This is a genomic window from Streptomyces sp. NPDC049879 (genome assembly GCF_044461265.1).
Classification (GTDB): Bacteria; Actinomycetota; Actinomycetes; order Streptomycetales; family Streptomycetaceae; genus Streptomyces.
This window is the reverse complement of record NZ_JBITKT010000005.1, coordinates 414,647-470,211: the sequence shown is the minus strand read 5'-3', so window position 1 is coordinate 470,211 and position 55,565 is coordinate 414,647. Positions and strand designations below refer to the sequence as shown.

The 55,565-nt window shown below is 72.7% G+C and carries 55 protein-coding genes, 1 tRNA gene and 2 CRISPR repeat arrays; of the genes, 42 read left to right on the top strand and 14 right to left on the bottom strand.

Features of this window, described 5'->3' with window-relative positions; genetic code table 11:
• Positions 1–12: 12 nt before the first annotated feature.
• Positions 13–816, top strand: coding sequence for an alpha/beta fold hydrolase (locus ACIBPC_RS20260; protein ID WP_398846429.1), 804 nt, complete (start codon positions 13–15; stop codon positions 814–816).
• Positions 817–822: 6 nt separating this feature from the next.
• Here ACIBPC_RS20260 and ACIBPC_RS20255 read toward each other — a convergent pair whose 3' ends face one another.
• Positions 823–1,176 carry a MerR family transcriptional regulator gene (locus ACIBPC_RS20255; RefSeq protein WP_362965574.1) on the bottom strand — a complete coding sequence of 118 codons (354 nt, stop codon included), beginning with the start codon at positions 1,174–1,176 and terminating at the stop codon, positions 823–825.
• A 63-nt stretch (positions 1,177–1,239) separates the two neighbouring features.
• Here ACIBPC_RS20255 and ACIBPC_RS20250 point away from each other — a divergent pair, with 63 nt between their 5' ends.
• The 9 genes from ACIBPC_RS20250 (at position 1,240) to rocD (ending at position 9,511) form a co-directional block, all read left to right on the top strand.
• Positions 1,240–1,575 carry a putative quinol monooxygenase gene (locus tag ACIBPC_RS20250; RefSeq protein ID WP_398846427.1) on the top strand — a complete coding sequence of 112 codons (336 nt, stop codon included), beginning with the start codon at positions 1,240–1,242 and terminating at the stop codon, positions 1,573–1,575.
• Positions 1,576–1,622: 47 nt separating this feature from the next.
• Complete coding sequence (locus ACIBPC_RS20245) at positions 1,623–2,108, top strand: MarR family winged helix-turn-helix transcriptional regulator (RefSeq protein ID WP_398846425.1); 486 nt, start codon at positions 1,623–1,625, stop codon at positions 2,106–2,108.
• Between the two features lie 56 nt (positions 2,109–2,164).
• Positions 2,165–3,670 carry an MFS transporter gene (locus tag ACIBPC_RS20240; protein WP_398846423.1) on the top strand — a complete coding sequence of 502 codons (1,506 nt, stop codon included), beginning with the start codon at positions 2,165–2,167 and terminating at the stop codon, positions 3,668–3,670.
• Between the two features lie 68 nt (positions 3,671–3,738).
• Positions 3,739–4,203, top strand: a complete 465-nt coding sequence (locus tag ACIBPC_RS20235) for a TIGR03618 family F420-dependent PPOX class oxidoreductase (protein WP_362965566.1) — start codon at positions 3,739–3,741, stop codon at positions 4,201–4,203.
• 103 nt (positions 4,204–4,306) lie between these two features.
• A complete protein-coding gene (locus ACIBPC_RS20230) occupies positions 4,307–6,049 on the top strand; it encodes a polysaccharide lyase family 8 super-sandwich domain-containing protein (protein ID WP_398846421.1) in 1,743 nt (580 codons plus the stop codon).
• 49 nt (positions 6,050–6,098) lie between these two features.
• Positions 6,099–6,518 (top strand): nitroreductase/quinone reductase family protein, encoded by a 420-nt coding sequence (locus ACIBPC_RS20225; RefSeq protein WP_362965562.1) that lies wholly within the window; start codon positions 6,099–6,101, stop codon positions 6,516–6,518.
• Positions 6,519–6,662: 144 nt separating this feature from the next.
• Positions 6,663–7,142 carry an Lrp/AsnC family transcriptional regulator gene (locus ACIBPC_RS20220; protein WP_362965560.1) on the top strand — a complete coding sequence of 160 codons (480 nt, stop codon included), beginning with the start codon at positions 6,663–6,665 and terminating at the stop codon, positions 7,140–7,142.
• A 216-nt stretch (positions 7,143–7,358) separates the two neighbouring features.
• Entirely contained in the window at positions 7,359–8,294 is a 936-nt protein-coding gene (ddaH, locus tag ACIBPC_RS20215; protein ID WP_398846419.1) for a dimethylargininase, read from the top strand.
• Positions 8,291–9,511, top strand: coding sequence for an ornithine--oxo-acid transaminase (rocD, locus tag ACIBPC_RS20210; protein ID WP_362965556.1), 1,221 nt, complete (start codon positions 8,291–8,293; stop codon positions 9,509–9,511). Before ddaH ends, rocD begins: the two co-directional genes overlap by 4 nt.
• A 20-nt stretch (positions 9,512–9,531) precedes the next feature.
• On the opposite strand, the gene ACIBPC_RS20205 is transcribed toward rocD, so the two are convergent.
• Positions 9,532–10,137, bottom strand: coding sequence for a TetR/AcrR family transcriptional regulator (locus ACIBPC_RS20205; protein ID WP_398846418.1), 606 nt, complete (start codon positions 10,135–10,137; stop codon positions 9,532–9,534).
• Positions 10,138–10,293: 156 nt separating this feature from the next.
• Between ACIBPC_RS20205 and ACIBPC_RS20200 the strand changes: the two genes are divergently transcribed.
• From ACIBPC_RS20200 to ACIBPC_RS20190, 3 genes are all read left to right on the top strand, one after another.
• A complete protein-coding gene (locus ACIBPC_RS20200) occupies positions 10,294–11,877 on the top strand; it encodes an MDR family MFS transporter (RefSeq protein WP_398846416.1) in 1,584 nt (527 codons plus the stop codon).
• Between the two features lie 96 nt (positions 11,878–11,973).
• Entirely contained in the window at positions 11,974–12,681 is a 708-nt protein-coding gene (locus ACIBPC_RS20195; protein ID WP_398846414.1) for a class I SAM-dependent methyltransferase, read from the top strand.
• 68 nt (positions 12,682–12,749) lie between these two features.
• A complete protein-coding gene (locus tag ACIBPC_RS20190; protein ID WP_398846413.1) occupies positions 12,750–13,601 on the top strand; it encodes an isocitrate lyase/phosphoenolpyruvate mutase family protein in 852 nt (283 codons plus the stop codon).
• A gap of 108 nt (positions 13,602–13,709) precedes the next feature.
• Here the strand turns inward: ACIBPC_RS20190 and ACIBPC_RS20185 are convergent, their stop codons facing one another.
• Positions 13,710–14,099, bottom strand: a complete 390-nt coding sequence (locus ACIBPC_RS20185; RefSeq protein ID WP_398846411.1) for a MazG nucleotide pyrophosphohydrolase domain-containing protein — start codon at positions 14,097–14,099, stop codon at positions 13,710–13,712.
• 159 nt (positions 14,100–14,258) lie between these two features.
• The gene (locus ACIBPC_RS20180; protein WP_398846410.1) at positions 14,259–15,128 is read right to left on the bottom strand and encodes an NmrA/HSCARG family protein; all 870 of its coding nucleotides are present in this window, start codon (positions 15,126–15,128) and stop codon (positions 14,259–14,261) included.
• Between the two features lie 148 nt (positions 15,129–15,276).
• Between ACIBPC_RS20180 and ACIBPC_RS20175 the strand changes: the two genes are divergently transcribed.
• From ACIBPC_RS20175 to ACIBPC_RS20160, 4 genes are all read left to right on the top strand, one after another.
• Complete coding sequence (locus ACIBPC_RS20175; RefSeq protein WP_362962224.1) at positions 15,277–15,735, top strand: MarR family transcriptional regulator; 459 nt, start codon at positions 15,277–15,279, stop codon at positions 15,733–15,735.
• An 84-nt stretch (positions 15,736–15,819) separates the two neighbouring features.
• On the top strand, positions 15,820–16,764 hold the full coding sequence (locus ACIBPC_RS20170) for an SDR family NAD(P)-dependent oxidoreductase (RefSeq protein WP_398846409.1): 945 nt from the start codon (positions 15,820–15,822) through the stop codon (positions 16,762–16,764).
• Positions 16,765–16,787: 23 nt separating this feature from the next.
• Positions 16,788–17,135, top strand: a complete 348-nt coding sequence (locus tag ACIBPC_RS20165; protein WP_398846408.1) for a nuclear transport factor 2 family protein — start codon at positions 16,788–16,790, stop codon at positions 17,133–17,135.
• 99 nt (positions 17,136–17,234) lie between these two features.
• The gene (locus tag ACIBPC_RS20160; protein ID WP_398846407.1) at positions 17,235–18,131 is read left to right on the top strand and encodes an alpha/beta fold hydrolase; all 897 of its coding nucleotides are present in this window, start codon (positions 17,235–17,237) and stop codon (positions 18,129–18,131) included.
• Between the two features lie 21 nt (positions 18,132–18,152).
• On the opposite strand, the gene rarD is transcribed toward ACIBPC_RS20160, so the two are convergent.
• The 5 genes from rarD to ACIBPC_RS20135 form a co-directional block, all read right to left on the bottom strand.
• A complete protein-coding gene (rarD, locus tag ACIBPC_RS20155) occupies positions 18,153–19,214 on the bottom strand; it encodes an EamA family transporter RarD (protein ID WP_362962216.1) in 1,062 nt (353 codons plus the stop codon).
• A 32-nt stretch (positions 19,215–19,246) separates the two neighbouring features.
• Positions 19,247–20,353 (bottom strand): 2-oxoacid:ferredoxin oxidoreductase subunit beta, encoded by a 1,107-nt coding sequence (locus ACIBPC_RS20150; RefSeq protein ID WP_362962214.1) that lies wholly within the window; start codon positions 20,351–20,353, stop codon positions 19,247–19,249.
• Positions 20,343–22,262: a 2-oxoacid:acceptor oxidoreductase subunit alpha gene (locus ACIBPC_RS20145; RefSeq protein WP_398846404.1), complete on the bottom strand. Its 1,920-nt coding sequence runs from the start codon at positions 22,260–22,262 to the stop codon at positions 20,343–20,345. Before ACIBPC_RS20145 ends, ACIBPC_RS20150 begins: the two co-directional genes overlap by 11 nt.
• Before the next feature lie 208 nt (positions 22,263–22,470).
• Entirely contained in the window at positions 22,471–23,130 is a 660-nt protein-coding gene (locus ACIBPC_RS20140) for a LuxR C-terminal-related transcriptional regulator (protein ID WP_398846402.1), read from the bottom strand.
• Between the two features lie 52 nt (positions 23,131–23,182).
• Positions 23,183–24,505 carry a sensor histidine kinase gene (locus ACIBPC_RS20135; protein ID WP_398846400.1) on the bottom strand — a complete coding sequence of 441 codons (1,323 nt, stop codon included), beginning with the start codon at positions 24,503–24,505 and terminating at the stop codon, positions 23,183–23,185.
• Between the two features lie 203 nt (positions 24,506–24,708).
• On the opposite strand from ACIBPC_RS20135, the gene ACIBPC_RS20130 reads away from it, so the two are divergent.
• The 12 genes from ACIBPC_RS20130 (at position 24,709) to ACIBPC_RS20075 (ending at position 35,558) form a co-directional block, all read left to right on the top strand.
• A complete protein-coding gene (locus ACIBPC_RS20130) occupies positions 24,709–25,080 on the top strand; it encodes an NADH-quinone oxidoreductase subunit A (protein ID WP_398846398.1) in 372 nt (123 codons plus the stop codon).
• Positions 25,071–25,622 (top strand): NADH-quinone oxidoreductase subunit B, encoded by a 552-nt coding sequence (locus ACIBPC_RS20125; RefSeq protein ID WP_398846397.1) that lies wholly within the window; start codon positions 25,071–25,073, stop codon positions 25,620–25,622. Before ACIBPC_RS20130 ends, ACIBPC_RS20125 begins: the two co-directional genes overlap by 10 nt.
• The gene (locus tag ACIBPC_RS20120) at positions 25,619–26,683 is read left to right on the top strand and encodes an NADH-quinone oxidoreductase subunit C (protein WP_398846396.1); all 1,065 of its coding nucleotides are present in this window, start codon (positions 25,619–25,621) and stop codon (positions 26,681–26,683) included. Before ACIBPC_RS20125 ends, ACIBPC_RS20120 begins: the two co-directional genes overlap by 4 nt.
• A complete protein-coding gene (locus ACIBPC_RS20115) occupies positions 26,683–27,642 on the top strand; it encodes an NADH-quinone oxidoreductase subunit H (RefSeq protein WP_398846394.1) in 960 nt (319 codons plus the stop codon). The genes ACIBPC_RS20120 and ACIBPC_RS20115 overlap by 1 nt, the downstream gene beginning before the upstream one ends.
• Positions 27,639–28,178: a NuoI/complex I 23 kDa subunit family protein gene (locus ACIBPC_RS20110; RefSeq protein ID WP_398846392.1), complete on the top strand. Its 540-nt coding sequence runs from the start codon at positions 27,639–27,641 to the stop codon at positions 28,176–28,178. Before ACIBPC_RS20115 ends, ACIBPC_RS20110 begins: the two co-directional genes overlap by 4 nt.
• An 11-nt stretch (positions 28,179–28,189) precedes the next feature.
• On the top strand, positions 28,190–28,732 hold the full coding sequence (locus ACIBPC_RS20105) for an NADH-quinone oxidoreductase subunit J (RefSeq protein ID WP_398846585.1): 543 nt from the start codon (positions 28,190–28,192) through the stop codon (positions 28,730–28,732).
• Positions 28,732–29,064: an NADH-quinone oxidoreductase subunit NuoK gene (gene nuoK, locus ACIBPC_RS20100; protein WP_362962196.1), complete on the top strand. Its 333-nt coding sequence runs from the start codon at positions 28,732–28,734 to the stop codon at positions 29,062–29,064. The genes ACIBPC_RS20105 and nuoK overlap by 1 nt, the downstream gene beginning before the upstream one ends.
• Positions 29,061–30,947 carry an NADH-quinone oxidoreductase subunit L gene (locus tag ACIBPC_RS20095; protein WP_398846390.1) on the top strand — a complete coding sequence of 629 codons (1,887 nt, stop codon included), beginning with the start codon at positions 29,061–29,063 and terminating at the stop codon, positions 30,945–30,947. The genes nuoK and ACIBPC_RS20095 overlap by 4 nt, the downstream gene beginning before the upstream one ends.
• A gap of 10 nt (positions 30,948–30,957) precedes the next feature.
• Positions 30,958–32,565 (top strand): NuoM family protein, encoded by a 1,608-nt coding sequence (locus ACIBPC_RS20090; protein ID WP_398846389.1) that lies wholly within the window; start codon positions 30,958–30,960, stop codon positions 32,563–32,565.
• Complete coding sequence (locus ACIBPC_RS20085; protein ID WP_398846387.1) at positions 32,562–34,121, top strand: NADH-quinone oxidoreductase subunit N; 1,560 nt, start codon at positions 32,562–32,564, stop codon at positions 34,119–34,121. Before ACIBPC_RS20090 ends, ACIBPC_RS20085 begins: the two co-directional genes overlap by 4 nt.
• Positions 34,122–34,277: 156 nt before the next feature.
• Positions 34,278–35,141 carry a zinc metalloprotease HtpX gene (gene htpX / locus ACIBPC_RS20080; RefSeq protein ID WP_398846386.1) on the top strand — a complete coding sequence of 288 codons (864 nt, stop codon included), beginning with the start codon at positions 34,278–34,280 and terminating at the stop codon, positions 35,139–35,141.
• A gap of 15 nt (positions 35,142–35,156) precedes the next feature.
• The gene (locus tag ACIBPC_RS20075) at positions 35,157–35,558 is read left to right on the top strand and encodes a YccF domain-containing protein (RefSeq protein WP_362962186.1); all 402 of its coding nucleotides are present in this window, start codon (positions 35,157–35,159) and stop codon (positions 35,556–35,558) included.
• Positions 35,559–35,560: 2 nt separating this feature from the next.
• Here ACIBPC_RS20075 and ACIBPC_RS20070 read toward each other — a convergent pair whose 3' ends face one another.
• Complete coding sequence (locus ACIBPC_RS20070) at positions 35,561–36,184, bottom strand: DedA family protein (RefSeq protein WP_398846385.1); 624 nt, start codon at positions 36,182–36,184, stop codon at positions 35,561–35,563.
• Between the two features lie 185 nt (positions 36,185–36,369).
• The gene (gene corA / locus ACIBPC_RS20065; protein ID WP_398846583.1) at positions 36,370–37,473 is read right to left on the bottom strand and encodes a magnesium/cobalt transporter CorA; all 1,104 of its coding nucleotides are present in this window, start codon (positions 37,471–37,473) and stop codon (positions 36,370–36,372) included.
• Positions 37,474–37,677: 204 nt separating this feature from the next.
• On the opposite strand from corA, the gene ACIBPC_RS20060 reads away from it, so the two are divergent.
• From ACIBPC_RS20060 to ACIBPC_RS20050, 3 genes are read left to right on the top strand one after another with little or no spacing between them, the layout of a single operon-like run.
• Positions 37,678–39,105, top strand: a complete 1,428-nt coding sequence (locus ACIBPC_RS20060) for an MFS transporter (RefSeq protein WP_398846384.1) — start codon at positions 37,678–37,680, stop codon at positions 39,103–39,105.
• Positions 39,102–39,809, top strand: coding sequence for an alpha/beta hydrolase (locus tag ACIBPC_RS20055; protein WP_398846383.1), 708 nt, complete (start codon positions 39,102–39,104; stop codon positions 39,807–39,809). Before ACIBPC_RS20060 ends, ACIBPC_RS20055 begins: the two co-directional genes overlap by 4 nt.
• Entirely contained in the window at positions 39,806–40,321 is a 516-nt protein-coding gene (locus ACIBPC_RS20050; protein ID WP_362962177.1) for a hypothetical protein, read from the top strand. The genes ACIBPC_RS20055 and ACIBPC_RS20050 overlap by 4 nt, the downstream gene beginning before the upstream one ends.
• Here ACIBPC_RS20050 and ACIBPC_RS20045 read toward each other — a convergent pair.
• Together ACIBPC_RS20045 and ACIBPC_RS20040 are read right to left on the bottom strand one after the other, a co-directional pair.
• The gene (locus ACIBPC_RS20045; protein ID WP_398846381.1) at positions 40,308–40,598 is read right to left on the bottom strand and encodes a hypothetical protein; all 291 of its coding nucleotides are present in this window, start codon (positions 40,596–40,598) and stop codon (positions 40,308–40,310) included. The two genes, ACIBPC_RS20050 and ACIBPC_RS20045, sit on opposite strands and share 14 nt — an antisense overlap.
• Positions 40,585–41,112, bottom strand: coding sequence for a GbsR/MarR family transcriptional regulator (locus tag ACIBPC_RS20040; protein WP_398846379.1), 528 nt, complete (start codon positions 41,110–41,112; stop codon positions 40,585–40,587). The genes ACIBPC_RS20045 and ACIBPC_RS20040 overlap by 14 nt, the downstream gene beginning before the upstream one ends.
• A gap of 163 nt (positions 41,113–41,275) precedes the next feature.
• Between ACIBPC_RS20040 and ACIBPC_RS20035 the strand changes: the two genes are divergently transcribed.
• Complete coding sequence (locus tag ACIBPC_RS20035; RefSeq protein ID WP_398846377.1) at positions 41,276–42,205, top strand: transglutaminase-like domain-containing protein; 930 nt, start codon at positions 41,276–41,278, stop codon at positions 42,203–42,205.
• Here ACIBPC_RS20035 and ACIBPC_RS20030 read toward each other — a convergent pair.
• The gene (locus tag ACIBPC_RS20030; RefSeq protein ID WP_362962169.1) at positions 42,196–42,684 is read right to left on the bottom strand and encodes a YajQ family cyclic di-GMP-binding protein; all 489 of its coding nucleotides are present in this window, start codon (positions 42,682–42,684) and stop codon (positions 42,196–42,198) included. The genes ACIBPC_RS20035 and ACIBPC_RS20030 overlap by 10 nt on opposite strands.
• 134 nt (positions 42,685–42,818) lie before the next feature.
• Here ACIBPC_RS20030 and ACIBPC_RS20025 point away from each other — a divergent pair.
• The 9 genes from ACIBPC_RS20025 to cas2e all read left to right on the top strand — a co-directional run bounded on the left by ACIBPC_RS20025 (position 42,819) and on the right by cas2e (position 54,351).
• Positions 42,819–42,900 (top strand) — tRNA-Tyr (locus tag ACIBPC_RS20025).
• 397 nt (positions 42,901–43,297) lie between these two features.
• A CRISPR array of direct repeats spans positions 43,298–44,545; the repeat unit is 28 nt; unit sequence GGAACACCTCCGCGCGTGCGGAGAGGAC.
• Between the two features lie 449 nt (positions 44,546–44,994).
• Positions 44,995–47,871, top strand: coding sequence for a CRISPR-associated endonuclease Cas3'' (locus tag ACIBPC_RS20020; RefSeq protein ID WP_398846375.1), 2,877 nt, complete (start codon positions 44,995–44,997; stop codon positions 47,869–47,871).
• A gap of 54 nt (positions 47,872–47,925) precedes the next feature.
• Positions 47,926–49,512, top strand: coding sequence for a type I-E CRISPR-associated protein Cse1/CasA (gene casA, locus ACIBPC_RS20015; RefSeq protein ID WP_398846373.1), 1,587 nt, complete (start codon positions 47,926–47,928; stop codon positions 49,510–49,512).
• Positions 49,513–49,576: 64 nt separating this feature from the next.
• Positions 49,577–50,269 carry a type I-E CRISPR-associated protein Cse2/CasB gene (gene casB, locus ACIBPC_RS20010; RefSeq protein WP_398846371.1) on the top strand — a complete coding sequence of 231 codons (693 nt, stop codon included), beginning with the start codon at positions 49,577–49,579 and terminating at the stop codon, positions 50,267–50,269.
• A gap of 46 nt (positions 50,270–50,315) precedes the next feature.
• Entirely contained in the window at positions 50,316–51,521 is a 1,206-nt protein-coding gene (cas7e, locus tag ACIBPC_RS20005) for a type I-E CRISPR-associated protein Cas7/Cse4/CasC (RefSeq protein ID WP_398846581.1), read from the top strand.
• Positions 51,518–52,372: a type I-E CRISPR-associated protein Cas5/CasD gene (gene cas5e / locus ACIBPC_RS20000; protein WP_398846369.1), complete on the top strand. Its 855-nt coding sequence runs from the start codon at positions 51,518–51,520 to the stop codon at positions 52,370–52,372. The genes cas7e and cas5e overlap by 4 nt, the downstream gene beginning before the upstream one ends.
• Positions 52,369–53,043 carry a type I-E CRISPR-associated protein Cas6/Cse3/CasE gene (gene cas6e / locus ACIBPC_RS19995; protein WP_398846367.1) on the top strand — a complete coding sequence of 225 codons (675 nt, stop codon included), beginning with the start codon at positions 52,369–52,371 and terminating at the stop codon, positions 53,041–53,043. Before cas5e ends, cas6e begins: the two co-directional genes overlap by 4 nt.
• Positions 53,044–53,117: 74 nt before the next feature.
• Entirely contained in the window at positions 53,118–54,035 is a 918-nt protein-coding gene (gene cas1e, locus ACIBPC_RS19990) for a type I-E CRISPR-associated endonuclease Cas1e (protein WP_398846579.1), read from the top strand.
• A 4-nt stretch (positions 54,036–54,039) separates the two neighbouring features.
• Positions 54,040–54,351 carry a type I-E CRISPR-associated endoribonuclease Cas2e gene (cas2e, locus tag ACIBPC_RS19985; RefSeq protein ID WP_398846365.1) on the top strand — a complete coding sequence of 104 codons (312 nt, stop codon included), beginning with the start codon at positions 54,040–54,042 and terminating at the stop codon, positions 54,349–54,351.
• An 18-nt stretch (positions 54,352–54,369) separates the two neighbouring features.
• A CRISPR array of direct repeats spans positions 54,370–55,559; the repeat unit is 29 nt; unit sequence GTCCTCTCCGCACGCGCGGAGGTGTTCCG.
• Positions 55,560–55,565: the final 6 nt, after the last annotated feature.

Below are 55,565 nucleotides of genomic sequence, written 5' to 3'. Positions count from 1 at the left end.
ACGGTCCGCCCCATGACCACCCACGACGGCACACCCGTCAGCCCCGACACCCTCCTGCTCGGCACCGGCCCGGCGCTCCTCCTCGCCCACGGCGCCGGCGGCGGCATCACCGGCAACTACGGCCTCGTCCTCGACGACCTCGCCCGCGACCACACCGTCATCGGCCCGCACTACCCCGGCTCGGGCACCGCGCCCCCGTCCCCCGGCCCCCTGGAACTGGACGCCCTCGCCGACCTCCTGGTCGCCTCGGCCGCCGCCGCCGGTCACGAGCGCTTCACCGTCATCGGCGAGTCCCTGGGCAGCGCCGTCGCCGTCCGCATCGCCACCCGCCACCCGGAACGCGTCACCGCCCTCGTCCTCACCGTCGGCTTCGCGACCGCCGACCCGCTGCTCGTCACCGCCGCCGAGCTGATGGGGACGCTCGACAGGGCAGGCGACCGCCACGCCATGGCGAGGTTCGCCGTCGCCGCCTGCTCGACCGAGGAGCAGCTCGCCCGCCTGACCCCCGCCGAGTTCGACGCCGCCACCGACGCCGCCGAGGCGGCCGTCCCGCCGGGCACGGCCGCGCAGTTCGCCCTCGCCGCACGCGTGGACGTCCGGGCCGAACTGGACCGGATCGCCGTCCCCGCGCTGGCCTTCGCCGCCACCGCCGACCGCCTCGTCCTGCCCGCGAGCCAGCGCGCCCTCGCCGCCGCCGTCCCCGGCGCGCGCCTCGTCGAACTGCCCGGCGCCGCCCACGTCCTGGGCGAGGCCGACCGCGCGACCTGGCTCACGCACGTACGGCGCTTCCTCACCGAGACCGAACGCCCCCGCTGACCCACCTCAGGCCGCGGCGCGCTCCGAGGACGCGAGGAGCGCGCCGAGCGACGCGCGCGCCCGCGTGAGGTCGTCGATCCGCGTGTCCATCTCGGCCAGCTGCCCCCGCAGGTGGTCGAAGACGCACGGCTCCAGCGCGCCGCCCCCGCTCCGGAAGCAGGGCAGTACGTCGCGGATCACCCGCGTCGGCAACCCCGCGGCCAGCAGGGCCCGTACGCGCGCGACCGTCTCCGGCGCGTCGGCGCCGTACGCGCGGTGCCCGCCGTCGGTCCGCCGCGGGGCGAGGAGGCCCTGCTCCTCGTAGTAGCGCAGCAGTCTGACGCTCACCCCGGTCGTACGGGACAGCTCGCCGATCCGCATGTGACCGTCCTCACTCCGCCGCCGCTTGAAACTCACATCGGTGTGACATCTTACGTTCGTCCCATGAGCACACAGAACGCGCCACTGGCGCTCTACGGATACCTGACCCCCCGCCCCGAGCGCGCCGCCGAGGTGCGGGCGCTGCTCGCCTCGCTGGTGGAGCCCACCCGCGCCGAGGAGGGCAACCTGGAGTACCACCTGCACGAGCAGGAGGACGGCCGCCTCTTCCTCTACGAGGTGTGGCGCTCGAAGGCGGACCTCGACCTGCACAACCAGTACCCGCCGCTCCGGGAGTTCCTCGACCACATCCCCGACTACCTCACCGGGCCGCCCGACGGCTCGTTCGGGACGATGATCAGCCCCTACCCGGCGGCCCCCGCGGGCACTTCGGAAAAGTAGCTTTGCGGATAATCCGCTTCGGACCGTCCCTCGCTATCCTGGGCCGCATGACTGCCCTGACCCCCGACCACGGCGCGACCGACCTCTCCTTCCTCCTCGACCACACCGGCCACGTCCTGCGCACCCGCATGGCCGCCGCCCTCGGCGAGATCGGGCTCACCGCGCGGATGCACTGCGTCCTCGTCCACGCCCGCGGCGAGGAGCGCACCCAGGCGCAGCTCGCCGAGATCGGCGGCATGGACAAGACGACGATGGTCGTCACCGTGGACGCCCTGGAGCGCGCCGGGCTCGCCGAGCGGAAGCCGTCGAGCACCGACCGGCGCGCGCGCATCATCGCCGTCACCGGGGAGGGGGAGAAGACCGCCGTGCGCAGCCAGGAGATCGTCGACGGGGTGCACCGTGAGGTCCTCGGCGCGCTGCCCGACGGCGAACGGGACGTGCTGGTCCGCGCCCTCCAGCGCCTGGTCGACGGGGTCCTGGCGGTGCCCGTCGAGAGCCCGCGCCCCGTCCGCCGCGCCCGTCAGTCGGAGTAGCCCGGCGAAGCCCCGAAGCGGATGATCCGCCAAAGAATCGTCTGCAACAAAACCATATGCTACGGTCACACCTGACGGTCTTCCCACGACCCCAGGAGCCTCCCGTGGCACACCCCCGCACGCCCCTCGCCGAACGCCCCACCGCGCCACCGCCCACCACCCCCTCCCGCACACTCGCCCTCGTCGTCCTGTGCGCGGGCACCCTCATGACGATCCTCGACGGCAGCATCGTCACCGTCGCCCTCCCCGCCATCCGCGACGACCTCGGCTTCGAGGCCGGGCAGCTCAGCTGGGCCGTGAACGCCTACCTCGTCCCCTTCGGCGGCCTGCTCCTCCTCGCCGGACGCCTCGGCGACCTGCTCGGCCGCCGCCGCATGTTCCTGTACGGCACCGCCGTCTTCACCGCCGCGTCCGTCCTCGCGGGCGCCGCCACCACCCCGGCCGTCCTCATCGCCGGCCGCTTCCTCCAGGGCGTCGGCAGCGCCATGGCCACCGCCGTCAGCCTCGGCATCCTCGTGTCCCTCTTCCGCGAGCCGGGCGAACGCGGCCGGGCCATCGCCGCCTTCGCCTTCACCGGCTCGGTCGGCGCCTCCGTCGGACAGGTGCTCGGCGGCGTGCTCACCGAGGCCGTCAGCTGGCACTGGATCTTCTTCATCAACGTGCCGATCGGCATCGCCGTCGTCGTCCTCGCCCTGCGGGCCGTCCCCGCCGACCGCGGCACGGGCCCCGCCGCGGGAGCCGACCTCGCCGGCGGCGTCCTCATCACCTCGGGCCTGATGCTCGCCATCCTCGCCCTCGTCGGCACCGACTCCCACGGCTGGACCTCCGCCCGGACGCTCGGCACCGCCGCCGTGGCCGCCGTGCTGCTGGCCGCGTTCTTCACCCGCCAGGCACACGCCAGGACGCCCCTGCTGCCCCTGCGCCTCCTCCGCTCCCGCGAGGCGGGCGCCAACCTGACGCAGATGCTGATGGTCGCCGCCCTCTTCGCCTTCCAGATCGTCCTGGCCCTCCAGCTCCAGAACGTCCTCCACTTCGGCGCCGCCAAGACCGGCCTCGCCATGCTCCCCGCCGCCGTGTCCATCGGCGTCGTGTCCCTCGGCGTCTCGGCGCGCCTGTCCGCCCGCTTCGGCCACCGCGCGGTCGCCGTCACCGGCCTGCTGGTGCTCACCGTCTTCCTCGCCCTGCTCACCCGCGTCCCCGCCGACGCCGACTACGCCACGCAGGTGCTGCCGCTGCTGCCCCTCACCGGCGGCTTCGGCCTGGCGCTCCCCGCCCTCTCCGCACTGGCCATGTCGCAGGCACGGGCGAACGACGCGGGGCTGGTCTCCGGCCTGTTCAACACCTCGCAGCAGGTCGGCGCCGCACTCGGCGTCGCCGTCCTCACCACCCTGGCCGCCTCCCGCACCGAACACCTCCTCGCCGACGGACACGACGCCGCCGACGCCCTGACCCGCGGCTACCACCTCGCCTACGGCGTCGGCGCGGGCCTGATGATCACCGCCGCCCTCGTCGCCCTCACCGTCCTGCGCCGCGTCAAGACCCCCGCCTCACCCGCCGCCTGAACCACGCACCCACCGCCTGAACCACGCACCCACCGCCTGAACCACGACACCACCGAGGAGAAACCACCATGGCCACCACCAACGCCCCCGGCCCCCGCCCCCTCACCGACACCGAGGCGTCCGCCCTCATCGCCTCCCAGCGCTTCGGCGTCCTGGCGACCGTGCGGCGCACCGGCCACCCGCACCTCACCACCGTCCTCCACAGCTGGGACCCCGACACACGCACGGTCCGCGTCTCCACCACCGCCGACCGCCTCAAAGTCCGCCAGCTGCGCGCCGACCCACACGCCACCCTGCACGTCCAAGGCCCCGACCCGTGGTCGTTCGCCGTCGCCGAGGGCGAGGCCGAGGTGTCCGCCCCGAGCACCGAGCCCGGCGACGCCGTGGGCCGCGAACTCCTCGCTCACGCGGGCGGGTTCACCGACCCGGCGGAGGAACGCGCGTTCCTGGAGCAGCAGGTGGCCGAACGGCGCGTCGTCATCCGCCTCCGGGTGGCGCGGCTGTACGGCACCGCGCTGGAGTTCACCGCCTGACCGCGCAAACACCACGGTCCCGCCCCCGCCGCCGTACTCCCGGGGCGGGACCGTGGCGCACATCACCTTCGCAACGGGCCCCGCGCAGTGGAGAGTACAGACCATGCGCGAACTGGGGACGGTCACCGGCCGACTGCGACGTGACCTGCTGGAGCACCGCACCGCACCTGCCGCCGACGAGCCGCACGCCGACGGCACCTGGCCCGACATCGACTACACCGGCCGCGACCGCGCGGCCTGGCCGCCGTACGAGCACCTCGAACGCACCCTCGGCCTCGCCCGCGACCCGGCCCGCCATCCCGCCGCCGCCCGCGCCCTGGACGCCTGGGCCCGCCTCGACCCCCGCGCGGACAACTGGTGGTACAACGAGATCGGCGTCCCCCGCCTCCTCGGCGACATCCTCCTGCTCACCGCCGACCACCTCGCCCCCGCCCGCGTCACCGCCTGGGCCGACCGCCTCGCCGCCGCCGCGGGCACCGTCCCCCTGACCGGCCAGAACCTCGTCTGGTCCCAGGGCATCACCCTGCGCCGCGGCCTCCTCACCGGCGACCCCGCCCTCGTCGCCCGCGCCGCCACCGCCATGGCCACCGTCCTGCGCGTCACCGACGCCGAGGGCATCCAGGCCGACCTCAGCTTCCACCAGCACGGCGCGCAGCTCTACGGCGGCGGCTACGGCCGCTCGCTCGCCCTCGACCTCTCCGGCTGGATCCACGCGCTGCACGGCACGCCCTGGGCGTTCGGCGCGGAGGAGGTCGCCCTGTTCGCCGCCTTCACACTCGACGGGCAGCGCTGGCTCGTCCACGGCGACGGCTTCGACTTCACGACGATGGGGCGCGAGGTCGCGCGCGCCGGGGCGCACCACGTACGGGACGAGCTGCGCACCGTCGTACGGCGCCTCCTCGCCGCCGGTGCGCCGCGCGCGGACGAGCTGGCCGCGTACGCCGCGCAGCTCGCGGGGGAGGGCCCCGGGCCGTCCGGCAGCCGCGCGTACCCCCGCTCCGACTACCTGGCGCACCGGCCGCCCGGCTGGTCGCTGTCCGTCCGCATGGCGTCCACGCGCACCGCGCCCACCGAGAGCATGAACGGCGAGAACCTCCTCGGCCGCCACCTCGGCGACGGCGTCGCCGCCCTCCGCGTCGGGGACGCCGACGAGGACGGCTACCGCGCCGTCCTCCCGCTGTGGGACTGGGCCAGGCTGCCCGGGATCACCGCCGAGCAGATCCCCGACCCGGCCGCGCTCTTCCCGCGCCCCAACGGGCAGCACGGCGCGTCCGCCCACGTCGGCGTCCGCACGGACGGCCGCCTCGCCGTCGCCGCGTGCGGCCTCGCGGGGACCGACCGGTTCACGGCGGGCTGGAAGGCGTGGTTCTGCTTCGAGGACGCCTACGTCGCGCTCGGCGCCGGGATCGCCGCGCCGGGAGCCGTGCACCCGGTCGTCACCACCGTCGACCAGCGCCTCGCCACCGGGCCGCTGACGACCGGCCACGGCTGGGCGCACCACGGGCGGGCCGGGTACGTGGCGCTCGCCGAGCCCGCCGCGCTGACCGCCCGGGTGCGGGAACGGTCCGGCAGCTGGGAGGACCTGTCCACCACGGGCGACGGCGCGCGGCTCACCGCCGACGTGTTCTGGACCGGCTTCGACCACGGCCCCGCACCGGCCGGCGCCGCCTACGCCTGCCTGGTCCTCCCCGGCGCGGACGCGGAGACTACGGCACAGCGGGCCGCCGCGCCGGGCGTCACCGTGCTGGCGAACGCGCCCGGCGTCCAGTCGGTACGCCACGACGCGACCGGCGCCGTGCTCACCGCGCGTCACGACGGGGACGGCCTGACCCTGGAGATCGCCTGATCAGGACGGGCAGGGCAGGCCTGTCAGTGGCGTGTGCTTCACTCCGCGTATGGATGAGAACGAGCAGCGGATCGTCGACGAGTTCCGGGAGCGGCGCGGCGCCGGGCGGCTCGGCGGCGGCATGGACGCCGCCGCCCTGCTCCTGCTGACGCACACGGGCGCCCGCACCGGCGCGCGCCGCACCACCCCGCTGATGCACCTGTGGCTCGGCGGGCGGCTGTACGTGATCGCCTCGGCCGCCGGCGCGGCGCGGCACCCCGCGTGGTTCCACAACCTGCTGGCCCACCCCGCCGTCGAGGTCGAGCTGGGCGCCGAGCGGTTCCCGGCGACGGCCGTCGTCCCGCGGGGGCGCGAGCGCGACGCGCTGTTCGCCGAGGCGGTGCGGACACGGCCGTTCCTCGCCGACCACCAGGCGCGCACGGACCGGGCGATACCCGTGGTCGAGCTGCGGCGCGCGGACGGCCGCTGACGCGGACCCCGGCGGCGTCGCACGGGTGACCGGGTGCCGCGCGGCCTCCCCGGCGGGCGGCCGTTCCCCGACACTCGACCGGTACGGGTGGCCGGTCCGGGGCGCGCGACCGGCCACCGGACGCCGGACGAAGGAGTCCCGCCGATGACACGCCCCGCCATGCCCCTGGACGACCTCGACCGCGGGATCCTCACCGCCCTCGTCGCCAACGCGCGCAGCAGCTTCGCCGAGATCGGCGCGGAGATCGGCCTGTCCGCACCCGCCGTCAAACGCCGCGTGGACCGCCTGCGCGAGACGGGCGTCATCACCGGCTTCACCACCGTCGTCACACCCGCCGCGCTCGGCTGGCGCACCGAGGCGTACGTCGAGGTCTACTGCGACGGCGCCGCGCCCCCGCGCCGCCTGGCCGAGGTCGTCCGCGACCACCCCGAGATCACGGCCGCCATGACGGTCACGGGCGGCGCGGACGCGCTCCTGCACATCAGGGCGAGCGACATCGGCCACTTCGAGGAGGTCCTCGAACGCATCAGGGCCGAGCCGTTCATCCTCAAGACCGTCAGCCAGATCGTGCTCTCCCACCTCATCCCCACCAGCCCGGAGGCGGGCGCAACGAACAGCCGCTGAGACGGGCCGCCACGCAACGACGCTGCGCGTACGCGCAACGCCGCTTCCTTGTCGCGGAGCGTGAGCGTTCCTACCGTTACAGGTGGACTGCACCGCCCCATCCCTCGCATCCCTCCCATCCCGCGCATCCCCGTGCATCCCCCGCAATCCCCGCCCCACTCCGCATGCCTCGCGGGCCCACGCCCGCACCCCACCGGAACAGGGAGGACGCCGCCCGTGCCCAGAAACGCCCCGCGCCGCGCGCGCCCCAGGCACTACCTCACCTGCGAACCCCGCCACTTCGCCGTGGAGTACGCCATCAACCCGTGGATGGTCCCCGGCACGGCGGCCGACACCGCACTCGCCCGCGCCCAGTGGGCCGAACTGGTGCGCACCTACGAGCGGTACGGCCACACCGTGGACACCGTCCCGCCCGTCCCCGGCCTGCCCGACATGGTCTTCGCCGCCAACGCGGCCGTCACCCTCGACGGCCTCGTCCTCGGCTCCCGCTTCCACGCGCCCCAGCGCCGCCCCGAGGCCGCCGAGTACGCCCGCTGGTTCGCCGCGGCGGGCTGGACCGTTCGCCGCGCGGGCGCCGTCTGCGAGGGCGAGGGCGACTTCGTCCCGGTCGCCGGGATGCTGCTGGCCGGGCACGGCTTCAGGACCACCCGCACGGCGCACGCGCGGGCGCAGGAGTTCTTCGGCGTCCCCGTCGTGTCGCTGCGCCTGGTCGACCCGCGCTTCTACCACCTGGACGTGGCGCTCTTCGCCCTGGACGACGACACCGTCGCCTACTGGCCCGGCGCCTTCTCGCCCGGCAGCCGCGCCGTGCTGCGGCGGCTGTTCCCCGGCGCGCTGCTGGCGGACGAGGCGGACGCGCTCGCGTTCGGCCTGAACTCGGTCTCCGACGGACGGCACGTCTTCCTCGCCCCCCGCGCCACCGGCCTCGCCGCACAGCTCGCCGGGCGCGGCTACGTACCGGTGCCCGTGGACCTGTCCGAGCTGCACAAGGCCGGGGGCGGCATCAAATGCTGCACCCAGGAGATCAGGCCCGCGCGCATCCCCGCCACGACCCCCGTCCCTTCCCTGCCCGCCCGACCTCTGCCCGCCCAGCTCCCGACCGCCCAGCTCCCGACCGCACCCGGCCGGACAATCCAGGAGGCCACCCCGTGACCGTCGCCCCGCCCCGCGGCTCAGCCGAGCTGATCCGCGCCGAGCAGCCCGTCCTCGCCCACAACTACCACCCGCTGCCCGTCGTCGTGGCCCGCGCCGAGGGCGCCTGGGTCGAGGACGTCGAGGGCCGCCGCTACCTCGACATGCTCGCGGGCTACTCGGCGCTCAACTTCGGCCACCGCCACCCCGCGCTGATCGACGCCGCGCGCCACCAGCTCGACCGCGTGACGCTGACCTCCCGCGCCTTCCACAACGACCGCCTCGCCGGTTTCGCCGAGAGCCTCGCCGCGCTCACCGGCCTGGAGACGGTCCTCCCGATGAACACCGGCGCCGAAGCCGTCGAGAGCGCCGTCAAGGTCGCCCGCAAGTGGGCGTACGAGGTGAAGGGCGTCCCGGAGAGCCAGGCCACCATCGTCGTCGCGGCCGGCAACTTCCACGGCCGCACCACCACCCTCGTCAGCTTCTCCACCGACGCCGACGCCCGCGACGGCTACGGCCCCTACACCCCCGGCTTCCGCGTCGTCCCCTACGACGACCTGCCCGCCCTCACCGCCGCCGTGGACGACACCACGGCCGCCGTCCTCATCGAACCCATCCAGGGCGAGGCCGGCGTGATCATCCCCCGCGACGGCTACCTCGCGGGCATCCGCGAACTGACCGCGCGCGCCGGCTGCCTCTTCATCGCCGACGAGATCCAGTCGGGCCTCGGCCGCACCGGCACCACGCTCGCCGTGGACCACGAGGGCGTACGGCCCGACCTCCTGCTCCTCGGCAAGGCGCTGGGCGGCGGGATCGTGCCGGTCTCCGCCGTCGTCGGCACCCGCGACGTGCTCGGCGTGCTGCGCCCCGGACAGCACGGCTCCACTTTCGGCGGCAACCCGCTGGCCGCCGCCGTCGGCACCGCCGTGGTCGAACTGCTGCGCACCGGCGAGTACCAGCGGCGGGCCGCCGAACTGGGCACCGTGCTGGACGAAGGGCTCACCGCGCTGCACGGGCACGGCGTCCTCGCGCACCGCGCGCGCGGCCTGTGGGCGGGCGTGGACGTCGACCCGGCGATCGGCACGGGCCGCGAGATCGGCGAGCGGCTGCTGGGGGAGGGGGTCCTGGTCAAGGACACCCACGGCTCGACCCTCCGCGTCGCCCCGCCCCTCACCGTCACCCGCGAGGAGCTGGAACGCGCGCTCGCCGCCCTGCGCACCGTCCTGGCCGCGGGCTGAGCCCGCCGCCGGGGCGGCGGTCAGGCCCCGGCGGCGTCCGCCGCGGCGGCCTCGCGCGCCTGGTGGGCGGCCGTGAGCAGCTCGGTCGCGACGGTGAGGGACGCCGCGCTCAGCTCGGCCTCCTCGGCGTCCAGGAGGTGCGCCCAGAAGAAGGCCGCGTGCATGGCGAAGAGCGCCGTCAGGCCGCGCACCTGGTCCGTCACCGGGTCGTCGGGGCCGGTCATCAGGCTGGTCATCGCCAGCATGCGGTGCTTGAACGTGGCACCCACGCTCAGCTCGCGCACCGCCGCCTGGTTCTCCTGCATGAAGCGGAAGAGCGGCGCGCCGCGCCGGAGGGCGGCGCTGTAGCGGCGGAGGATCTCCAGCCTCGTCTCCAGCGTCTGCGGCTGCTGCCGTCCCCACTCGGCGATCTCGTCGATCGGGCGCGCGAGGTCGTCGAAGAGGCTGATGACGATGTCCTCCTTCGCCTTGAAGTGGTAGTAGAGGGCCGCCTTGGTCACACCGAGCCGCTCCGCGATCTCCCGCAGTGACGTCTTCTCGTATCCCTGCTCGGCGAACAGCTCCAGGGCGATGTCCTGGATGCGCTGCCGGGTGTCCGACCTGCGCTGCTGGCGGCTGTGTGCCATGCCTCTCCTCAGGAACCGATGAGCCGGCGGGACCGACGGGCCGGTGGACCGACGGCATCAACTAACTTGACGACCGGCTAGTGACCGTTCTACCGTCCCCAGCGTAACGGACACTTGCCGGACGGCAAGTAAGCGCACACGAGAGGCCAGTGGGGGATGTCCCAGACCACCGCCGCCGCCAGCGACGCGGCACCGGCTACCGAGGAGCCGAGGACGCGCAGTGTGCGCGTCGTCCTCATGGCACTGCTCATCGCGATGATGCTCGCGATGCTCGACAACATGATCATCGGTACGGCGATGCCGACCATCGTGGGCGAGCTGGGCGGCGTCGCCCACCTCTCCTGGGTCGTCACCGCCTACACGCTGGCCACGGCCGCCTCCACGCCCATCTGGGGCAAGGTCGGCGACATGTACGGCCGGAAGGGCGCGTTCCTCTCCTCGATCGTCATCTTCCTGATCGGCTCCGCGCTCTCCGGCATAGCGCAGAACATGGGCGAGCTGATCGCCTTCCGCGCCGTCCAGGGCCTCGGCGCCGGCGGCCTGATGGTCGGCGTGATGGCGATCATCGGCGACCTGATCCCGCCGCGCGAGCGCGGCAGGTACCAGGGCATGATCGCCGGTGTCATGGCGCTCGCGATGATCGGCGGCCCCTCGCTCGGCGGCTTCATCACCGACCACTGGGGCTGGCGCTGGACCTTCTACATCAACCTGCCGCTGGGCGCCGTCGCCCTCGTGATGGTCACGTCCGTCCTGCACCTGCCGAAGCGGCGCGCCCAGGGGCGCATCGACTACCTCGGCGCGGGCCTGCTGACGGTCGGCATCACCGCGATCGTGCTGGTCACCACGTGGGGCGGCTCGGAGTACGACTGGGTCTCCGGGCAGATCATCGGCCTGGCCGTGCTGGGGGTGCTGGCGCTGGCCGCGTTCCTGTTCGCCGAGCGCCGCGCGGCCGAGCCCGTCGTGCCGCTGCACATCTTCCGCAACCGCAACTTCACGCTCGTCGCGATCGTCGGCTTCGTCACCGGCTTCGTGATGTTCGGCGGCACGCTCTACCTGCCGCTGTACCAGCAGGCCGTGCAGGGCGCCTCGGCGACCAACTCCGGCCTCCAGCTCCTGCCGATGCTGCTCGGCATGATGATCGTCTCGATGCTCGCCGGACGCTGGACGAGCAGCACCGGCCGCTACCGGGCCCTGCCGATCGTCGGCAGCGTGCTGATGGTCGCCGGGATGCTGCTGCTGGCCACGATGGGCGTGGACACCTCGCGCGTCACGTCCGGCGTGTTCATGGCCGTGCTCGGCGCGGGCATGGGCTTCCTGATGCAGACGTCGATGCTGATCGCGCAGAACAGCGTCGAGATGAAGGACATCGGCGTCGCGTCCTCGACGTCCACGCTGTTCCGCACGCTCGGCAGCTCGTTCGGCGTCGCCGTGATGGGCGCGCTGTTCACCAACGCGGTGCAGGACGAGATGGCGTCACGCGTCGGCGCGGACGCGGAGTCGGCCACCGGCGAGAGCGCCCAGCTCACGGCGGACGCCCTGGCCGCGCTCCCCACGCCGCTGCGGGAGGCGTACGAGTACGCGGTCTCCTCCGGCACGCACATCGCGTTCCTCGTCGGCGGCCTCATCGCGGTGCTGTCGCTGGTCGCGGCGCTGTTCGTCCGCGAGACGCCGCTGCGGGGCGGCGGTCCCGCGAAGGCTGCCGAGCCCGCCGGGCCCGCGCCGGCTCCCGCCGCGGCCTGACCGGCCCGTCCGTCCCCTTCCCCGCGTTCCGCCCGCACGGAGCCCGTCCGCCCTCACCGGGGGACGGGCTCCGGCGCGTGCTGCCAGGATGGCCGGATGAGAGCCGCGACCGCGTACCACGGCGAGATGGGCAGGCTGTTCGCCGCCCAGGCCACCGACAGCGCCTACAACGCCCACACCGAACGCCCCGCCATGCTCGGACTCGCCGGTGACGTACGGGGACTGGACGTCCTCGACCTCGGGTGCGGCGCCGGGCACCTCGCCGCCGAACTGCTGCGCCGCGGCGCCGCGCGCGTCGTCGGCGTGGACGGGAGCGAGAGCCTGCTCGACGCCGCACGGGACCGCCTCGCGCACGTCCCGGCCGGGGACCGTGAACTGCACCTCCACGACCTGGAGGAGCCGCTGCCGTTCCTGCCGGACGCGTCGGCCGACCTCGCGGTCCTCGGCCTCGTCTACCACCACGTCGAGGCGCGCGGCCGACTCCTCGGCGAGATACGGCGCGTCCTGCGGCCCGGCGGCGCGCTGCTCCTCTCCGTGACCCATCCCACCAGCGACTGGACGCACTTCGGCGGCTCCTACTTCACCGAGGACCGCGTGGACCTGCCCATCGACGGCGGCTTCGCCCTCACCTACCGGCGGATGACGCTGGAGACGCTCCTCGGCGAACTGCTCGGCGCCGGTTACGCGCTGGAGCGGCTGACCGAACCGCGCGCCACGGAGGAGGCCGCGCGGACCGACCCGCGCCGGTACGAGAAGACGCGGCAGCAGCCGATGTTCCTCTGCCTCAGACTCCGCCGCCCGTGAGGCCGGGGGCGGTCGTTGGTGTCCGGAAACCGCCAGCCAGGCGTTCCCGCCGCTGCTGGGATGGAGCCATGACCGCACCCCGCGAAGACCAGCACACGATCCAGCGGAACAAAGCGCTCCGCCTCCGCGCCCTCCACACGCCCGACCCCGCCCTCGTCCTCGCCAACGTCTGGGACGCCGCCGGGGCGCGGATCGTCGCGGCGGCGGGCGCCTCCGCCGTCGCCACGACGAGCGCGGGCGCCGCCTGGGCGCTGGGCGCGCCGGACGGTGACGCCCTGCCGCGCGAGCGGGCGCTCGAACTGGTCGCCCGCGTCGCCGCCTCGGTGGACCTCCCGGTGACGGCCGACATCGAGAGCGGCTTCGGCGCCGCGCCGGAGGACGTCGCCGAGACCGTGCGCGGCGTCCTCGCGGCGGGCGCGGTCGGCGTGAACATCGAGGACGCCGCCACGGAGGGCCCCGGCCCGCTGCGGCCCGCCGCCGAGCAGGCGGAACGGCTGCGCGCCGCCCGCGAGGCCGCCGACGCCGCCGGCATCCCCCTCTTCCTCAACGCCCGCGTGGACACCTACATCCGCGAGGCGGGCGACCCCGCCGACCGCCTGCGCGCCACCCTGGAGCGCGCGGAGGCGTACGTCGCCGCCGGTGCGGACGGCATCTTCGTCCCCGCCGTGCGCGACCTGCCCACCGTCTCGGCGCTCGCGGCAGGACTCACCGTGCCGCTCAACGTGCTGGCCGGGCCCGGCAGTCCGCCCGTCGCCGAGCTGGCGGCGGCGGGCGCCTCCCGCGTCAGCCTCGGCTCGTCCGTCGCCTCGGCCGCCTACGCCGTGGTGCGGCGCGCCGCCGAGGAGGCGTTCTCCCAGGGCACCTACACGTCGGTGTCGGACGCGCTGCCCTACGCCGAGCTGAACGCGCTCCTCAGCTGACCCGCGGCAAGTGAGCCCGCCGGAGCCGGTTTTCCTCGGGAGCGCCCCCGGTGTGCGCGCCGGTCACCCGGCGCGCACACCCGCCGCCCGGCGGGCGGACACGACCGCTCAGGAGCCCTCCACCCGCGGTGTGTCCGTCCTCCCCGTCCCCGCCCGGCGCTCCCCCTCGTCCCCCTCGTCCCCCTCGCCTGCCGTGCCCTCCCGGACCCGGTGCAGGACGCCCCGTTCGTCCCTCGCGTACACCCGCCGCCTGTTCTTCTCGATCTTCCCGGCCACCTCGGAGGCCAGGTCGATCCCCCGCATCTGCGCGATCGCCGTCAGATACAGGAAGACATCGGCGAGTTCCTCCCCCAGGTCGTCACGCTGCTTCAGCCATGCCGTGAACGCCTCGCCGACCTCGGCCGTCAGAAGCCCGAACTCGACAGCGACATCCGTGGTGTTGAAGCCCTTGGCCAGCTTGTTCTCCCACGCGAGCCGCTGCGCGTCGGCGATGTCCACCCCACCACCTCCCGTCCCTTTCCCAGCCGTCACCACCGCGCTCCGGGGCCCGTCACTGCCCCGGCGGCGCGTCTTCGCCGCCCGTCCTCCCCCCACGAGGACGGGCGGCGACGTGAGCCTAACCGGAGCCACTGACAATCGGCCGGGGAGCGGCCGCCCTCACCCCTCCGGCACCGTCCAGTTGCCGCGCGCCCAGGCCTCCAGCGTCGTCAGCTCCGGCCGGATCGCCCGCAGCGAGGCGAGGTCCGCCGCGTACCCCCGGGTGTCGAACCAGTGGAACATCACCGCCGTCTCCTCGTCCTGCTTCCGCAGCACCTCGTCCGACAGCGTCTCGAAGCGCACCGGCTCCCCGGCCACCGCCGCGAACGCCTCCGCCATCCCGGGACCCGTCAGCTCGTCCCCCGCGATCTCGATCCGCCGGTCGAGATGGCCCGCCGGGTCGTCGAACGCGTCGGCCGCGAGGACGCCGATGTCCGCCACGGCGATCATCTGGAGCGGCGTCGCGGGCCGCAGCGCCAGCGTCAGCACCAGCTCCCCGTCCCGCCGCCGCGGGCCGATCCAGGCGAAGTTCTCCATGAAGAACACCGGCCGCAGGATCGTCGCGGGCAGCCCCAGCGCCTCGATGTGCCGCTCGACCCTGCCCTTGGACTCGAAGTGCTCGACGCCGCTGCCCCGGTCGGAGCCGCCCACCGAGGCGTAGACGAAGTGCGACACCCCCGCCCGTTCCGCCGCGTCCGCGACGAGCGCGCCCTGCCGCGCCTCGCCCGCGGGACCGCCTGGACCGGTGAAGGTCTGCACGCTGTAGACGCCGTACGCGCCGCGCAGCGCCGCGTCGAGCGACGCGGGGTCGTCCATGTCGCCGGGCACCAGCTCCGCCCCCGCGCCCTCCAGCGCACGCGCGCCGTCCGACGACGGGTCACGCACTACCGCGCGCACCGGCCGCCCCCGCCGCAGCAGTTCGCGCGCCACCGCGCCCCCCTGCCGCCCGGTGCCGCCGAACACCACGATCACGTCCGCACGATCGGTCATCGTTCCGTCCCTCCGTCGTCCCACTCGCCCTGAAATTCTTTGGCTGGCCAACCATAACCCGAGCCCCGGCCGTCACAACGCGACGGCGCGGCCAAGTCCCAGATGGGACGCCTGTAGTATGTGGCGCGCCAAACAACCGGGGGAGCAGATGACCGAGCAAGGCGAGACGAGCCACCTGATCGTCCGACTCGCCCACGCCCACCAGAACGCCGCCGCGGCCCTCCTCAAGAACCTCGGCCTCCATCCGGGCCAGGAACTGGTGCTGATGCGGCTCGCCGACGAGGACGGGCAGCCGCAGAGCCGCCTGGTCCGCGCCCTCGGCCTCGACCCCTCCACGGTCAGCCGCACGCTCCAGCGCCTCGAACGCAAGGGACTCCTCGTCCGCACCCCCTCGACCGCCGACCGCCGCGCCGTCCTCGTCGCGCTCACCCCCGCGGGCCGCGCCCTGCTGCCCGAGGTCCGCCGGGTCTGGGACGCGCTGGACGCCGCGACCGTGGCCGGCCTGTCGGAACGCCAGCGCGCCGAGGCCGCCAGGCTCCTGCGCCGCCTCACGCGCGGCCTCGCCACGGCCCCCGCCCCCGGCCGGGACGGCGACGCCGGCCCCTGACCGTGTTGCCCCGCCCCGGCGCGGGGCCTCGCCCATAATGTCGGAAAAGCCAGGAAGATCCCGGGCAGCCGACGGAAGGGCGCCATGACCGAGCCGGAGCGCATCATCACGCCGTTCACCGCCGAATCGACCGCCGCCCAGGTCGTCGACGGCATCGACCTCACGGGCCGCCGCGCCGTCGTGACCGGCGCCTCCTCCGGCATCGGCGTCGAGGCCGCCCGCGCGCTCGCCCTCGCCAACGCCGAGGTCACCCTCGCCGTACGCGACACCGCCGCCGGGGGCCGCGCCGCCGAGGACATCACCCGCACCACCGGCAACCGGCAGCTGCTCGTCGCCCCGCTCGACCTCGCCGACCAGGCGTCCGTCGCCGCCTTCACCCTCGCCTGGGACGGTCCGCTGCACCTCCTCGTCGCCAACGCGGGCGTCATGATGACCCCCGAGAGCCGCACGGCCGAGGGCTGGGAGCTGCAGTTCGCCACCAACCACCTCGGCCACTTCGCCCTCGCCACCGGCCTGCGGCCCGCGCTCGCCGCCGCCGACCGGGCCCGCGTCGTCGTCCTCAGCTCGCGCGCCCACCTGCGCGACGGCCTGGACCTCGACGACCTCAACTTCCGGCACCGCCCCTACGACCCCGCCGTCGCCTACGCGCAGTCCAAGACGGCCGCGGTGCTGTTCGCCGTCGAGGGCAACCGCCGCTGGTCGCCGGACGGCATCACGGTCAACGCGGCGCACCCCGGCGCCGTGCTCTCCCGCCTCACCCGCTACATGAGCCAGGAGGACCTAGACCGCGCCACCTCCTCCGGCGAGACGTTCAAGACGCCCGAGCAGGGCGCCGCGACCCCCGTGCTGCTCGCCGCCTACCCGCCGCTCGCGCACGTCGGCGGCCGGTACTTCGAGGACTGCAACGAGGCCGTCCCCCACGTCGAGGGCACCGACCAGGGCGTCGCCGCCCACGCCCTCGACCCCGAACGCGCCAAGCGCCTGTGGCGGCTCTCCCAGGACATGGTCAGCTCCTCCCCCCGCGTCTGACGCCCCCACCCGAAGGCCCGCCCATGCCCGACATCCCCCCGGCCGCGCTCCCCGCCCCCGTGCGCCACTACCTGGACGCCCACCGCGCGCACGACACCACCACCGCCCTGGCCTCCTTCACCCCGGACGCCACCGTGACCGACGACGGCACGACCCACGCGGGCACCGCCGACATCGCCGCCTGGCTCGCCCGCTCGTACACCGCCCACACCCGTACGGAGATCCTGTCCGGCGGACACTGCGACGACGAGACCCACTGCGCGGTGACCCTGCGACTGTCCGGCGACATCCCGGGCGGCGAGGTGGACCTCGCGCACTCCTTCACCCTGCGGGACGGCCTGATCTACACGCTGACCATCGCCCCCGCGTGACGCGGCCCCCGTCCGCACGCGCCGTTACCCGGGTGTTTTCGTGCGATATGCGTTAAATGGCTTCTGTCAGGGCTCACCCTCGTCCCCCGGGAGGCACGCATGGCGTCCGTGACCATGCACGACGGCGCGGAGATCTACTACAAGGACTGGGGCATCGGCGCGCCCGTGGTCTTCCTCCACGGCTGGCCGCTCGACGCGGACGCGTGGGACGAGCAGCTCATCGCCGTCGCCGAGGCCGGGTACCGGGGCGTCGCGCCCGACCGGCGCGGCCACGGCCGTTCCACGCAGACGTGGCACGGCAACGACATGGACACCTGGGCCGACGACCTCGCCCAGCTCGTCGAGGCGCTCGGCCTGCACGACATCACGTTCGTCGCCCACTCCATGGCGGGCGGCGAACTGGCGCGCTACATCGCGCGGCACGGGACCGGGCGCGTCGTCAGGGCGGTGCTGGTCGCGGCCGTGCCGCCGCTGATGCTCCAGACGGACACCAACCCCGAGGGCGTCCCGATCGACGCGCTGGACGACGTGCGGCAGGCGCTGCGGACGGACCGGGCGCAGTTCTGGCGCGACTTCGCGCCCCGCTTCTTCGGCGCGGGCCCCGGCGCCACGGAGGACGACGGCGGGGACGGCGAGGACGGCGGGGACGCCGCTGAGGGGACCACCGGCGGGAGCGCGGGCCGGTTCTCGCAGGGCCTGGAGGACTTCTTCTGGTCCATGGCCATGCGCCAGGGCCTCAAGGCGGCCATCGCCTGCGTGAAGGAGTACTCCGAGACCGACTTCACCGAGGACCTGCGCCGCTTCGACATCCCGACGCTGCTGGTCCACGGCGACGGCGACCGCGTCGTCCCCCTCGACGCCACGTCCCGCAAGGCCGCCGCGCTCATCCCCGGCGCGACCCTCACGGTCTACCCGGGCGCCTCGCACGGCCTCGCCCTCGTCCCCGGCACGAAGGAACGCTTCACCGAGGACCTGCTCACGTTCCTGCGCGGCTGACGGAACGGCCCGCGGCCCGGCTCACGAGCCGACCGGGCGGCCCTCCTCCAGCGCGGCGGCGCCGTCCCGCCCCACCGGCCTGCCCGGGACGCGGGCGGCGACCGTCCTGCGGTTCACCCGCGCCTGGCGCAGCGCGTCCCATGTCAGGACCGTGAGCGCCACCCAGACGAGGAGGAAGCCGGCCCAGCGCTCCGGCGGCATCTCCTCGTCGAAGACCAGCAGCCCCAGCAGGAACATGCAGACCGGCGCGATGTACTGCATCATCCCGATCATCGACAGCGGCACCCGCATGGCCGCCGCGCCGAAGAAGATCAGCGGCAGCGCCGTCGCCAGACCGCTGCTGACCAGCAGCAGCGCGTGCCCCGGCCCCTCGGCGGTGAACGTGCCGTCGCCGCGCGCGCCGAGCACCAGCACGAAGACCAGCGCCGGGAGGAACTGGAACGCCGAGTCCGCGCTGAAGCCCTGGAGCCCGTCGAGCCCGGTCGTCTTCTTCACCAGCCCGTACGTCCCGAAGCTGACGCTCAGGATCAGCGAGATCCACGGCACCTGCCCGTACGCCACGCTCATCACGACCACCGCGAGGCCGCCGATGGCGACGGCCGCCCACTGCACGCGGCGCAGCCTTTCGCGCAGGACGAGGACGCCCAGGGCGATGGTCAGCAGGGGGTTGATGAAGTAGCCGAGCGACGCCTCAAGGACGTGCCCCTCGGCCACCGACCAGATGAAGACGTACCAGTTGACGGTGATCAGCGTCGCGGACGCCGCCACCAGCGCCAGCCGCTTCGGCTGCCGCAGCAGCGGCCGTATCCAGCCCCAGTCGCGGACGACCGCGAGCAGCACCAGCGCGGTCGGCAGGGACCACACGACGCGGTGCGCCAGCAGTTCCACGGGGCCCGTCGAGTCGAGCAGCGCCCAGTAGAGCGGCAGCAGCCCCCACATGCCGAACGCGCCGAGCCCCAGCGCGATCCCCGACCTGCTCGCCGTTCCCCCGGACCCCGCCACCGCGACCCCTTCCACCACGTACGACCCCCGCCGGACGGCGCGGCGTTCCTGACGGTACGCCGCGCCCGGTCCGGTTGTCATACCGGTTCGCGCCGCTCCTGCGCCGGGGCGGGTCAGCCCGCGACGGTCCAGGTGTCGTTGCCGGTCAGCAGCGCGCCCAGGTCGCCCTTGCCGCGCCGCACGACCGCCTGCTCCAGCTGCTCCGCCATCAGCTCGTCGTAGACGGGCCGCTCGGCGCCGCGGAAGACGCCGATGGGCGTGCGGTGCAGCGTCTGCGGGTCCGCCAGCCGGGACAGGGCGAACGCGGTGGTCGGCGAGGCGGCGTGCGCGTCGTGCACCAGCACGTCGTCGGTGCCCTCGACCGTCACGTCCACGACCTTCAGCTCGCCGGTCGCCCGGTCGCGCACGACGCCCTGGGTCCCCAGGCCGTCGCCGCCGTCCGTCTCGGCCCAGGGCGCGCCGAAGCGGATCGGCTCGCCGTGCTCCAGGCGGATCACGGCCTCCTGCGCGGTCTGCTTGTCCTTGATGACGTCGAACGCGCCGTCGTTGAAGATGTTGCAGTTCTGGTAGATCTCGACCAGCGCCGAGCCGCGGTGCTCGGCCGCCGCGCGCAGCACGCTCGTGAGGTGCTTGCGGTCGGAGTCCACCGTGCGCGCGACGAACGACGCCTCCGCGCCCAGCGCCACCGACACCGGGTTGAAGGGCGTGTCCAGCGAGCCCATCGGCGTGGACTTCGTGATCTTGCCCGTCTCGGACGTCGGCGAGTACTGCCCCTTCGTCAGTCCGTAGATCCGGTTGTTGAACAGCAGGATCTTCAGATTGACGTTGCGGCGCAGCGCGTGGATCAGGTGGTTGCCGCCGATGGACAGCGCGTCGCCGTCACCGGTGACGACCCACACCGACAGGTCGCGCCGCGACGTCGCCAGACCCGTGGCGATCGCGGGGGCGCGGCCGTGGATCGAGTGCATGCCGTACGTGTTCATGTAGTACGGGAAGCGGGACGAGCACCCGATGCCGGAGATGAAGACGATGTTCTCGCGCGCCACGCCCAGCTCCGGCAGGAAGCCCTGCACGGCGGCGAGCACCGCGTAGTCCCCGCAGCCGGGGCACCAGCGGACCTCCTGGTCGGACTTGAAGTCCTTCGCGGACTGGCGCCCGGTGGCGGCGGGCACCAGGGACAGCGCCGTGCGGATGCGGTCCTCCGTCGCCTCAGTGGTCATCGTCGAGAGCCTCCTTGATCGCGGACGCGAGCCGCTCGGCCTTGAACGGCAGGCCCGTCACCTGCGTGATCGACCGGACGTCGACCAGGTACTTCGCCCGCAGCAGCAGGGCGAGCTGGCCGAGGTTCATCTCCGGCAGCAGCACGCGGTCGTAGGACCGCAGCACCTCCCCGAGGTTCGCGGGGAAGGGGTTGAGATGGCGCAGGTGGGTCTGCGCGACCTTGCCGCCCTCGCGCCTGATGCGGCGGACCGCGGCGGTGATCGGGCCGTACGTCGAGCCCCAGCCGAGCACGAGCGTGCGCGCCGTGCCGTCGGGATCGTCCACCACCACGTCGGGCACGGTCACGCCGTCGGTCTTCGCCTGGCGCGTGCGGACCATGTGCTCGTGGTTGGCCGGGTCGTACGAGATGTTGCCGGTGCCGTCCTGCTTCTCGATGCCGCCGATGCGGTGTTCGAGCCCCGGCGTGCCGGGCACGGCCCAGGGGCGCGCCAGCGTCTCCGGGTCGCGCAGGTACGGCCAGAAGACCTCGGTGCCGTCGGCCAGCTCGTGGTTCGGGGCGGTCGCGAACGAGGTCCGCAGGTCCGGCAGTTCGGACGCCTCCGGGACGCGCCAGGGCTCGGAGCCGTTGGCCAGGTAGCCGTCCGACAGGAGGAAGACGGGCGTGCGGTACGTCAGCGCGATCCGCGCCGCGTCCAGCGCCGCCGTGAAGCACTCGCCGGGCGTCGCGGGCGCGACGATCGGCACGGGTGCCTCGCCGTTGCGGCCGAACATGGCCTGCAGCAGGTCGGCCTGCTCCGTCTTCGTCGGCAGGCCCGTGGAGGGGCCGCCGCGCTGGATGTCCACGACCAGCAGCGGCAGTTCGAGCGAGACCGCCAGGCCGATCGTCTCGGCCTTCAGCGCCACGCCGGGCCCTGACGTCGTCGTGACGGCCAGCGAGCCGCCGAACGCCGCGCCGAGCGCCGCGCCGATGCCCGCGATCTCGTCCTCGGCCTGGAAGGTGCGCACGCCGAAGTTCTTGTGCTTCGACAGCTCGTGCAGGATGTCCGAGGCCGGGGTGATCGGGTACGAGCCGAGGTAGAGCGGCAGTTCCGCGCACTGCGAGGCGGCGACGAGGCCGTAGGCCAGCGCCAGGTTCCCCGAGATGTTGCGGTAGGTCCCGGCCGGGAACGCGGACGCGGCGGGCGCCACCTCGTACGAGACGGCGAAGTCCTCGGTGGTCTCGCCGAAGTTCCAGCCCGCGCGGAACGCGGTGAGGTTCGCCTCGGCGATCTCCGGCCGCTTGGCGAACTTCGCCCGCAGGAACGACTCGGTCCCCTCGGTCGGCCGGTGGTACATCCACGACAGCAGGCCGAGCGCGAACATGTTCTTGGAGCGCCCCGCCTCCTTGCGCGTCAGGTCGAAGCCCTTGAGGGCCTCCACCGTCAGCGTCGTCAGCGGCACGCGGTGGACGCTGTACGCGTCGAGGGAGCCGTCCTCCAGGGGGTCGCCCGCGTACCCCACCTTGGCCATGGCCCGGGAGGTGAACTCGTCGGTGTTGACGATGATCTCGGCGCCGCGCGGCAGGTCCCCGGTGTTCGCCTTGAGGGCGGCCGGGTTCATGGCGACCAGCACGTCCGGGGCGTCACCCGGAGTGAGGATGTCGTGGTCCGCGAAGTGCACCTGGAACGACGAGACACCGGGCAGGGTCCCGGCGGGCGCGCGGATTTCCGCGGGAAAGTTCGGCAGCGTCGCGAGGTCATTGCCGAACGACGCGGTCTCGGAGGTGAAACGGTCGCCGGTCAGCTGCATTCCGTCCCCGGAATCCCCCGCGAACCGGATGATGACCCGGTCCAGACGCCGGACGTCCTTGCCGGCGCCGCTGTTCCCGCCGGCGCTGTCCTGGCTCGCCTGGTCGACCTCAGTGGTCACTGCTGTAGCCCTCCTTGAGGCGGCTCGTGTCAGCCATGGTACGCGGGTAAGGCATGCCTTCCTGATGGTGATCACATGATGGACGTGGCTCGGGGAGAGACTTCCCGGCCACGGCCGTGATCCGCACGCCGACGGCGAACGCGTCGGAAAAGCGACTGGTCAGCGACGCGCCACGACCGGAACACGCCGCCCGGCCGCCCCGTGCGCCTCAGGAATGGAGATACGTGAGAACCGCCAGCACCCTGCGGTGATCTGTGTCACTCTGCGCCAGTCCCAGCTTCGCGAAAATGTTGCTGACATGCTTTTCCACCGCGCCGTGGCTCACCACCAGCTGTGCCGCGACGGCCGAGTTCGTTCGTCCCTCGGCCATTAGTCCTAGGACTTCTCTTTCCCGCGGCGTCAGCGCTTCGAGAACATCCTGTTTCCGGCTCCGGCCGAGCAGTTGTGCGACCACTTCCGGGTCCAGCGCCGTCCCGCCGCGCGCCACCCGTTCCACCGCCTCGGCGAACTCGCCGACGTCCGCGACCCGGTCCTTCAGCAGATAGCCGACGCCCCGGCTCGACCCGGCGAGCAGCTCCGTCGCGTACTGCTCCTCCACGTACTGTGACAGGACCAGGACCCCCAGGTCCGGGAAAGCCGCCCGCAGCCGCACGGCCGCCCGTACGCCCTCGTCGGTGTGCGTCGGCGGCATCCGGACGTCCACGACCACCACGTCGGGCGGCGTCCCCGCGTCCGCCAGCCGCCGCACGGCCGCCACGAGCGCCTCGCCGTCGCCCACCCCGGCGGCGATCTCGTGCCCCCGGTCCGCGAGCAGCCGTGTCAGCCCCTCGCGCAGCAGCACCGAGTCCTCGGCGATCACCACCCGCACGGCGCGCGTCCCCCGTTCCTGTCAGCCGGTCGTCCTGTGCCCGTGCAGCATCTCATCCGCGGCGCACGCCCACGGCCGCCCGGTCGCGCCAGGGCAGCGCCGCCGACACGGTCGTGGGACCGCCCCGCGGCGAGTCGACGGCCAGCACGCCGTCCACCGCCGCCAGCCGGTCCGCGAGCCCCGCCAGGCCCGACCCGGCCGCCGGGTCGGCGCCGCCCCGCCCGTCGTCCAGCACCTGCACCATCAGCCGGTCGTCCGCCCGCCAGATCTCCACCGCCGCGCGCCGCGCGCCGCTGTGCTTGCTGACGTTCTGGAGCAGCTCGGAGACCGTGAAGTACGCGATCCCCTCGACGGCCTCGGCGGGCCGCGCCGCCAGCTCCACGTCCACGGTCACCGGCACCGTGCAGCGCGCCGCCAGCACCGACAGGGACGGGCCGAGCCCCCGGTCCGTGAGGATCGCCGGGTGGATGCCGCGCGCCAGGTCGCGCAGCTCCTGGAGCACGACCTTCACCTCGCCGTGCGCCTCGTCCACCATGCGCGCCGCCGCCTCCGGGTCGGTCGCCAGCTTCTCCTTCGCCATGCCCAGGTCCATCGCCAGCGCCACGAGCCGCGCCTGCGCCCCGTCGTGCAGGTCCCGTTCGATGCGCCGCAGGTCGGCGGCCGAGGTGTCCACGACGGCGGCGCGGTCCGACTCCAGCTCCCGCACCCGCGCGGCCGCCGCCGAGGGGCCGAGCAGCGCGGCCGTCATCCAGCGCTCGGCCGCCGCGACGCCCCGGATCACGGGCGCGGTGACCAGCAGCAGGGCGACCCCCTGGAGCGCCACCAGGACCAGCTCGAACGGGGTGTCAGAGACCCAGCCGCCCCCGCCGCCGTCGGTGCCGATGCCGATGCCGGGCTCACCGGCGTCACGCAGCGGCCAGAACCACAGCGGATACGTCACCATCGACAGGCTGCCCGCCCACGCGACGCCCATCAGCAGGAACGTGAACGCCCCCCACGGCAGCAGCAGCAGCGCGTGCGCCGCGCCCCGCCAGGACTGCCCCTCCTTGAGCACCCGGCCAAGGACCGCCAGCCACCCCGTCTCCTCACGGCGCACGCGGCGCAGCCACGCCCCCGTGCGCTCCGGCTCCTCGATCCGCGCCCCCAGCATCACCCGCGCACGCCCCCGGCTCACCTTCGCCCACCAGCGCAGCGCGATCAGCGTGAGCGCCAGCAGCGGCAGGCCGATGAACGTCACGGACAGTCCGAAGCCGGTCGCCAGGAAGGTCACCGTGAGGACCATGCTCAGGACGCCGAGCGGCCCGTTCAGCAGCAGGTGGAGCCCCTCGCGCAGGGTGCGGGGCTCGAACGGCATGCGCAGCAGCGTCTTGATCATGCGGGGAACCTCTCGGAGCGGTACGGCACGCCCTCCAGGGTGCCGAACGCGCAGGACAGCGGCCATGGGGTGTGTCGGCGGACCGGGGGTGGGGTTGTCCCTACCCCCGCGGTCCCCGGGCAGCGTGGTCACAACGCGGCCCGCACCCCCTAGACTCCCGTGCAGTCAGTCCCCTCCTCCCCACAGGTCCGCGGAGGCCGCACGTGCCCGACTACTTCCACGGCTACTCCGTCGTCGGTCTGGTCGCGGTGGTGGGCGTCCTGTTCGTCGCCGTCGCGTTCGGCGCCGGGGCCCTGCTGCGGCCGACCGCGCCGACGCCGGAGAAGCTGCTCGTGTACGAGTGCGGCGTCGATCCCGTCGGGGAGGGCTGGGCGCACACGCAGGTGCGGTACTACGTGTACGCGTTCCTGTACGTGATCTTCGCCGTGGACGCCGTCTTCCTCTTCCCCTGGGCCACCGTCTTCGCCGCGGACGGGTTCGGCGCCGTGACGCTGGTGGAGATGTTCGTCTTCCTCGGCTTCCTCGCCGTGGGGCTGCTCTACGCGTGGCGGAAGGGCGTACTGGAATGGATCTGACCCCCGCGCCCCGCCTCGGCGCGCTCGCGCGGCTCGCCCCCGAGCCGATGAAGGTCGTCCTCAACTGGGGCCGCCGCTACAGCCTGTGGGTCTTCAACTTCGGACTGGCCTGCTGCGCCATCGAGTTCATCGCCGCGTCGATGTCGCGGCACGACTTCATCCGGCTCGGCGTCATCCCGTTCGCGCCGGGGCCGCGGCAGGCGGACCTGATGGTCGTCTCCGGGACGGTGACCGACAAGATGGCGCCCGCCGTCAAGCGGTTGTACGAGCAGATGCCGGAGCCGAAGTACGTGATCTCGTTCGGGGCGTGCTCCAACTGCGGCGGCCCGTACTGGGACTCGTACTCCGTGACGAAGGGCGTGGACCAGATCATCCCCGTGGACGTGTACGTGCCGGGCTGCCCGCCGCGCCCCGAGGCGCTGCTGCAGGGCATCCTCAAGCTCCAGGAGAAGATCGCGGAGGAGTCGGTCGCGGAGCGGTACGCGCCGTCCGCCGCCGCGCTCACCAGCCCGCTCGTCGCGCCGGGGGAGGGCGGCCGGTGACGGTCGGCTGGCTGCCCCGGGAGGCGTCCGGGCTGTTCGGTCCCGGCGCGGAGGCGTCGGAGGCGTACGGGGTGCTGACGGTGGACGTGCCGGGCGGCGACGCCTGGCCCGCCGCGCTGCGCACCGCGCGCGACGAGCTGGGGTGCACGTTCCTCGACTGGCTGAGCGCGGTGGACGAGGCGGACGTCTTCCGGGTGTGCGCGCACGTGGTGGCGCTGCCGGGCCCGGACGTCCCCGCGCCGCGGCGGCTGCTGCTGCGGACGGCCGTGCCGCGCGCCGAGGCGTCGCTGCCGACGGCGACGGAGGTGTACGCGGGCGCGTCGTGGCACGAGCGGGAGACGCACGAGATGTTCGGCGTCGACTTCCCCGGCCACCCGGGGCTGACGCCGCTGCTGCTGCCGGAGAGCTTCGAGGGGCATCCGCTGCGGAAGGACTTCGTGCTGGCGGCGCGGGTCGCGAAGGCGTGGCCCGGCGCGAAGGAGCCGGGGGAGTCGGAGCACGGCGGACCGCGGCGGCGGCAGGCGCTGCCGCCCGGGGTGCCGGACCCGAACGAGTGGGGGCCGCTGAAGGGCACCCTCCCCGCCGCCCCGGCCAGGCGCGCGCGGGCGGACGCGCCGGAACGTCCCGTGCGGCGTGCGCGGTCGGCGGGCGAGGGGTCCGCGAGCCGGCGCCCGGGAGCGCCCGAGGGCGCGGAGGGCCGCCCCGCGCGCCGGAGCCGCTCGGCGGGCGAGGGCTCGGCGAGCCAGCGGGCCGCCGCTGGTGAGGACGTGGAGAGCGCGGCGGAGACGGGCCGTTCGGCAGGCGACGGATCCGCGAGTCAGCGGGCGGCCGGGCCTGTGCGGCGGAGTCGTTCGGCGGGTGACGGTTCGGCGAGCCAGCGGGCGGCCGGTGCTGAGGGCGCGGCGGGGCAGGAACGGCGTCCGGCCGGGGGAGTGCGCCGGGCCGGTGCCGGGGACGCCCCCTGGCTCCAGCCCCAGGACGGCGCGGAGGAACCGGCGGAGACGCAGGCCCCGGACGAGCCGGACGCCCCCGGCGGCGAGCGCGGGCAGGAGGACCGCTGATGGATGTCCTCGACGTCGTGTGGCGGCTGCTCGCCGTCCTCGTCGCGTTCCTCGTCCTCCCCCTCCTCGTCGGGCAGGCCGAGCACAAGGTCATGGCCCACATGCAGGGCCGCCTCGGCCCGATGCACGCGGGCGGTTTCCACGGCTGGGCCCAGCTCGTCGCGGACGGCGTGAAGTTCGCGCAGAAGGAGGACACCGTCCCGGCCGGTGCGGACCGGCGGATCTTCCGGCTCGCGCCCGCCGTCGCGCTGATCCCGTACCTCGTCGTGCTGATCGCGATCCCGGTCGGCCCGGACGGCTTCGTGGGCCAGGCGCTCGACGCGGGGATCTTCTTCGTCCTCGCCGTCCTCGGCGTCGGCGTCCTCGGCTCGCTGATGGCGGGCTGGGCGTCCGCCAACAAGTACTCGCTCCTCGGCGCGCTGCGCACCGCCGCGCAGCTCATGGCGTACGAGCTGCCGCTCCTGCTCGCCGCCGCGTCCGTGGCGATGGCCGCCGGGACGCTCAGCCTGCCCGGCATCCTCGACGCGTTCGAGTGGTGGTGGGTCCCGTGGCAGCTCGCGGGCGGGCTGGTCTTCTTCACGGCCGGGCTCGCCGAGCTGCAGCGGCCGCCGTTCGACGCGCCGATCGCGCCGGAGGAGATCATCTTCGGCGCGTACACCGAGTACTCGGGGCTGCGGTTCGCGCTGTTCCTGCTCGCCGAGTACGCGGGCATCGTCGTCATCTCGGCGCTGACGGCCGTCCTGTTCCTCGGCGGCTGGCACGGGCCCGCGTCCGACAGCCTCGGCTGGCTGTGGATGCTGCTGAAGACCGGCGCGCTCAGCTTCGCCGTCATCTGGGCGCGCGTCGCGTGGCCCCGGCTGCGCGCGGACCAGATCCAGCGGTTCGCGTGGACCGTGCTCGTCCCGGTGGCGCTCGCGCAGCTGGCGCTGACCGGCATCATCAGGGTGGTGACCGCATGAGTTTCGGGTCCGGGCTCGCCAAAGGGCTGGCGATCACGCTGCGGACGATGACCCGCAGGGCCGTCACCCAGCAGTACCCGGAGACGTCACCGGCGCTGCCGCCGCGCAGCCGGGGCGTGATCGCGCTGTTCGAGGAGAACTGCACCGTCTGCATGCTGTGCGCGCGCGAGTGCCCGGACTGGTGCATCTACATCGACTCGCACAAGGAGACGCTGCCCGCGGCCGCGCCCGGCGGGCGGGAGCGCAGCCGGAACGTGCTCGACCGCTTCGCGATCGACTTCTCGCTGTGCATGTACTGCGGGATCTGTGTCGAGGTCTGCCCGTTCGACGCCCTTTTCTGGTCGCCCGAGTTCGAGTACGCCGAGACCGACATCCGCGAGCTGACGCACGAACGCGACCGGCTGCGCGCCTGGATGTGGACCGTGCCCGAGCCGCCGCCGCCCGACCAGGCCGCCGAGGAGCCCAAGGAGATCGCCGCCGCGCGCAAGGCGGCGGAACGGGCCGCGGGGCAGACCGGGCAGGAGGCGGGCGGGTGACGGGCCGGGAGATGCTGTCGCCGTCGGGGCAGGACGTCGTCTTCGTCCTCGTCGGGCTCGTCGTCCTGGGCGCCGCCGTGCTGTGCGTGACGACGAAGCAGCTCGTGCACGCGGCGCTGTGGCTCGTCGTCGCCCTCGGCGGCCTGGCGGTGCAGTACCTGCTGCTGACCGCCGAGTTCGTCGCGTGGGTGCAGGTCCTCATCTACCTGGGCTCGGTGGTCGTGGTGCTGCTGTTCGGCCTGATGCTCACGCGGGCGCCGATCGGCCCCTCGCCGGACGCCGACTCGGGCAACAGGCCGGTGGCGCTGGCCGTCGCCCTGGCAGCGGCTGCCCTGCTGGTGACGCTGGTGGTGGACGCGTTCCGCACGGCGTGGATCGACCTGGAGACGCCGCGCGGGACGGCGGAGCAGGTCGGCGACAGCCTGTTCCGTTCGTGGGTGCTGCCGTTCGAGGCGCTGTCGGTGCTGCTGCTGGCCGCGCTGGTCGGCGCGATCGTCGTCTCGCGCACCCGCTCGCAGGCCCGGACCCGGGAGCACGGGGGCGGTGACCGCTGATGCACCTCGTCTACCCGGCCGTGCTCGCCGTGCTGCTGTTCTGCGTCGGCCTCTACGGCGTGCTCGCCCGGCGCAACGCGATCCTCGTCCTCATGTCGGTCGAACTGATGCTCGCCGCCGTGAGCCTGAACCTCGTCGCCTTCGACGTCTGGCTGCGCGACGCGACCCACGCCGGCCAGGTCTTCACGCTCTTCCTCATCGCCCTGTCCGCCGCCGAGATCGGTATCGGCCTCGCCATCGTGCTGCTCGTCCACCGCGCGCGCGGCACGGTCGCCCTCGACGAGCTGCGGGCCGGACGCGAACCGCGCGGACCGCAGCGGGAGACCGAGTGAACACCACGACCGCCGCCGCCCTCGTCCTGCTGCTGCCCCTGGCCGCCGCGGCGCTGATCCTGCTGACGGGCCGCCGCGCGCCCGGGTACGTACGGCCGCTCGCCGTCCTGCCCACGCTGGCCGCCGCCGGGTTCGCCGTACTGGTGGCCGTCCGCCAGGGCGGCGACGACCCGATCGACGCCGCTACGCGCCTGACACCCACCGGCGGAATCCCGATCGACCTCGCCCTGCACCTGGACGGGTTCGCCGTACTGGTCGCGGTGCTCGTCGCCGTCGTCGCCACATGCGTGCAGCTGTACTCCATCGGCTACATGGCGGACGACCCGCGCTACGCCTCGTACGCCGCGCTGATCTCGCTGTTCACCTCCGCCATGCTGCTCGTGGTGTACGCCGACGACCTGATCGTGCTGCTGGTCGGCTGGGAAGTGATGGGCATCTGCTCGTACTTCCTCGTGGGCCACTACTGGGAGACACCCGCCGCGCGTGCCGCGTCGCTGAAGGCGTTCCTCGTCACCAAGCTGGGTGACGTCCCGTTCCTGATCGGCATCCTCCTGCTGGCCACCGACGCCGGAACGTTCCGCATCAGCGCCATCGTCACCCGCCTCACGTCCTCCCTGTCCGACTTCCAGCTCGGCCACCCCACGCTCGTCGCGCTGCTGCTGCTCGCCGGGGTCGCCGGGAAGTCCGCGCAGTTCCCCCTGCACACCTGGCTGCCCGACGCCATGGCGGGCCCGACGCCCGCCTCCGCGCTGATCCACGCGGCCACCATGGTCGCGGCAGGCGTCTACTTCATCGCCCGCCTGCTGCCCGTCTTCGCCGCGTCGGCCGCCGCCCTGACCGTCCTGGCCGCCGTCGCCGCGCTGACCCTCCTCGGCTCCGCGCTCGCCGCCCTCGCCCAGGACGACATCAAACGCGTGCTGGCCTACTCGACCATCGGCCAGCTCGGCTACATGACGGGCGCCCTGGCCGTCGCCGACCGCGACGCCGCCGTCTTCCACCTCCTCACCCACGGCGCGTTCAAAGCCCTGCTCTTCCTGGCCGCAGGGGTGGTCATCCACACGGCGGGCACCGGCTCGCTGCGCGCCCTGTCCCGCATGCGCGGCCTGCGCGGGCGCGCCCCCGACGCGTACTGGACCATGGCCATCGGACTGCTCGCGCTGGCCGCCGTACCGCCGTTCGCCGGGTTCTTCTCCAAGGAGGCCGTGCTGGCCGCCGCCGAGCACGCCGCGGTCGGCGACGGCCACGGCGCGCCCGCCGTCGCCGGGTGGCTCGTCCTGGTCGCCGGGCTGCTGACCGCGCTGCTCACCGCCGCATACGCCGCCCGCCTCTTCCTGCTCGCCTTCCACGGCCCCGCCGACACCCGCCCCGACCCGGTGCCCGCCCCCGAGGGCGCCAGCCCCGTGATGACGGCGACACTGTGGTTCCTCGCCGTGCCGTCGCTGCTGCTCGGCCTCGCCTACCCGTGGCTCGACAGCTGGTGGAACGGCGACGGCCTCGGCCCGCAGCTCACCACCACCGTCCTCGCCGTCGCCGCCGCCCTCGCCGGCCTGCTCGCCGCCTGGGCCGCCTGGCGCCGCGCCTGGTCCGACCCGGCGCCCGCCCTCCTCGGCCCGCTGCGCGCCCCGGCCGCCGCCGGTTTCCACCTCGACGCGCTGTACGCGGCGGCCGTCGTCCGCCCCACCCAGGCCGGGGCCCAGCTCGTCCGCTTCCTCGACCGCGCTGTGATCGAGACCTACGTACGGGGCGCCGCCGCCGCGCCCGGACGCCTCGGCGCGCTGGCACGCCGCGCCCAGACCGGCAACGTCCAGACGTACCTCAGCGCCGTCGTCGCGGGCGCGCTGGTGCTCGGCGTCGCCGCCGTCCTCGTGGCCGCCGGAGAGTGAGGACCGACCCGTGATCCCGCTGAACGACACCGTCACCGCCTGGCTGCTGATCGCCGCCGTCGCCCTGCCGCTGCTCGGCGCGGCCGCCGCGCTGCTGCCCGCGCCGCCGGGGCTGCGCGGCCCCGGCGGGCCCGAGCGGGACGTGCTGCGCCACGGCGTGACGGTCTCGGGGGCCGTCCTGCTGCTGACGCTCGTCCTCGCCGCCGCCTTCGACCGCGACGGCCCCGGCGGCGACGTGCAGGCCGAGACCGACGTGTCGTGGATCCCCTCGCTGGGCGTGCGGTTGCACCTGGGCGTGGACGGCATCTCACTGCCGCTGCTGGTGCTGACGGCGCTGCTCACGTTCCTCTGCACCCTGCACGCGTACGTCCGCCCGCCCGCCGGTGGCGACCCGCGCGCGTTCGTCGCGTTCATCCTGCTGCTCGAAGGCGGCACGCTCGCCACCTTCGCCGTGCTGGACCTGCTGCTGTTCTTCCTGGCATTCGAGACGGTGCTCGTGCCGATGTACTTCCTCATCGCCCGCTGGGGCGGCGAGGGACGCGGACCGGCGGCGTGGCGCTTCGTGCTCTACACCGTGCTCGGCTCTGTCGTGATGCTGCTGGGGCTGCTGCTGATCGGGCTGCGCGCGGGGACGTTCGACATGATCGCCCTCGCCGACGCGCACGGCGACGGACTCACCCATACGACCCAACTGCTCGCCGTCCTCGCCATCGGCATCGGCCTGGCCGTCAAAACCCCGATGTGGCCGCTGCACAGCTGGCTCCCCGACGCCCACACCGCCGCACCCACCGCCGGGTCCGTGCTGCTGGCCGGGGTCCTCCTGAAGATGGGCACCTACGGCTTCGTCCGCATCGCGCTGCCCATCGCCCCCGACGGCATGCGCACGTTCGCGCCCTACCTCGGCGCGTTCGCCGTCGCGGGCATCGTGTACGCGTCGCTGGCCTGCCTCGCCCTCGTCCGGCAGGGCGCGGGCGGCGACCTCAAGCGGCTGATCGCCTACTCGTCGGTCGGCCACATGGGCTTCGTCCTGCTGGGCATCGCCAGCATGACGCCCACCGGGGTCAACGGCGCGCTGTTCGCCAACGTGGCGCACGGCCTCATCACCGGCCTGCTGTTCTTCCTCGTCGGCGCGCTCAAGGAACGGACCGGCACCACCGACCTCGACCGCCTCGCCGGGACCGGGGGAGCGGCGCTGTACGGGCGCACGCCCCGCTTCGGCGGGCTGCTCGCGTTCGCCGCCGTCGCGTCGCTGGGGCTGCCGGGACTCGCCGGGTTCTGGGGCGAGCTGCTCGCCATGCTGGGCGCCTTCGACCCGGCCGCAGGACTGAGCCGCCCCGCCTACGTCACGTACGTCGCCGTCGCCGCGGTCGGCACGCTGCTCACCGCCGCGTACCTGCTGCTGGTGGTGCGCCGCGTCTGCATGGGCGACGCCCTGCCCGCGAGCACCCCCGGCAGAGCACCCGCCCTGCCCGCAGTCCTCCCCGACCTGCGGCGCCACGAGTACGCCGCGTACGGCCCGCTCGCCGCGCTCACGCTGCTCGCCGGACTGTGGCCCGCACTGCTCCTCGGCCTCACCGATCCCGCGGTGCGGCACCTGCTGCCCGGAGTCGCCGGATGACCAGCCTCGTGGACCACCTGACGCAGAGCGTGGACTGGGCCGTCGTCGCGCCGCCCGTCATCACCGCGGTGACGGCCGTGGCGGTGCTGGTCGCCGACCTCTTCCTGCCCGTCGCGCGCAAGCGGCTCCTCGGCCCGCTCGCCCTCGCGGGGCTGGCCCTGGCCGCGCTGTCGCTGATCCCGCTGCGCCACGGCGACCGCGTGACGTTCTGCCTGGCGGACGGGCCGGGCGCCTGCTCGTACGCCGCCGACCGCTTCGCCGTGCTCATCCAGCTGCTCGTGCTGGGCGGCGCGCTCCTGACGGCGCTGCTCTCCCTCCCCGAGACCGATCCCCGATCGGGTGACCGCGCGCTGCCCGGCGGCGAGTACTGGTTCCTGCTGCTGTCCTCCGTCACCGGCGCCGTCCTGCTGCCCGCCTCACGCGACCTGGCGACGCTGATCATCGCCCTTGAGGTCACCACCCTGCCCACCTACGCCCTGGTCGCGCTGCGCAGGGAACCGCGGGGCAAGGGCGACAGCCCGGAGGCGGCGTTCAAGTACTTCCTGACCTCCGTCGCCGCCACCGCCGTGGGGCTGCTGGGCGTCAGCTTCGTGTACGCCGCCTCGGGGAGCCTGCGCCTCGGCGAGATCACCGGCGGCCTGGCCGCCGCCGACCCGCGCCTGGCGACGCTGGCCGACGCCGGGGTGGCGCTGACGCTGGTCGGCTTCGCCTTCAAGGCGGCGGCCGTCCCGTTCCACTTCTGGGTGCCCGAGACCTACCTCGGCGCGCCGCTGCCGGTGGCGGCCTACCTGTCGGTCGTCGGCAAGTCCGCCGGGCTCGCGGGCCTCGTCGTGCTCACCACGCGCGGCTTCCCCGACCACGGGCACCTGTGGGGCCCGGCCGTCGCCGTGCTCGCCGGGCTCACCATGACGGTCGGCAACGCGGCGGCCCTGCGCGCCACCGAGGACGCGCCGGGTGGCGCCGTACGGCTGCTGGCCTGGTCGTCCGTCGGGCAGGCGGGGTACCTGCTGGTGCCCGTGGCGGCGGGCGCGTACGTCGGCGCGGACGAGGCCATGGGCACGCTGCTCGCGTACGCGCTGATGTACGCCGCCGTGAACCTCGGCGCGTTCGGCGTCGCCGCGTACGTCGGACGGCGCAGCCCGGGGCAGCGCCTCGCGGACTACCGGGGCCTGTGGGCGCGGCGGCCGCTCGCCGCGCTGGCGCTCGGCTTCTTCCTGCTGTGCCTGGCGGGGCTGCCGCCCGGGGTGATCGGGCTGTTCGCCAAGGTGGCGGTCTTCCGCACCGCCGTGGACGCGGGGCTCGGCGTGCTCGCGGTCGTCATGGCGCTCAACGTGGCCGTGGCGCTGTACTACTACCTGCGCTGGGCGGCCCTGCTCTTCCGCCCCGCCCCCGAGCCCGTCACCGCCGAGCCCGCCGCCGCCGAGCCCCCCGCGGGCCCGGCCTGGCGGCCAGGGAAGCCCCTCGCGGGGGCCATCGGCCTCGCCGCGCTGGCCGGTCTCGCGCTCTCCGGCGCGCCGCAGCTCGTCCTGGGGTTCACCACCGGCTCGTTCCTCTGACAGGGCGCCGGGGTGGCCGCCGTGTAGCCGCGCCGGGGGTGGGAACGGATTTCCCCCGTATGGCGTTGTCTCCTTCAGCAGTGTCCACTGTCAGTGGAGAAACCCGATATCCGGTACAACCGGCCACCCCCACGCTGCGGAACCAGGAGGGCTCCCGTGCACCGCCGGCACAACGGATTGCGGACCGCCGCCCTGCTCGGCGGGATGTCCGCCCTCATCCTGATCATCGGCAGCTTCTTCGGCAGGGGCGGCCTCGTCATCGCCCTGCTGATCGCCCTCGCGACCAACGGCTACGCGTACTGGAACAGCGACAAGCTCGCCCTGCGCGCCATGCGCGCCCGGCCGGTGGGCGAATTCGAAGCGCCGGGGCTCTACCGCATGGTCCGCGAGCTGGCCGGGGAGGCGCGGCAGCCGATGCCGCGGCTGTACATCTCGCCCACCGAGGCGCCCAACGCGTTCGCCACCGGGCGCAACCCGCGCAACGCCGCCGTCTGCTGCACCGAGGGCATCCTGCGGCTGCTCGACGAGCGGGAGCTGCGCGGCGTCATCGGCCACGAGCTGAGCCACGTCTACAACCGCGACATCCTCATCTCGTCGGTCGCGGGCGCCATGGCCTCGGTGATCATGTTCCTGGTGAACTTCGCGTGGTTCATCCCCATCGGGCGCGACGACGACGAGGGCGGCCCGGGGATCGTCGGGATGCTGCTGGTCATGCTGCTCGGCCCGATCGCCGCCTCGCTGATCCAGCTCGCCGTGAGCAGGTCGCGGGAGTACGAGGCGGACGCGTCCGGCGCCCGCCTGACCGGCGACCCGCTGGCGCTCGCCAGCGCGCTGCGCAAGCTGGAGGCGGGCACGCAGGCGCGGCCGCTGCGTCCCGAACCGCAGCTGGAGACCGCGAGCCACCTGATGATCGCCAATCCGTTCCGCCGCGGCGAGGGCCTGGCCCGGATGTTCGCCACGCATCCGCCGATGACCGAGCGCATCGAAAGGCTCGAACGCATGGCGGGCGGCCGCCCCTGACGCCATGCTGGTGTCGTGCGCACTCTTCTGAACATCATCTGGCTTGTCTTCTCGGGCTTCTGGCTCGCGCTCGGCTACGCGATCGCCGGAATCCTCTGTTTCATCTTCATCATCACGATCCCGTTCGGCATCGCGTGCTTCCGCATCGCGGGCTACGCGCTGTGGCCCTTCGGGTACCGCGTGACCGAGCGGCACGACTCGGGCGCCGCGTCCCTGGTGGGGAACGTGATCTGGCTGATCGTGGCGGGCATCTGGATCTCGCTGGGCCACATCGCCGCCGGGATCGCCTTCTGCGTGACGATCATCGGCATCCCGTTCGGCATCGCCCACTTCAAGCTGATCCCGGTTTCGCTGATGCCGCTGGGCCGCGAAGTGGTGCCGACCTCGAACGGGCTGCCCCACTACCGCTGGAGCTGAGCTCAGTCCTCGGAGGCGCGGCCGGCGGATATGCGGTGGCGCAGGAGCCGGACGCCCTCGTGCAGCACGGTGATCGCCAGCGCCAGCCCGAGGCCGAGGGCCACACCGCGCAGCGGGTTGTCCTCGAACGCGTGGCCTCCCAGGTAGCCGATGCCCGCCGAGTACACGGCCCAGCTGACGGCGGCGATCGCGTCGTACCGGGAGAAGAGGCGCAGCGGGTAGCCGGTGGCGCCGGTGGTCAGCGTGGCCGCCGTGCGCCCGCCCGGGATGTACCGGGCGACGATCAGCATGAGGCCGCCGCGCCGCTCCAGCAGGTTGCCGACCTGGTCGTAGGCCCGCTGGGTGCGGCTGCCGGGTTTGAGCCGGGAGTAGATCCGCGCTCCCGACTTCCTGCCTATGAAGTAGGAGATGTGGTCGCCTGTGAACGCGCCGAGCGCCGCCACCAGGATGATCAGGCCCACGTTGGGGGCGCCGTCCGTCGCCGCGAAGACCCCGAGGGTGACCACCAGGGTCTCACTGGGCACCACGGGGAAGAAGCCGTCGAGCTTCGCGACGACGAAGAGCGCCAGGTACACCCAGGGGGTGGAGACGAACTCCTCGATCGCGTTCAGGATCGCGTTGTCCACGGGCCCAGCCTAGGCAATGCCCTTCGCCCTGCGGACCTGGCGTTCGTCTAGGAACGTCACGACTTTGGTCTAACCCGTGCACCGACCACGGACAGATCCCGGACCACTCCGGTCAGCTCATCTCCGCCCCGTTCAAAGCCCGTCAGGACCTGTCGGCTTCCGGCCTCCCCGCCCCGGCCCGCGCCTCAGAGCCAGCCGTTGCGCCGGAACCCCCGGTGGATCAGGAAGCAGGCCACCAGCATCACGCCGATCACCAGGGGATAGCCGAAGCGCCAGTGCAGCTCCGGCATGTGGTCGAAGTTCATGCCGTACACCCCGCAGACCATCGTCGGCACGGCCAGGATCGCCGCCCAGGCGGTGATCTTCCGCATGTCCTCGTTCTGCGCGACCGTGACCTGCGACAGGTTGGCCTGGAGGATCGAGTCGATCAGCGAGTCGTAGCCGTTGATCTCCCCGGAGACGCGCGACAGGTGGTCGGCGACGTCCCGGAAGTAGCTGCGGATGTGCGGGTCGATCATGGCCAGCCCGCCCTCGGAGAGCTGCTCAAGCGGCCGGTCGAGCGGCGCCACCGCCCGCCGCAGTTCGAGCAGCTCGCGCTTGAGCTGGTAGATCTGCCCGGGGTACGCGGCGCCGCGGCCCCTGGTGTCGGCGAAGACGGCCGTCTCGATGTCGTCGATGTCGTCCCGCACCGCCGCCGCGACGTCCAGGTACTGGTCCACCACCTGGTCGGCGATGGCGTGCAGCACGGCCGAGGGCCCCTTGGCGAGCTGCTCCGGCTCGCTCTCCAGCTTCTCCCGCAGCGGCCCCAGCGAGCCGTGCCCGCCGTGCCGGACCGTGACGACGAAGTCCTTGCCGGTGAAGACCATGATCTCGCCCGTCTCCACGACCTCGCTGTTCGCCGTGAGCCGCTCGTGCTCGACGTACCGCACCGTCTTGAGCACCGTGAACAGCGTGTCGTCGTACTGCTCCAGCTTCGGCCGCTGGTGCGCGTTGACCGCGTCCTCGACGGCCAGCGGGTGCAGTCCGAACAGCTCGGCGATGTCCTCGAACTCGGCCGCGGTCGGCTCGTGCAGCCCGATCCAGACGAAGCCGCCGCGCCGCTTGCGCACCAGCTCGATCGCCTCGTCCGTCGTCAGCCGCCCCGGGCTGCGGTGGCCCTGGAGGTAGACGGCGCAGTTGACGACGGCGTTGCCGAGCGGCGAGCGCGCGGGGTGGCTGAGGTCCACCTTGGTGGGCAGCGTCGGCCGTTCCCTGCTGAGCCGTACGGCCCTGCGGAAGCTGCGGATCATCGACACGGAGGGCTCCTCGTCCCGGCCGGCGGCGCGGCGGTTCGGCGTTGGTTGCGGATATTACTCTCGGTGTCCACCCCGCCTCCGGCTACACCTGCCCCCAGCGCTAACGGGAACAAGGTTTCATTTACTGCCCCCACCGGGTTATGCTCGTCTCGCGCTAACGGAAACAGAGACCCGTTAGGCGATCCGAGAGGTACGCCCATGTCCACCGCCACCCGGTCCTCCGCCCCCGCCCCCGCCCGCGACATACCCCCCGACACGCCACCCCGCATGACCGGCCGCCAGAAGCTCGTCCTCACCCTGCTCCTCGGCGCCCAGTTCATGATCGCCGTGGACTTCTCGATCCTGAACGTCGCGCTCCCCGTCGTCGGCGAGGGCCTCGGCTTCTCCCTCGGCGGCCTCCAGTGGATCGCCACCGCCTTCGCCCTCGCCGCCGCCGGCTTCACCCTCCTCCTCGGCCGCGTCGGCGACCTCCTCGGCCGCAAGCGCGTCTTCCTCGTCGGCATGGCCGTCCTGGGCGCCTCGTCCCTCCTCGGCGGCCTCGCCACCTCGCCCGAGATGCTGCTCACCGCCCGCGTCCTCCAAGGCCTCGCCACCGCCGCCGTCACCCCGGCCGGGCTCGCCCTGCTCACCACCGCGTTCCCCGAAGGCGCCCTGCGCGACCGCGCCCTCGGCCTCAACGGCGCGCTGATGTCCGCCGGCTTCACCGCGGGCGCCATCCTCGGCGGCCTGCTGACCGACCTGCTCTCCTGGCGCTGGGCGTTCTTCATCAACGTGCCCGTCGCCGCGCTCGTCCTCGTCCTCGCGCCGTCCCTGATCCGCGACGCGCGCCCCGCTCAGCGCCCCCGGCTCGACGTGCCGGGCGCCGCCAGCGTCACCGGCGGTCTGCTGCTGCTCGTCTTCGGCATGAACAACGGCCACAGCTCCGGCTGGGCCGACCCCGTCACCCTCGGCACCCTCGTCGCGGGCGCCGCCGCGCTCGTCGCCTTCTGGTTCATCGAGAAGAACGCGGACGCGCCGCTCGTCCCCGTCACGATCCTGCGCCGCCGCACCGTCGTCTGGGGCAACGCGGCGGGCCTGATCGCCTTCCTCACCGAGACGTCGCTCGTCTTCCTCCTGACCCTCTACCTCCAGGAGGTCCTGGACTACACGCCGCTCGCGACCGGCCTCGCGTTCGGCGTCCTCGGCCTCGGCACCGTCGTCGGCGGCACGCTCGGCGGCCGCACGGTCTCCCGCATCGGCAGCCGCGCCGCGATCCTCACCGGCGGCGTCGTCCAGGCCGTCGCCACCGCGCTGCTCGTCACCCTGGGCACGTCCGGCTCCTGGATCTGGCTCGTGCTGGCCGCCACGTTCGTCGGCGGCGTCGGCAACATGCTGATGATCACCGGCTTCATGGTCACGGCCACCTCCGGCCTCCCCGACGCCGAGCAGGGCCTCGCCACCGGGCTCGCCACCATGACCCAGCAGGTCGGCATCACGATGGGCATCCCGGTGATGAGCGCCATCGCCACCGCCCGCATGGCCCCGGACGACGTGCTCCCCGGCGTCACCCTGGCCATCGGCATCAACGCGGCACTGGTCCTCGCCGGAGCCCTCCTCGCCTTCCGCTTCCTCCCCGCCCGCCGATGAACGGCACCCCCTGGCACCCGGTGGTCGTCCCCCCGGACGGCCACCGGCCCGGCGGCTGGCTCGTGTGGGCCCACGGCGGCAGCTGGCACACCGGCTCCACCGCGGCGTGGTTCCCCGCCCTGGCCGACTACGCCGCCGAGGCCCGCACCGCCCTCGTCGGCGTCGACTACCGGCTCGCGCCCGCCCACCCGTACCCCGCCCCGCTGCACGACGTACTGGCCGCCTACGACTGGACCCGCGCCCAGGCGGACGGTGCCCCCGTCTCCCTCGGCGGCGACAGCGCGGGCGCCACCCTCGCCGCCACCGCCGCCCTGGCCCTCCGGGACCGCGGCGACGAGCAACCGGCCGCCCAGATCCTCGCCTACCCGCCCCTCGACCCCGCCTGCACCGCGCCCTCCTACCACCGCGACCCGGCCGCCTTCCCCCAGCCGGCCATCCTGTCCGCGGCCTGGCGCGCCTACGGCGGCGACACCCCACTCCACGCCGCCGACCTCACCGGTCTCGCCCCCGCCGTCCTGGCGGTGGGGGCGCTCGACCCGGTGGCGGACGACGTGACCGCCTACGCCCGCCGCCTCACCGCCGCACACGTACCGACCCGCCTGCTGACCGTCCCCCACACCAGGCACGGCGCCTTCCGCACGGCCCCCGCCTTCCGCCGCCACCTCGCCGCCGCCCACACCGAACTGCTGAGGAGCACCCGATGACCGCGCCCACCCCACTCCCCTACACCGAAGCGCTGCTGCGCCACTTCACCGACCTGCGCGACGGCACCCACGGCCACGACCCCGCCCCGCACGAACACACCCGCCTCGGCAAGGAACGCCTCTTCCGCACCACCGTCACCCTGCTCGACCCGCACGCACGCGCCGTCCTCGCCGAGATCGACACCGCCCTGCTGGCGGGCACCGGCACCGTCACGGTCACCGCCCCCCACCGCACCCCCGACGGCGGCCTCGACGCGACATGGGACCTCTCCTGGCCGGAGCAACGCGCGGCCCGCGTCGCCCCCGTACGGCTGCACGCGTTCTACGGCCGCACGTTCCACCACCCCCACCTCCAGGGCGGCACGGTCGGCCAGTGGCCGCTGAACGTCTTCACGGCGCAGCAGGCCGAGGCCGAACTCCCCACCCTCCGCGCCATCGCATCGGCCGACCTGCACAACCTCGTCTACCAACGCGACCACCGCCTGATCCCGGCCGCCGTCAGCAGGACGTGAGTTCCGCCAACTGCTCGGCGGCGGTGCGGTTGCCCCCGTCGGCCAGCCTGCGCAGCTCGCCCAGGTCCTCCAGCTCGGTGGCCAGTTCGATCAGCTGGTCCGTGGCCGTGGCGTCGCCCAGGTCGGACAGTCTGCGCAGCTCCGCCATGTCGCCCCGCTCCCCGGCGAGTTCGATCAGGTGGTCGGTGGCGGTGGCACTGCCCTCGCCGGCCAGCCGCCGCAGCTCGGCGAGGTCGCCTCGTTCGACGGCGCGTTCGATCAGTTCATCGTCGGTCATGCGGGGCGTCCTCTCCCTGGTGTGTCCCCTGGCCGCTCCGCCCCGAGGCGCGGAGCCGGTCGCGGTGCGCGTGCCACTCCCGCAGCAGTTCCGGCAGCCGCCCGGCGAGGAACTCGGCCAGCGCGACCATCTCCTCAAGCGGCGCCCGGCGTTCCGGCGGCGCGTCGGCGAGCAGCGCCAGCCCCTCCCTGAAGAGCGCGGCGTGCTCCTCGTGGACGGCGGAGTCGAAGTTCTGCGGCTGGCGGCTGGCGGGATCGAGGCCCACCCGGTCACTGCGCTCCCCTGCGGCCCGCGTGCGCTGCGCCATGCCGTAGCCCTCCAGCAGCTTGACGGCCCCGGTGACGGCGCTGCGGCTCGCCAGCAGGGCCTGGCCCAGCTCGTCGATCGTCTGCTGCGGCGGATCGCAGACGAGGAGGTAGCCGAGCAGCCGCCCGGCCATCGGCGGGAAGCCGTACTGCCGGGCGTAGAACCGGCCGACGTGGTCGGCGAAGATCAGCTGGTCGTCCTGCGGCACGCCCCCCACCGTAGCGCACGAATGACTGAGATGACACTTATTTGTGTCATCTCAGTTGCCGGTCTCGGTTCGGCGCGCGTCCGTGTGCCCACCGATATAGAACGTACGATCGATTCGCCCGGCGCTCCACGGCCGCCGCCGGACCACCAAGGGGGATTCCACCGTGCCCGAGACCCGCCTCGAACCCGCGGAAGCCGCCTACTACACCACCCAGAGCCCGTTCTCCGACCCCGGCGACCAGGTTCACCTCTACGACGCCCTCCCCGCCGACCCCGCCCGGCTCGCCCGCGTCGCCCGCGACCTGGTGATCCACCGCATGGAAGGCCCGCTCTACGGCTACGACATCCCCGCCGATCGCCTGGCCCACGACGCCGAGACGCGCTACACCGAAGACACCCTCCGCCTCATCGTCTCCCGCGACCCCGCCCCACTGACCGAGCCCCGTGCCCCCGCCGACCGCTTCGTCGGCATCTGCCGCGACATCGCCCTGCTGCACTGCTCGATGCTGCGCCACACGGGCACCCCCGCCCGCGTCCGCTCAGGCTTCGCCCGCTACTTCAGCACCGACGGCTTCCACGACGACCACATGGTCACCGAATACTGGGCGCCCGGACGCGGCTGGCTCCTCGCCGACGCCGAACTGGCCGACCCCCTCGTCACGGACCGCTTCGGCATCGCCTTCGACCCCCTCGACATCCCGCGCGACCGCTTCCTCGTCGCCGGCCGCGCCTGGCAGGCCCTGCGCACCGGCGAGGCGGACCCCGCGCGCTTCGGCCTGCGCCTCCCGGACGGCGCGCTGACCGGCAGCTGGTTCGTGGCGGGCAACGTCCGCCTCGACATCGCCGCGCTCAACAGGACCGAGACCCTGCTGTGGGACATCTGGGGCGAGGGCGCGGACAGCGAGGCGGAGATGACGGACACCCTCCGCGCCCTCTACGACCGCGCCGCCCCGCTCTCTTCCGACACCGTCCCGTTCGACGCCGTACGGACCCTCTTCCGCGCGGAGGACGGCCTGCGCACCCCCGCGACCGTCCTGTCCCTCGCCCCGTTCGACGGCCCGTCCCGCGTGACCCTCCGCACCGCTCAGCGGTAGTTGACGAACTGCACCGCGAAGTCGAAGTCCCTCTCGCGCACCAGCCGCTGGACCTCCTGCAGGTCGTCCCTGCTCTTGGAGCTGACGCGCAGCTCGTCGCCCTGCACCTGGGCCTTCACACCCTTGGGACCCTCGTCGCGGATCAGCTTGGCGACCTTCTTCGCGTCGTCCGTGGAGATGCCCTCCTTGACGGTGCAGTACAGCCGGTACTCCTTGCCCGACGCCTGCGGCTCGCCCGCGTCCAGCGCCTTCAGGGAGATGCCGCGCTTCACCAGCTTGGTCTGGAAGATGTCCAGCACGGCGTTGGCGCGCTCCTCCGCGTTGGCGCGGATCTCGATGCGCTCGCCCGACCAGGCGATGGACGCGTCCACGCCGCGGAAGTCGTACCGCTGCGAGACCTCCTTCGCGGCCTGGTTGAGCGCGTTGTCGACCTCCTGCCGGTCAACCTTCGAGACGATGTCGAAACTGGAGTCGGCCATGGTGATGTGGCTCCTCACGAAACTCGCCGGGCACGGGTCGCCGGACAGCCTAACGACCCCGCGCCCGCCCACAGCGGCGCGCAACCGGGTGGCGGACCACCCCGCCCCATCGGGTATCGTTTACCGCGTTGCGAGGCGGTGTGCCCGAGCGGCCAAAGGGAGCAGACTGTAAATCTGCCGGCTCAGCCTTCCCAGGTTCGAATCCTGGCGCCGCCACAGCATCGAACGGCCCTCTGACCCGGTTTTCCCCGGTCAGGGGCCGTTCCGTTTTCCCCGACCAAACACCGGCCGAGATGGCCTCTTTGCCTCTGCTTCACTGCATCCCGCTTCCTGACCAGCGAGCGTGGGGGGGGGCAGGGCGGACCTACCGCCCACTGCACAAGCGCGCCGAGCCCTCGGCTTTCGCCGCACCGTCGCTACCCTTGATGAACTCGGCGCAGACCCGGACCAGGGCGGCGCGCGACGGTCTGCGGATCGACACCGCACCCGAGCCAGGCAGAAACGGCCGTGTGCCGCAGGTCGTACGGCCGCTTGACCAGGGATATTCCTGGTTTGGTGAGGCAGGAGCACATCCCGGTGTGCGCCTGTGCCATGTCCGCGCGCAGCACGTGGTCGGAACACCTCCGCGTGTGCGGAGAGGACAGGTCCATGCCGTACGGGATTCGGGCAGTGGCGGAACACCTCCGCGCGTGCGGAGAGGTCATGGCTCATCACGGTGACGAGGCGGCGGCCAGCGGAATACCTCCGCGCGTGCGGAGAGGACCGCGCCCCCGGCGCCCCTGACCGCGCCAACACCGGCACACCTCCGCGCGTGCGGAGAGGACGGCTCGGCCTTCCTGCGCGTGACTCGCCGGACCGGAACACCTCCGCGCGTGCGGAGAGGACTCACCTGTGCTTTTAGTCCACGACGCGGCGGACGGAACACCTCCGCGCGTGCGGAGAGGACGGGCGCCGGGCCACCACCGAAGGACACACACCCGGAACACCTCCGCGCGTGCGGAGAGGACTGCACGACGGCTGCGTAGAGGCGGTCGAACGGCGGAACACCTCCGCGCGTGCGGAGAGGACGACCACGGCAGGTCCGCGTTCTGCGCCGGAGACGGAACACCTCCGCGCGTGCGGAGAGGACCCGAGTGTCCGAACCCGCGCGCACAGGCACAGCGGAACACCTCCGCGCGTGCGGAGAGGACTGGCCCGCAAGGTCGGCCGCCACGACCCGGCCCGGAACACCTCCGCGCGTGCGGAGAGGACGACCACAACGCTGGCAAGATCCACGTCGACACCGGAACACCTCCGCGCGTGCGGAGAGGACGATGGCCTCCACCTGCTCCCGGGACGGCGGGTCGGAACACCTCCGCGCGTGCGGAGAGGACACCTCCCGGACGAGGCGTACCAGGCGCTCCCCCGGAACACCTCCGCGCGTGCGGAGAGGACCCGTGCATGCTCTGCAACCGCCCCGCGGCTGGCGGAACACCTCCGCGCGTGCGGAGAGGACGGCGGATGACGTAGGTCGCGCGGTCGCGCACTTGGAACACCTCCGCGCGTGCGGAGAGGACGGTGGATCGCCGAGACGCCCTACCCGGGCCTCCGGAACACCTCCGCGCGTGCGGAGAGGACGCCGAGCCACCCCTGCACCGCCTCCCCGAGAGCGGAACACCTCCGCGCGTGCGGAGAGGACTGGTCGGGTGCGGGCCAGTGCGCCGGAGGGTGCGGAACACCTCCGCGCGTGCGGAGAGGACTGACGAAGCACGCTGCCGACCTGGATGCGGCGCGGAACACCTCCGCGCGTGCGGAGAGGACGGCGCACTCTTGTACAGGACGTGCACCTCGGACGGAACACCTCCGCGCGTGCGGAGAGGACACTTTCTGACCTGCGGCGTTAGAAGGGCTTTGCTGTTTCTTTGCCGTTGAGGTCGGGTTGCTTTGTGCCGGCTCTGGGGTGCATGCCGGGAAGTCTAAGGGGCGGCGTCGGACGCAAACTCGGGGCGGTGCGAAGTCAGAAGCTGTGCGCGTGCCCATAGGGCAGGTTGGTGCGGTAGCGGGGGTTTTCAGACAGCGGACGTACATGGCCTGTTTGCTTGGAGTTGTCTTGAAAACAGCGTGAGTGGCTGCTGCCGGTGATGGGTGAAAAGAGCGGTGACGCAGCTTCGTAGCAGGTCGACGCGAGGCGAGCCCTTCGTCCGGTGATCTAGTTGATCGGGGCGATCTCTCCCGGTATGGCTGGTAGTCGCTCGTCACCAGGCGCCTGGACATAGCTGGAAAGCTCAACGGGCGGGGCGATTGTCAGTGGCCGTTGCTATCGATATCCCCGTGACTGACGAACGGCTCACCGCACCGATGTGTACCGCCTTGGACTGCCGGCTGTGGGGCAAGGAGCACGGCTTGGACCGGCCCTATCCGGTGGTGTGCCACCTGCTGGACACCGGGGCGGTCTACCGTGTGTTGTGGGACACCGTGCTGGGCGCTACGACGCGTGAGCGCATCGCTGCGGCGCTCGGTCTGACCGTCGAGGCAGCACGCGACGTGACGGCTTTCTGGGCTGCCCTTCACGATCTCGGCAAGATCACGCCGCCCTTCCAGGCTCAGGTCCCGGCCGCCTTCGCCCGGTTGAGCGGTGAGTCGGTCTACCGTTCCGCACCGGGCGCCGAAAGGCAGCGCGAGTTCCGGCACGAGATGGCCACCCACTGGGCTCTGGTTAACCTGCTGGCCGAAGTCGGCTACCCCATGGATTACGGGAAACGGCGCCAGTCCGTCGCACATCAGGTCGCCCAGTTGCTGGGCGGGCATCACGGGCGTTTCAGCGGTGTGCTCAGCAAGAAGGAACTGCTGCTGGGGAGCGCCGTCCAGCCGGCCCTGGGTGAGGAGGGATGGGCCGAGCAACGGCGCCTCCATCTTGGCGAGGTGCGCCGCGTTCTCGGCGCAGAAGCCGTTCCCGCCGGGGGCCTCCCGCCGGAGCTGGCCGTCGTCGTCTGCGGGCTCGTCGTCGTGGCGGACTGGCTGGCGAGTCAGACCCCGAGCGTCCGGACGCTGCTCCCGCCGACGGACTGGATCGGCAGCCCGGAGCAACTGGACGCGCACTTCGCCCGATCGTCCCGCCAGGCCGAGGAGGCGGTAGCCGCCAGTCGCCTCGGGCGTGCGCACTTCAACGACCGGAAGTTCGACGCGATCTTCCCCTTCCCTCCCAATCCGCTGCAGCGGGACATCGTCGAGCGACTCCCCGCGCTGGTCGCGGAACGTGGGCCTGGGCTGGTGCTCATCACCGCCCCCACGGGCGACGGGAAGACGGAGGCGGCGCTGTACGCGGCCTCCATCCTGGGGCGCGCGGCGGACGCCCGCGGCCTGTACTTCGCGCTGCCCACCATGGCGACTGCCGACGGGATGTTTCCCCGCGTGCGCCGGTATGCCAAGGCGGCACTGTCCGGCGAACGCGCGCTGACACTTCTCCACTCCATGGCCTGGCTCAGCCCGATCTACGCCGACGATTCCGCTGAGAGCGACCAGGACCCTGCTCTCGAGCTGAGCCAGATCAGCGCGCCGCAGGGGACGGTCGTCGAATCCGACGGCTGGTTGCGCGGGTCCAAGCGCCCGATCCTGGCTTCCCTCGGGGCCGGGACGATCGACCAGGCGCTCACGGCGATGCTGCCCGTCACTCACAACGCCCTGCGGCTCTTCGGGCTCTCGGAGAAGGTCTTCATCCTGGACGAGGCGCACGCCTACGGGCCGTGGATGCATCAACACCTGGTGCGGCTGCTGGAATGGCTCGGGGCGCTGAGGTCGCCCGTGGTCCTCCTCTCCGCAACGCTCACCGGGCAGGTCGCCGGTTCGCTGGTGGACGCCTATCGCCGCGGTGCCGGATCCCGCGACCCCCAGCCCGTCGAACCCTGCTACCCGGGCTGGCTGTTCGCGGACGTCGGGACGGGGCAGGTCACAAGGCCGCGGCGGACCGGAACGCTGCGCACGAGGACCCTCGGAATTGACCTCCGGACGGTTGCTTGGGACGTTGACCAGATGTCCGAGCCGGTCGTGGGCGGGCGCTGTGCCGCCCTCCGGCAGGTGCTCGACCCGGTCGCGACCGGGGGAGGCACCGCACTGGTCTGCTGCACCACGGTGGCCGAGGCCCAGCAGACCTACCGCGACCTGAGCCAGGCGTTCCCCGGACTGGCGGAGCGCGACGGTGGCATCCGTCTGCTCCACTCCCGATTCCCTGCCCGCGAGCGACAGCGGATCAGCGAGGAGTGCGAAGCGGCGTACGGGAAACCGCAGGGAGAACAGCCGCACGGCGCCGCGGTTCGCGCTCCGTCGATCCTGGTGGCCACGCAGGTGGTCGAGCAGTCGCTCGACCTTGACTTCGACCTCGTGGTCAGCGATCTCGCGCCCCTGGCCCAGCTGCTGCAGCGCGCGGGGCGCGGTTGTCGCCATGCGCGGGGGAAGGCTGGGCGGCCAGCCTGGCTCGCCGATGAGGAACGCCCTCGTCTGGTGGTCCTGGCGCCCGCCGGAAGCACCGGTGCACGAGGCATCCCCCGCTCCATGGCCGCCGTCTACGACCCGAGCCTTCTGATCCGCACCGTCACGCTGCTCGACGGCCTGCCAGATGGAGAGATCGCCGTCCCCGATGATGTCCAGCACCTTATCGACGAGGTCTACGCGGAGGACTTCACGCACGGTCTGGACGAGGCTGCGAGGCGCGAACTGAAGGGTATGGACCTCGACCGGACCGCTCGCACGATGGTCGAGCAGAGCATGGCCGAGACGGTCGCCGTTGCCGCGCCCGCCGATGTGAACGGCGACCTGAGCAAGCTGAGCCAACGGGATATCGGAGTCACCGAGGAGCTGCTGACCACGCGACTCGGAGCGGACACCGGCAGGGTGCTCTGCCTGTACAAGCAGTCGTCCGGCCACATCACCCTCGACAGGGAGGGGTCGGTGTCCCTGCCGGACGACTGGCGGTCCAAACCCTCCCGCGACTCGGTACGGCAGCTCATGACGTTCGTGACTCCCGTGCCGGGCACATGGGCCCGGACGACAGAGGGCCTCATGGAACGTCCGCCCAGCTGGGAGAAACAACCTCTGCTGCGTCAACTGGTCTTGCTGCCGATGACACCTGACAGCCAGGGCAACTCGTGGAGCTGCGATGCCGGAGACGGTGTCATCACCAGCTCGTCACTTGGCTTGGAGCGACACCGATGAGCACGTCAGTAACTACGCCGCCCGCTCGTAGCGGGTACGCAAGCGAGGAGGTTCATGTCGGTGGGTGGGTTTGATCTGTTGGAGGAGCCGTGGGTTCCTGTCCGGTGGGCTGATGGGGTGGAGGGAGGGCGGCGCGAACAAGTCGGGTTCGTCGAGCTGTTGAGCCGGGCGCATGAGATCGCCGGGCTGGCCGTCACTGAACCACCCGCGCACGCCGCGCTGTTGCGTGTGCTGTATGCGCTGACCATTCGTGTCACCGGGCTCGACCAGGTGGGCACCGTGGAGGAGGACTGGACCGACCGGCGGCGGGATCTTTGGGACGCGGGTCGCCTGCCCGCCAGCGGTATCGAGGAGTACGCCACTCGCCATGCCCACCGGTTCCTCGTGTTCGACCCGGTGGGTGGTCGGCCCTGGATGCAGGACCCAAGGCTGGAGAAGCAGTGCGACCCGGCCAAGACCGCCGGGGTCAACAAGCTGATCGTGACGCGTCCCGCCGGCAACAACCACGCGTGGTTCCGGCACGGATCGGACGCGGATCCCGACCTTCCGACCGTTTCGGATGCGGTGCTCAACCTGCTCGTCTGGCACTACTGGGGACCCGCCGGGCGGTGTTCCACCCGCGAGGTAGACGGCGAGAAGACCGCCAGCGTCGTGGCGGGGCCGCTGCGGACCGCTCTCTCCTATCACCCTGTCGGCGCGTCGTTGTTCGAGACGCTGCTGGCCGGGCTGGTGCCCCCACGGCGGAGCGATCAGCCCGGTGACGACCATTGCCCCTGGGAGACAGAGGAACTGCCCGACCCCGCGTCGCCGCCCAAGGAGCCGAAAGGGCCGTGCTCCCGTCTGACAGGCCGCTCTCAGCACGCCCTCCTGCTCGTGCCCGACGACGACTCGCCCGACGGCCGGGGCACACCGACGCTGGTGCGTGACGCCTACATCACCTGGGCCCACCGTACGGGGCGCATGGCCCGCGACGATGACTTCCTGATCTGGCAGATCAGCCAACTGGGGAACCGCTACGCCCGTCCCGCCGATTCGGGGCGTGCGCTCTGGCGCGACCTGGACGCGCTGTTGCTCAAGGACCCGGTGAGCTCCGCACAGGCCCGGCGGCCAACGGTCTTCTCCTGGGCGGCGGAACTGTCGGAGGACCTCGGCGTACGCGCCCTGGGCTTTGAACAGGACGGGCAGGCCAAGGACAAGCAGTTCGTGGACGCCTCCACGCCGCCGGTCCTCGGGTTCGTGGAGGAGAGGGTGCCGAGGACCACCAATCCCATCGCCCGGTTGCGTGCCCTTGGCGAGTCGTACGGCTTCCGCCTGGACCGCGCGCTGAAACGGGCCTGGACCACATACGTCCGCGACCCCAAGAGCGACGCCGACGCATGGACGAAGCCCGCCGCCGCCCGGTACTGGCCTGCGGCGGAGGAGCAGTTCTGGGCGGTCTTCCACTCGCTGAGCCGCAGACCCGGGGCAGTCGACGTGGGCTTCGACCACAAAGAGGCACGCAGAGCGTTCCTTCGCCATGCCGAGGCGGCTTTCGACGAGGTGACGCGGGGGGTCACCGGAAGCCAACGGGGTGCCAAAGCGGTGTTCGAGGCGCGGGCGGGTCTGCGCCGGACGCTCAAGAAGGACCCGCATCAGGCCTGACAGGGGCCCAGGAGCCCACTGGCCTCGCACCAGCACGAGCAAGAACGCAGGAAGGGAACAAGACGTGACCACCACCGCGTCGCCGGGCCTCGACCGGGCGGCGAAACGACGCCAGATGCTCCTCGACTACGTCTCGTGGATCGACCAGCTCTGCGCCACGGACCCGGGCGCGCGCGTCGCTCTGCGCGCCGGACTGCGGCAGAACATCGATGCCCGCAGCACCTTTGCGATGAACCGCCACATCGCCAGGTGGCTGCCGGTGAACGCCTCTGACACCACGCAGCGCGCCTATTTCACCGTCGCCGCCATGATCGCCTCACGGCCCCGCTCGGTGGCGGAGGACGAGCCCTCCACCGAGGAAGCCGAAGGCGAGGCGGCTGATGGTGCGGAGGAGGCTGAGCCGGGGCCCGCCGACGAGCCGCAGCGGCCGGAACGGTGGGGTACCAGCCTGGGCGCGGCGTTCGCCGAGGCCGTGGCCGAGGCACCCGGCAGAGACCGTGAGATGAGGGAAAGCGCGGCGGAGAGCCGACTGAACATGCTCACCCGCCAGAGCGCCGGAGGCATCCACCGCAGCCTGCCACCGTCGGTCCTCTATCTGCGTCAGCTCGACGTCCCCGTGGACTGGGCACAGCTCCTGGCCGACCTGATCGACTGGCCGGACCGCTCCGGCCGCATCGCCAGGCGCTGGCTCCAGGACTACTACCGCCGACGCCACCACGACAAGGACAGGTCCGATGGCGACGACAGCCCGGAATAACCCGCCGGAAGCCTCCACCGACACCGAACCGATCAACACCAGCAGTATGGAGAAATCCGTGTCACCAACCACCCGTCCCGCGCGATTCATCGACATCCACGTGATTCAGTCAGTCCCGGTAGCCAACCTGAACCGGGACGACACCAACTCGGTGAAGACTGTCCAGTACGGGAACGCGCAGCGCACGAGGGTGAGCAGCCAGTCCTGGAAGCGCGCCACGCGGGAGAAGTTCCAGGAGGAGATCGGCGAGCGGGCCCTGCGCACGCGGCGGATCGGCGAACGCGTCACGCGGGAGTTGGAGGAACGCGGCTGGCCGTCCTCGCTCGCCGAGCGGGCCGGCGCGCACGTGGCCGCCGGCAGCAGCATCAAGTTCGAGCTGGCGAAAACGAAAGACAAGAACGCCACCGTCACCGTCTCCAACAAGGTGTACACCAACGCGCTCGTCTACGTCCCGGAGACGGCCGTTCGCGACCTGGCCGACATCGCGGAGGAGCACCGGGAGCAGCTGGAGTCCGCCAAGGACATCAAGAAGCCGTCCGACAAGAGCGTGCTCCAACAGGCGGCCATCGACGGCGTGCTGAAGGCGCGCAACGGAGTGATCAACCTCTTCGGCCGGATGCTCGCCGAGGTGGACGACGCGGGCGTGGACGGCGCCGTACAGGTGGCGCACGCGCTCACCACCCACGAGACGGACGTCGAGTTCGACTACTTCTCCGCCGTGGACGACGTCAGCCAGGACTGGGACGACGCCACCGGCAGCGGCCACATGGGGCACGGCCAGTACAGCGCCGGCACGTTCTACCGCTTCGCCACCGTCGACCTCCGGGAACTGGCCGGCAACATCGGCGACGACGCAGCGAGCGTAAGGGAACTGACCGGCGCCTTCCTCGGCGCGTTCATCAGATCGCTGCCTGGCGCCAAGAAGAATTCCACCGCGCCCCACACCATCCCGGGCCTCGTCCACCTCGCGGTCCGTTCCGACCGGCCGCTGTCCTTCGCCGCCGCCTTCGAGAAGCCGGTCGCGTCCTCACGGGGCGAGGGCTTCGAGATTCCCTCCGTGGCGCGCTTGGCCGCGTACGCCGTGCAGGCGAACCGGATGCTGGGGCGCAAGCGGCTGCTGGCCGCTGGCTGGGCCGGCATCGGGCACGACGGGCTGGACGAACTGGGGCAACGGTGCGACGGAATCGACGAGTTGGTCGAGACCGCCCTGCGCAGCGCCCTGGGCGGGGAGACCATCGAGGCCACGGCGTGACCGGTCAGGAGACGGACAACCGGCCGGGGCTCCTCCTGCGGCTGGCCGGTCCGCTCCAGTCATGGGGTGAGAAGAGCCATTTCACGGATCGGGACACCGCCCGGTTCCCCACCCGCTCGGGAGTCATAGGGATGCTCGCCGCCGCGCTCGGGCGCGAGCGCGGCGCGTCGCTCGACGATCTGACGGCCCTGTCGCTGACCGTGCGCGTGGACCGGCCAGGCGTCCTGCTGACCGACCTGCACACGGTCGGCGGCGGCCTCCCCGCCCGCGACACCGTCACCACGGCCGAGGGGAAGAAACGCAGCGGCACGACCGCCACGCTGCTGAGCCATCGCGCCTACCTCGCCGACGCCGCCTTCACCGTCGCCCTGACCAGTACCGCGAGCGGACCCGGTGCGGAAGCGGTGAACCGCCTCGCCGAGGCCCTGCGTGAACCGCGGTGGCCCCTGTTCCTCGGGCGTCGCTCCTGCCCGCCCGAGGGCCCCGTGCTGCTGGCCCAGAGCGACCGTCCGCTCCATGACCTCGTGCTCCTGCCGGTCGCCGCCGAACGGGCCAAGGGCGCGGGGGCGCTGGACATCGTCTTCCTCTCCGAAGCGCCGTTGGACGCGCTGCCCGTGCCCGACGGGTGGAAGTCCATCCCCGAGGCCGAGGCCGCGCGAGCGATCAGCACGATCAACGACGACCCGCGGTCCTTCCACCCCAAGCGGCGGACGTACTTGAGCCGACAGCTCTACCGCCGTGTCGTCTCCCTGCCCGAGGACCGGTTCGCCGGACTCGGCAGCGCCTATCTCGCCCAGCTCCAGAGGCATCTGGCAGTGAACCCCGCCCACCCCGAGAGGGGGAACCCATGACCGTCTGGCTCAGCCGCCTCACGCTCGACCCCCGCTCGCGCGCGGTTCGCGGCGACCTGCTGGGCGGCGGATCGGCGATCAGTCTCCACCGGCGCGTGATGTCGCTCTTCCCCGACATCGAGGCCAACGACGCACGTGCCCGGTTCGGTGTGCTGTTCCGCGTCGAGGACACACCCCAGGGCTGCGCTCTGCTCGTCCAGAGCACCCACGAGCCCGATCCGGCTCGCCTGCCCGACGGCTACGGTGCCCTGCTGAGCCGCCCCCTCGATCCGTTGCTCGACGCGCTCAAGCCGGGCCGCCGTATCCGCTACCGCTGTGTGGCCAACGCCGTGCGGCGACCGGGCGCCACCACCCGTGAGGTGTACAAACTCAAGCCGGTCGTCCCGCTGGGAGGCCGCGCCGCCGACGAGTGGTGGCGACGTCAGGCCACGGCCGCCGGCCTGGAGCCGGAGAGTGTGCTCTCCCAGCCTCTGGACGCGGTACGTGGCCCACGTGGCACCCATGGGGCGGCGGCGAATCAGCGCATGCGCCATGACCGTACCCAGTTCGACGGGGTCGCGACGATCGTGGACGCTGACCTGCTTCGGGAGCGGATCGTCGCCGGCGTCGGGCGTGCGAAATCCTACGGCTGCGGTCTGCTGACGGTCGCACCGGCCGGGGGCGCGGCGTGACGGCCACAACCCGCCGCGGGCGGCAGCAGACCCCTGGTCAGGCACGGCGCCGACTGGCCTCGCCCACGGTCGCGATGCTGCCGCGCGTCGCCGACGCCCTGTCGTTTCTCTACCTCGATATCGCGCGGGTGCAGCAGGACGATACGGGGGTCTGTGCCGAGATCACCAGCGAACGCCACGGCACCCAGACCGTCTACCTGCCGACCGCCGCGTTGAGCTGTGTCCTCCTAGGCCCCGGCACGTCCATCACCGCTCGGGCCCTGTCCACCCTGGCCCGCCACGGGACCACCGTCCTGGTCGTCGGCTCGGGCGGCGTCCGGTGCTATGCCGCCACGCTGCCCGACTCCCTCACCACGAACTGGCTGGAACGCCAGACCCGGGCCTGGGCGGACGACACACAACGGCTCCGCGTCGCGCATGCGATGTACGAGAAACGCTTCGGGCCAGGGACCGTCTCCCCCGACGCGACCCTGCAACAACTGCGTGGTTTCGAGGGTGCGCGGGTGAAGGCCCACTACCAACTCCTTGCGAGACAGCACAAGATCGGCCGCTTCCGCCGCAACTACGATCCGGAGTCCTGGGAAGACCAGGACCCGGTGAACCTCGCGCTCTCCGCCGCCAACACCTGCCTGTACGGCATCGTCCACGCGGCCATCCTCGCTCTGGGCTGCTCACCCGCGCTGGGTTACGTCCACAGCGGCAACCAGCAGGCGTTTGTCTACGACATCGCCGACCTGTACAAGGCCCGGCTCACGATCCCGCTGGCGTTCTCGCTCCACGACGCGACCGACCCGGAGGCGCAGGCCCGACGCTCCTTCCGCGACGGACTGCGTCTGTTCCGACTGCTGCCGCGTATCGTCACCGACATCCAGGAGCTTTTGGATCCAACGGGGGAGTACGGGACCGAGGATCCCGATGAACAGCTCGTGGACCTCTGGGACCCGGTCGCCGGAGTCGTTCCGGGCGGCCTCAATCACGGGACGGAGGGGTGAACCAGTGGCGTCCATGGTCATGATCTCCGCGACAGCGGTCCCCGATCACCTTCGTGGCGCGCTCAGCCGCTGGCTGCTGGAGGTCACTCCGCAGCTGTACGTGGGTACGGTGTCGGCCCGTGTCCGCGACGAGTTGTGGACCTCGGTCTCCGCCAGCATCGGCGATGGCATGGCAGTCCTCGCGTACCCCGACGCCAACGAACAGGGCTTCTCCCTCCAGACAGCGGGCACCCGCCGCCGAGCCCCCTTGGACTTCGACGGCCTGACCCTGATCGGCTTCCGAAGGGAAGGTCAAGAAACAGCAAAGCCTCTCTAACGCCGCAGGTCAGAAAGTGTCCTCTCCGTACGCGCGGAGGTGTTCCGCCCCGGCGGGATGCCGCCCACCCCCGGGCCCGGTCCTCTCCGTACGCGCGGAGGTGTTCCGGCCCTTGCCAGGGCGCTGGCCGAGCGGTTCGGGTCCTCTCCGTACGCGCGGAGGTGTTCCGCTCTGCCGCACCCGGGGCTGGGACTACAACCCGTCCTCTCCGCACGCGCGGAGGTGTTCCGTCCCGGACGAGGGTGGTGACGTGCCTCGGGGTGTCCTCTCCGCACGCGCGGAGGTGTTCCGTCGGTGATGCGCGCCGACGAGGCCGCCCCGGGGTCCTCTCCGCACGCGCGGAGGTGTTCCGCGGCCGGAGTGGGGCATCACCTACAACCCGGCGTCCTCTCCGCACGCGCGGAGGTGTTCCGGTCGGCGCCAACAGGTTGGGCGCCTCGCCCTCGTCCTCTCCGCACGCGCGGAGGTGTTCCGCGTTCGGCGACGTTCGAGTCGCACGACCGGTGCGTCCTCTCCGCACGCGCGGAGGTGTTCCGCACTGACCAACCCACACCACGAGATCGGACACGTCCTCTCCGCACGCGCGGAGGTGTTCCGGCGTGCAGGCTGACCCGTCCGTCGCGGTGGACGTCCTCTCCGCACGCGCGGAGGTGTTCCGCCGTAGACGGCCCGCAGGGCGGCCCAGGTGGCGTCCTCTCCGCACGCGCGGAGGTGTTCCGAACCCGAAATGCGACGAGTTCTTCGAGCCCAAGTCCTCTCCGCACGCGCGGAGGTGTTCCGGAGGGGGGGTGCGGCTTTGTGACATAGAGGTGGTCCTCTCCGCACGCGCGGAGGTGTTCCGCGCGCGACGGTCACCGAACTCGCAACGCCGGAGTCCTCTCCGCACGCGCGGAGGTGTTCCGGCCGTCGGAACGTGTCGCGACGCAGGGCTGGTGTCCTCTCCGCACGCGCGGAGGTGTTCCGGGCCAGGACCATTCCGTCATCTACACCCACAAGTCCTCTCCGCACGCGCGGAGGTGTTCCGGACCGCCGTCTCGGCGGTACCCCTGGCAGGCCGTCCTCTCCGCACGCGCGGAGGTGTTCCGGAGGGCTTGGCTTGGCTTGGGGGGGGTGTGACGGTCCTCTCCGCACGCGCGGAGGTGTTCCGGCGGCGGGGCCCGTCCACGCGGGGGATGGGGAGTCCTCTCCGCACGCGCGGAGGTGTTCCGCCGACG

Bases quoted from the DNA above. Each gene is read 5' to 3' on its own strand.
- ACIBPC_RS20260 (WP_398846429.1), top strand. From the start codon at position 13: ATGACCACCCACGACGGCACACCCGTCAGCCCCGACACCCTCCTGCTC.
- ACIBPC_RS20255 (WP_362965574.1), bottom strand. From the start codon at position 1,176: ATGCGGATCGGCGAGCTGTCCCGTACGACCGGGGTGAGCGTCAGACTG.
- ACIBPC_RS20250 (WP_398846427.1), top strand. From the start codon at position 1,240: ATGAGCACACAGAACGCGCCACTGGCGCTCTACGGATACCTGACCCCC.
- ACIBPC_RS20245 (WP_398846425.1), top strand. From the start codon at position 1,623: ATGACTGCCCTGACCCCCGACCACGGCGCGACCGACCTCTCCTTCCTC.
- ACIBPC_RS20240 (WP_398846423.1), top strand. From the start codon at position 2,165: ATGCTACGGTCACACCTGACGGTCTTCCCACGACCCCAGGAGCCTCCC.
- ACIBPC_RS20235 (WP_362965566.1), top strand. From the start codon at position 3,739: ATGGCCACCACCAACGCCCCCGGCCCCCGCCCCCTCACCGACACCGAG.
- ACIBPC_RS20230 (WP_398846421.1), top strand. From the start codon at position 4,307: ATGCGCGAACTGGGGACGGTCACCGGCCGACTGCGACGTGACCTGCTG.
- ACIBPC_RS20225 (WP_362965562.1), top strand. From the start codon at position 6,099: ATGGATGAGAACGAGCAGCGGATCGTCGACGAGTTCCGGGAGCGGCGC.
- ACIBPC_RS20220 (WP_362965560.1), top strand. From the start codon at position 6,663: ATGACACGCCCCGCCATGCCCCTGGACGACCTCGACCGCGGGATCCTC.
- ACIBPC_RS20205 (WP_398846418.1), bottom strand. From the start codon at position 10,137: ATGGCACACAGCCGCCAGCAGCGCAGGTCGGACACCCGGCAGCGCATC.
- ACIBPC_RS20200 (WP_398846416.1), top strand. From the start codon at position 10,294: ATGTCCCAGACCACCGCCGCCGCCAGCGACGCGGCACCGGCTACCGAG.
- ACIBPC_RS20195 (WP_398846414.1), top strand. From the start codon at position 11,974: ATGAGAGCCGCGACCGCGTACCACGGCGAGATGGGCAGGCTGTTCGCC.
- ACIBPC_RS20190 (WP_398846413.1), top strand. From the start codon at position 12,750: ATGACCGCACCCCGCGAAGACCAGCACACGATCCAGCGGAACAAAGCG.
- ACIBPC_RS20180 (WP_398846410.1), bottom strand. From the start codon at position 15,128: ATGACCGATCGTGCGGACGTGATCGTGGTGTTCGGCGGCACCGGGCGG.
- ACIBPC_RS20175 (WP_362962224.1), top strand. From the start codon at position 15,277: ATGACCGAGCAAGGCGAGACGAGCCACCTGATCGTCCGACTCGCCCAC.
- ACIBPC_RS20170 (WP_398846409.1), top strand. From the start codon at position 15,820: ATGACCGAGCCGGAGCGCATCATCACGCCGTTCACCGCCGAATCGACC.
- ACIBPC_RS20165 (WP_398846408.1), top strand. From the start codon at position 16,788: ATGCCCGACATCCCCCCGGCCGCGCTCCCCGCCCCCGTGCGCCACTAC.
- ACIBPC_RS20160 (WP_398846407.1), top strand. From the start codon at position 17,235: ATGGCGTCCGTGACCATGCACGACGGCGCGGAGATCTACTACAAGGAC.
- rarD (WP_362962216.1), bottom strand. From the start codon at position 19,214: ATGACAACCGGACCGGGCGCGGCGTACCGTCAGGAACGCCGCGCCGTC.
- ACIBPC_RS20150 (WP_362962214.1), bottom strand. From the start codon at position 20,353: ATGACCACTGAGGCGACGGAGGACCGCATCCGCACGGCGCTGTCCCTG.
- ACIBPC_RS20135 (WP_398846400.1), bottom strand. From the start codon at position 24,505: ATGATCAAGACGCTGCTGCGCATGCCGTTCGAGCCCCGCACCCTGCGC.
- ACIBPC_RS20125 (WP_398846397.1), top strand. From the start codon at position 25,071: ATGGATCTGACCCCCGCGCCCCGCCTCGGCGCGCTCGCGCGGCTCGCC.
- ACIBPC_RS20115 (WP_398846394.1), top strand. From the start codon at position 26,683: ATGGATGTCCTCGACGTCGTGTGGCGGCTGCTCGCCGTCCTCGTCGCG.
- ACIBPC_RS20110 (WP_398846392.1), top strand. From the start codon at position 27,639: ATGAGTTTCGGGTCCGGGCTCGCCAAAGGGCTGGCGATCACGCTGCGG.
- ACIBPC_RS20105 (WP_398846585.1), top strand. From the start codon at position 28,190: ATGCTGTCGCCGTCGGGGCAGGACGTCGTCTTCGTCCTCGTCGGGCTC.
- nuoK (WP_362962196.1), top strand. From the start codon at position 28,732: ATGCACCTCGTCTACCCGGCCGTGCTCGCCGTGCTGCTGTTCTGCGTC.
- ACIBPC_RS20085 (WP_398846387.1), top strand. From the start codon at position 32,562: ATGACCAGCCTCGTGGACCACCTGACGCAGAGCGTGGACTGGGCCGTC.
- corA (WP_398846583.1), bottom strand. From the start codon at position 37,473: ATGATCCGCAGCTTCCGCAGGGCCGTACGGCTCAGCAGGGAACGGCCG.
- ACIBPC_RS20060 (WP_398846384.1), top strand. From the start codon at position 37,678: ATGTCCACCGCCACCCGGTCCTCCGCCCCCGCCCCCGCCCGCGACATA.
- ACIBPC_RS20055 (WP_398846383.1), top strand. From the start codon at position 39,102: ATGAACGGCACCCCCTGGCACCCGGTGGTCGTCCCCCCGGACGGCCAC.
- ACIBPC_RS20050 (WP_362962177.1), top strand. From the start codon at position 39,806: ATGACCGCGCCCACCCCACTCCCCTACACCGAAGCGCTGCTGCGCCAC.
- ACIBPC_RS20045 (WP_398846381.1), bottom strand. From the start codon at position 40,598: ATGACCGACGATGAACTGATCGAACGCGCCGTCGAACGAGGCGACCTC.
- ACIBPC_RS20030 (WP_362962169.1), bottom strand. From the start codon at position 42,684: ATGGCCGACTCCAGTTTCGACATCGTCTCGAAGGTTGACCGGCAGGAG.
- casA (WP_398846373.1), top strand. From the start codon at position 47,926: ATGTCGGTGGGTGGGTTTGATCTGTTGGAGGAGCCGTGGGTTCCTGTC.
- cas7e (WP_398846581.1), top strand. From the start codon at position 50,316: ATGGAGAAATCCGTGTCACCAACCACCCGTCCCGCGCGATTCATCGAC.
- cas6e (WP_398846367.1), top strand. From the start codon at position 52,369: ATGACCGTCTGGCTCAGCCGCCTCACGCTCGACCCCCGCTCGCGCGCG.
- cas1e (WP_398846579.1), top strand. From the start codon at position 53,118: ATGCTGCCGCGCGTCGCCGACGCCCTGTCGTTTCTCTACCTCGATATC.